The organism is Streptomyces sp. NPDC048411 (genome assembly GCF_040704695.1).
Classification (GTDB): Bacteria; Actinomycetota; Actinomycetes; order Streptomycetales; family Streptomycetaceae; genus Streptomyces.
The window spans coordinates 1-52,476 of the sequence record NZ_JBEZKL010000050.1 but is presented as its reverse complement, the minus strand read 5'-3'; the positions used below and the strand labels follow the sequence as shown (position 1 = coordinate 52,476).

At 69.5% G+C, this 52,476-nt stretch carries 45 protein-coding genes, 2 tRNA genes and 6 pseudogenes; 24 read left to right on the top strand and 29 right to left on the bottom strand.

Features of this window, described 5'->3' with window-relative positions; genetic code table 11:
• Positions 1-1,014: 1,014 nt before the first annotated feature.
• Positions 1,015-2,304 carry a M14 family metallocarboxypeptidase gene (locus AB0915_RS19470; RefSeq protein ID WP_366692258.1) on the bottom strand — a complete coding sequence of 430 codons (1,290 nt, stop codon included), beginning with the start codon at positions 2,302-2,304 and terminating at the stop codon, positions 1,015-1,017.
• Positions 2,301-4,280, bottom strand: coding sequence for a Xaa-Pro dipeptidyl-peptidase (locus AB0915_RS19465; protein ID WP_366692257.1), 1,980 nt, complete (start codon positions 4,278-4,280; stop codon positions 2,301-2,303). Before AB0915_RS19465 ends, AB0915_RS19470 begins: the two co-directional genes overlap by 4 nt.
• Positions 4,281-4,481: 201 nt before the next feature.
• Between AB0915_RS19465 and AB0915_RS19460 the strand changes: the two genes are divergently transcribed.
• The 3 genes from AB0915_RS19460 to AB0915_RS19450 all read left to right on the top strand — a co-directional run bounded on the left by AB0915_RS19460 (position 4,482) and on the right by AB0915_RS19450 (position 7,051).
• Positions 4,482-5,966 carry a M1 family metallopeptidase gene (locus AB0915_RS19460; protein WP_366692256.1) on the top strand — a complete coding sequence of 495 codons (1,485 nt, stop codon included), beginning with the start codon at positions 4,482-4,484 and terminating at the stop codon, positions 5,964-5,966.
• 141 nt (positions 5,967-6,107) lie between these two features.
• Positions 6,108-6,242 carry a hypothetical protein gene (locus AB0915_RS19455; protein WP_366692255.1) on the top strand — a complete coding sequence of 45 codons (135 nt, stop codon included), beginning with the start codon at positions 6,108-6,110 and terminating at the stop codon, positions 6,240-6,242.
• Between the two features lie 2 nt (positions 6,243-6,244).
• Positions 6,245-7,051, top strand: a complete 807-nt coding sequence (locus AB0915_RS19450; protein WP_366692254.1) for an SAM-dependent methyltransferase — start codon at positions 6,245-6,247, stop codon at positions 7,049-7,051.
• 68 nt (positions 7,052-7,119) lie between these two features.
• Here the strand turns inward: AB0915_RS19450 and AB0915_RS19445 are convergent, their stop codons facing one another.
• On the bottom strand, positions 7,120-8,013 hold the full coding sequence (locus AB0915_RS19445) for an oxygenase MpaB family protein (protein WP_366692253.1): 894 nt from the start codon (positions 8,011-8,013) through the stop codon (positions 7,120-7,122).
• 302 nt (positions 8,014-8,315) lie between these two features.
• Here AB0915_RS19445 and AB0915_RS19440 point away from each other — a divergent pair, with 302 nt between their 5' ends.
• Complete coding sequence (locus tag AB0915_RS19440) at positions 8,316-10,982, top strand: SpoIIE family protein phosphatase (RefSeq protein ID WP_366692252.1); 2,667 nt, start codon at positions 8,316-8,318, stop codon at positions 10,980-10,982.
• A 369-nt stretch (positions 10,983-11,351) separates the two neighbouring features.
• Positions 11,352-12,083: a MerR family transcriptional regulator gene (locus tag AB0915_RS19435; RefSeq protein ID WP_366138398.1), complete on the top strand. Its 732-nt coding sequence runs from the start codon at positions 11,352-11,354 to the stop codon at positions 12,081-12,083.
• 41 nt (positions 12,084-12,124) lie between these two features.
• Here the strand turns inward: AB0915_RS19435 and thrS are convergent, their stop codons facing one another.
• The 6 genes from thrS to AB0915_RS19405 form a co-directional block, all read right to left on the bottom strand.
• Entirely contained in the window at positions 12,125-13,450 is a 1,326-nt protein-coding gene (gene thrS / locus AB0915_RS19430; protein ID WP_366692251.1) for a threonine--tRNA ligase, read from the bottom strand.
• Between the two features lie 138 nt (positions 13,451-13,588).
• Positions 13,589-15,760: a 3-hydroxyacyl-CoA dehydrogenase NAD-binding domain-containing protein gene (locus AB0915_RS19425; RefSeq protein WP_366692250.1), complete on the bottom strand. Its 2,172-nt coding sequence runs from the start codon at positions 15,758-15,760 to the stop codon at positions 13,589-13,591.
• A gap of 197 nt (positions 15,761-15,957) precedes the next feature.
• A complete protein-coding gene (locus AB0915_RS19420; RefSeq protein WP_366692249.1) occupies positions 15,958-17,172 on the bottom strand; it encodes an acetyl-CoA C-acetyltransferase in 1,215 nt (404 codons plus the stop codon).
• Between the two features lie 36 nt (positions 17,173-17,208).
• Positions 17,209-18,351 carry an acyl-CoA dehydrogenase family protein gene (locus AB0915_RS19415; RefSeq protein ID WP_366692248.1) on the bottom strand — a complete coding sequence of 381 codons (1,143 nt, stop codon included), beginning with the start codon at positions 18,349-18,351 and terminating at the stop codon, positions 17,209-17,211.
• A 10-nt stretch (positions 18,352-18,361) separates the two neighbouring features.
• A complete protein-coding gene (locus AB0915_RS19410) occupies positions 18,362-18,490 on the bottom strand; it encodes a hypothetical protein (RefSeq protein WP_366692247.1) in 129 nt (42 codons plus the stop codon).
• Entirely contained in the window at positions 18,490-19,632 is a 1,143-nt protein-coding gene (locus tag AB0915_RS19405) for a CaiB/BaiF CoA-transferase family protein (protein ID WP_366692246.1), read from the bottom strand. The genes AB0915_RS19410 and AB0915_RS19405 overlap by 1 nt, the downstream gene beginning before the upstream one ends.
• A 204-nt stretch (positions 19,633-19,836) precedes the next feature.
• Between AB0915_RS19405 and AB0915_RS19400 the strand changes: the two genes are divergently transcribed.
• Entirely contained in the window at positions 19,837-21,027 is a 1,191-nt protein-coding gene (locus AB0915_RS19400) for a saccharopine dehydrogenase NADP-binding domain-containing protein (protein WP_366692245.1), read from the top strand.
• Positions 21,028-21,072: 45 nt separating this feature from the next.
• On the opposite strand, the gene AB0915_RS19395 is transcribed toward AB0915_RS19400, so the two are convergent.
• The 3 genes from AB0915_RS19395 to AB0915_RS19385 form a co-directional block, all read right to left on the bottom strand.
• Positions 21,073-21,216 carry a hypothetical protein gene (locus tag AB0915_RS19395; RefSeq protein WP_327243110.1) on the bottom strand — a complete coding sequence of 48 codons (144 nt, stop codon included), beginning with the start codon at positions 21,214-21,216 and terminating at the stop codon, positions 21,073-21,075.
• Positions 21,217-21,305: 89 nt separating this feature from the next.
• Positions 21,306-21,983, bottom strand: coding sequence for an endonuclease V (locus AB0915_RS19390; protein ID WP_366692244.1), 678 nt, complete (start codon positions 21,981-21,983; stop codon positions 21,306-21,308).
• A 156-nt stretch (positions 21,984-22,139) separates the two neighbouring features.
• Positions 22,140-23,237, bottom strand: coding sequence for an oxidoreductase (locus tag AB0915_RS19385; protein ID WP_366692243.1), 1,098 nt, complete (start codon positions 23,235-23,237; stop codon positions 22,140-22,142).
• Between the two features lie 185 nt (positions 23,238-23,422).
• On the opposite strand from AB0915_RS19385, the gene AB0915_RS19380 reads away from it, so the two are divergent.
• The 4 genes from AB0915_RS19380 to AB0915_RS19365 all read left to right on the top strand — a co-directional run bounded on the left by AB0915_RS19380 (position 23,423) and on the right by AB0915_RS19365 (position 28,330).
• Positions 23,423-23,839 carry an SsgA family sporulation/cell division regulator gene (locus AB0915_RS19380; RefSeq protein WP_366692242.1) on the top strand — a complete coding sequence of 139 codons (417 nt, stop codon included), beginning with the start codon at positions 23,423-23,425 and terminating at the stop codon, positions 23,837-23,839.
• A gap of 692 nt (positions 23,840-24,531) precedes the next feature.
• A complete protein-coding gene (locus AB0915_RS19375) occupies positions 24,532-26,163 on the top strand; it encodes an ABC-F family ATP-binding cassette domain-containing protein (protein WP_366692241.1) in 1,632 nt (543 codons plus the stop codon).
• Between the two features lie 300 nt (positions 26,164-26,463).
• Positions 26,464-27,240 (top strand): dimethylargininase, encoded by a 777-nt coding sequence (gene ddaH / locus AB0915_RS19370; protein WP_366692240.1) that lies wholly within the window; start codon positions 26,464-26,466, stop codon positions 27,238-27,240.
• A 115-nt stretch (positions 27,241-27,355) separates the two neighbouring features.
• Complete coding sequence (locus AB0915_RS19365) at positions 27,356-28,330, top strand: acyl-ACP desaturase (protein ID WP_366692239.1); 975 nt, start codon at positions 27,356-27,358, stop codon at positions 28,328-28,330.
• Between the two features lie 131 nt (positions 28,331-28,461).
• Here AB0915_RS19365 and AB0915_RS19360 read toward each other — a convergent pair whose 3' ends face one another.
• From AB0915_RS19360 to AB0915_RS19340, 5 genes are all read right to left on the bottom strand, one after another.
• Positions 28,462-29,190, bottom strand: a complete 729-nt coding sequence (locus tag AB0915_RS19360; RefSeq protein ID WP_366692238.1) for an alpha/beta hydrolase — start codon at positions 29,188-29,190, stop codon at positions 28,462-28,464.
• 332 nt (positions 29,191-29,522) lie between these two features.
• Complete coding sequence (locus AB0915_RS19355; protein WP_366692237.1) at positions 29,523-30,923, bottom strand: SDR family NAD(P)-dependent oxidoreductase; 1,401 nt, start codon at positions 30,921-30,923, stop codon at positions 29,523-29,525.
• Positions 30,924-30,938: 15 nt separating this feature from the next.
• Positions 30,939-31,011, bottom strand: a tRNA-Ala gene (locus AB0915_RS19350).
• Positions 31,012-31,027: 16 nt separating this feature from the next.
• A tRNA-Gly gene (locus tag AB0915_RS19345) sits at positions 31,028-31,099 on the bottom strand.
• Positions 31,100-31,263: 164 nt separating this feature from the next.
• Complete coding sequence (locus tag AB0915_RS19340) at positions 31,264-31,518, bottom strand: WhiB family transcriptional regulator (protein ID WP_327243128.1); 255 nt, start codon at positions 31,516-31,518, stop codon at positions 31,264-31,266.
• A 390-nt stretch (positions 31,519-31,908) separates the two neighbouring features.
• Here AB0915_RS19340 and AB0915_RS19335 point away from each other — a divergent pair.
• Together AB0915_RS19335 and AB0915_RS19330 are read left to right on the top strand one after the other, a co-directional pair.
• Positions 31,909-32,137, top strand: a pseudogene (locus tag AB0915_RS19335) (IclR family transcriptional regulator); the annotation flags it as partial.
• Positions 32,138-32,258: 121 nt separating this feature from the next.
• Positions 32,259-34,466 (top strand): DEAD/DEAH box helicase, encoded by a 2,208-nt coding sequence (locus AB0915_RS19330; protein ID WP_366692236.1) that lies wholly within the window; start codon positions 32,259-32,261, stop codon positions 34,464-34,466.
• 30 nt (positions 34,467-34,496) lie between these two features.
• On the opposite strand, the gene AB0915_RS19325 is transcribed toward AB0915_RS19330, so the two are convergent.
• Complete coding sequence (locus tag AB0915_RS19325) at positions 34,497-35,510, bottom strand: multicopper oxidase domain-containing protein (RefSeq protein ID WP_366692235.1); 1,014 nt, start codon at positions 35,508-35,510, stop codon at positions 34,497-34,499.
• Positions 35,511-35,758: 248 nt separating this feature from the next.
• Here AB0915_RS19325 and AB0915_RS19320 point away from each other — a divergent pair.
• Positions 35,759-36,037: pseudogene (locus AB0915_RS19320) on the top strand (glycosyl hydrolase); the annotation flags it as partial.
• A 31-nt stretch (positions 36,038-36,068) separates the two neighbouring features.
• Here the strand turns inward: AB0915_RS19320 and AB0915_RS19315 are convergent.
• Together AB0915_RS19315 and ligD are read right to left on the bottom strand one after the other, a co-directional pair.
• On the bottom strand, positions 36,069-37,151 hold the full coding sequence (locus AB0915_RS19315; protein WP_366692234.1) for an ABC transporter permease: 1,083 nt from the start codon (positions 37,149-37,151) through the stop codon (positions 36,069-36,071).
• Positions 37,148-38,170 (bottom strand): non-homologous end-joining DNA ligase, encoded by a 1,023-nt coding sequence (gene ligD, locus AB0915_RS19310; protein WP_366692233.1) that lies wholly within the window; start codon positions 38,168-38,170, stop codon positions 37,148-37,150. Before ligD ends, AB0915_RS19315 begins: the two co-directional genes overlap by 4 nt.
• Positions 38,171-38,246: 76 nt before the next feature.
• Between ligD and AB0915_RS19305 the strand changes: the two genes are divergently transcribed.
• Both AB0915_RS19305 and AB0915_RS19300 read left to right on the top strand, forming a co-directional pair.
• On the top strand, positions 38,247-39,308 hold the full coding sequence (locus AB0915_RS19305; RefSeq protein WP_366692232.1) for an ATP-dependent DNA ligase: 1,062 nt from the start codon (positions 38,247-38,249) through the stop codon (positions 39,306-39,308).
• Complete coding sequence (locus tag AB0915_RS19300) at positions 39,308-39,469, top strand: hypothetical protein (protein WP_366692231.1); 162 nt, start codon at positions 39,308-39,310, stop codon at positions 39,467-39,469. The genes AB0915_RS19305 and AB0915_RS19300 overlap by 1 nt, the downstream gene beginning before the upstream one ends.
• On the opposite strand, the gene AB0915_RS19295 is transcribed toward AB0915_RS19300, so the two are convergent.
• The gene (locus AB0915_RS19295) at positions 39,466-40,482 is read right to left on the bottom strand and encodes an MASE1 domain-containing protein (RefSeq protein WP_366692230.1); all 1,017 of its coding nucleotides are present in this window, start codon (positions 40,480-40,482) and stop codon (positions 39,466-39,468) included. The two genes, AB0915_RS19300 and AB0915_RS19295, sit on opposite strands and share 4 nt — an antisense overlap.
• Positions 40,483-40,571: 89 nt before the next feature.
• Positions 40,572-41,402: a PP2C family protein-serine/threonine phosphatase gene (locus AB0915_RS19290; RefSeq protein ID WP_366692229.1), complete on the bottom strand. Its 831-nt coding sequence runs from the start codon at positions 41,400-41,402 to the stop codon at positions 40,572-40,574.
• Positions 41,403-42,035: 633 nt separating this feature from the next.
• Here AB0915_RS19290 and AB0915_RS19285 point away from each other — a divergent pair.
• The 3 genes from AB0915_RS19285 (at position 42,036) to AB0915_RS19275 (ending at position 44,381) form a co-directional block, all read left to right on the top strand.
• Positions 42,036-42,299 (top strand): hypothetical protein, encoded by a 264-nt coding sequence (locus tag AB0915_RS19285; protein ID WP_366692228.1) that lies wholly within the window; start codon positions 42,036-42,038, stop codon positions 42,297-42,299.
• A 491-nt stretch (positions 42,300-42,790) separates the two neighbouring features.
• Positions 42,791-43,324, top strand: coding sequence for a hypothetical protein (locus AB0915_RS19280; RefSeq protein WP_366692227.1), 534 nt, complete (start codon positions 42,791-42,793; stop codon positions 43,322-43,324).
• Between the two features lie 217 nt (positions 43,325-43,541).
• Positions 43,542-44,381 carry a hypothetical protein gene (locus tag AB0915_RS19275; RefSeq protein ID WP_366692226.1) on the top strand — a complete coding sequence of 280 codons (840 nt, stop codon included), beginning with the start codon at positions 43,542-43,544 and terminating at the stop codon, positions 44,379-44,381.
• Positions 44,382-44,605: 224 nt separating this feature from the next.
• On the opposite strand, the gene AB0915_RS19270 is transcribed toward AB0915_RS19275, so the two are convergent.
• Both AB0915_RS19270 and AB0915_RS19265 read right to left on the bottom strand, forming a co-directional pair.
• Positions 44,606-45,343: a phospholipase gene (locus tag AB0915_RS19270; RefSeq protein WP_366692225.1), complete on the bottom strand. Its 738-nt coding sequence runs from the start codon at positions 45,341-45,343 to the stop codon at positions 44,606-44,608.
• Between the two features lie 162 nt (positions 45,344-45,505).
• On the bottom strand, positions 45,506-46,051 hold the full coding sequence (locus AB0915_RS19265) for a DoxX family protein (protein WP_366692224.1): 546 nt from the start codon (positions 46,049-46,051) through the stop codon (positions 45,506-45,508).
• A 502-nt stretch (positions 46,052-46,553) separates the two neighbouring features.
• On the opposite strand from AB0915_RS19265, the pseudogene AB0915_RS19260 reads away from it, so the two are divergent.
• Both AB0915_RS19260 and AB0915_RS19255 read left to right on the top strand, forming a co-directional pair.
• Positions 46,554-46,781: pseudogene (locus tag AB0915_RS19260) on the top strand (hypothetical protein); the annotation flags it as partial.
• A 774-nt stretch (positions 46,782-47,555) separates the two neighbouring features.
• Complete coding sequence (locus AB0915_RS19255; RefSeq protein WP_366692223.1) at positions 47,556-47,720, top strand: hypothetical protein; 165 nt, start codon at positions 47,556-47,558, stop codon at positions 47,718-47,720.
• A gap of 36 nt (positions 47,721-47,756) precedes the next feature.
• Here AB0915_RS19255 and AB0915_RS19250 read toward each other — a convergent pair whose 3' ends face one another.
• Together AB0915_RS19250 and AB0915_RS19245 are read right to left on the bottom strand one after the other, a co-directional pair.
• Entirely contained in the window at positions 47,757-48,215 is a 459-nt protein-coding gene (locus AB0915_RS19250; protein ID WP_366692222.1) for a YchJ family metal-binding protein, read from the bottom strand.
• Between the two features lie 28 nt (positions 48,216-48,243).
• Positions 48,244-48,447 carry a hypothetical protein gene (locus AB0915_RS19245; RefSeq protein WP_366692221.1) on the bottom strand — a complete coding sequence of 68 codons (204 nt, stop codon included), beginning with the start codon at positions 48,445-48,447 and terminating at the stop codon, positions 48,244-48,246.
• A 162-nt stretch (positions 48,448-48,609) separates the two neighbouring features.
• On the opposite strand from AB0915_RS19245, the gene AB0915_RS19240 reads away from it, so the two are divergent.
• Complete coding sequence (locus tag AB0915_RS19240) at positions 48,610-49,029, top strand: cupin domain-containing protein (protein WP_366692220.1); 420 nt, start codon at positions 48,610-48,612, stop codon at positions 49,027-49,029.
• Between the two features lie 76 nt (positions 49,030-49,105).
• Positions 49,106-49,783: a DUF4158 domain-containing protein gene (locus AB0915_RS19235; protein ID WP_366692219.1), complete on the top strand. Its 678-nt coding sequence runs from the start codon at positions 49,106-49,108 to the stop codon at positions 49,781-49,783.
• Between the two features lie 245 nt (positions 49,784-50,028).
• Here the strand turns inward: AB0915_RS19235 and AB0915_RS19230 are convergent, their stop codons facing one another.
• From AB0915_RS19230 to AB0915_RS19220, 3 genes and pseudogenes are all read right to left on the bottom strand, one after another.
• On the bottom strand, positions 50,029-50,649 hold the full coding sequence (locus AB0915_RS19230; protein WP_366692218.1) for a LysE family translocator: 621 nt from the start codon (positions 50,647-50,649) through the stop codon (positions 50,029-50,031).
• 66 nt (positions 50,650-50,715) lie between these two features.
• Positions 50,716-51,443, bottom strand: a pseudogene (locus AB0915_RS19225) (transposase); the annotation flags it as partial.
• Between the two features lie 39 nt (positions 51,444-51,482).
• Positions 51,483-51,710 (bottom strand): hypothetical protein, encoded by a 228-nt coding sequence (locus AB0915_RS19220; protein ID WP_366692259.1) that lies wholly within the window; start codon positions 51,708-51,710, stop codon positions 51,483-51,485.
• On the opposite strand from AB0915_RS19220, the pseudogene AB0915_RS19215 reads away from it, so the two are divergent.
• Positions 51,609-52,210 (top strand): annotated as a pseudogene (locus tag AB0915_RS19215) (transposase); the annotation flags it as partial. The gene AB0915_RS19220 and the pseudogene AB0915_RS19215 sit on opposite strands and share 102 nt — an antisense overlap.
• Positions 52,211-52,248: 38 nt before the next feature.
• Positions 52,249-52,476, top strand: a pseudogene (locus AB0915_RS19210) (IS5/IS1182 family transposase); the annotation flags it as partial.

Here is a 52,476-nt window from a genome sequence, read left to right as displayed (position 1 = left end):
CGCGTACTCGTTCAGCCACCCGCACACGGTGACCGCCTCCCGCTGCCCGGAGAAGGACCCCGGACGGCGCGTCACATCACAACAGGGCAAACGTTGCCTGATCCGGCACTAGCGTGCGCCAGGTCGACCCCTAAGGAAGCGAAGCAGGCAGTCGTACGGGCGTTACCTCCATCGTCAACGAAATAGAGGCGCAGGGGGGCAGCACTGTTCTCAGCGACCATGGGCGATCAACTCCGCAAGCACACAAGGGGATTCCCCGACACCATTGCCAGGGTCCCTTCCGCATCCCTCACGAGGAGAAGCGGGCATGGGGTGCTCTACTCCACGCACCACGTCGTACGTCAACAGCTCCGCAAGCGGTTGCTGCATCAACCCGGAATCAAACCTCATGGGGAGGTACCAACCGCGCCAGCAACAGTCCCCGATATGCCAACTGCCCGCATTCCGAGACCCCCAGGACTGTTCCTGGTCCCATACGTCACGGTGCCGCCTTGCACCACGCTCATCACAACCATACCGGCCAGACGAGATGAGCATCACACAAAAGCGTTACTAGGCAGGCAAGTTACTCGTCGCCGAACGCGCTTTCGTCTGGTGCGTCAGGGTGGCGTCCGGGTCAATGCTGGTCCTCGATGGTGACCTCACACTTCTAGAAACTGCGTCGCGCCGAAATCCCTCTTGCGACTTTCGCCCAAGGCTGCGATAGGCGCGATGGGGGTTAGATCCTCCTCGTCGGACTGGAGGGCGAGGAGGTGTCATCCGAGCGGCACCGACTGCGAAACGGGGAGAGTAGCCATTCGAAGCAGGTAGCCGGTGCAGCGGATGAGCAAGGGTTGACGCGTGAGCGATGCGTGAGCGGACGGCAAAGCATGGGCCATCACTAGCGGGATTGAGCACCGTGCCGCATGGCGTTGATCAGGCAGAACAGCACCACGCGGCACGTCCCAGCACCGCCCAGCAAGGATTCGATCCCACTCCGTAAGCAGTGCCACACGCGTCACATGGTTCGTGGGATCAACAAGCCGTATCTGCTTGACCGCTTGTGAGGTGATACGTCGCCCGCTCGTCCAGGAGGAGCGGAATCAGGTTCCGGGCCGACTGCCGCAACGGTACGTACGCTCCATCACCGTCGGGCCGGGACGTGACGCCGTGCAGGGCGAGTTCGTCCTTGACGTCGGCGAACTGGGCGGCGCTCAGGCGGTAGCCGCACGGCGGGTCCTGGAGGACGTCGACGGGTTCGGCCGGTTCGTTGTCCGCGCCCCCGAGGTAGACGGGACCGCGGTCGGCGTATCCGGCCGCGCGGGACGCGACTGTGGCGGCGCGGATGGGACCGCGCCGTTCGTCGGTGAAGCGGAACAGACCGTCGAGCGCCACGAGTTGCGAGTCGACGCGACGCCTGCTGTTGAGGGCCGGGTCGGCCTTCTCGGCGTCGGTGAGCGCATCGACGCGCGACTCGATGAGCAGGCCCACCGCGTGCTTGATGCCCGAGGTGTTGCGCAGGATGCGCTCCTGCCCGTCGCCCGCCGTCTGCTTGATCGGATCTCCGGTGACCGGATCGGTCCAGATCCCGTAGAGACCGCTGCTGTAGCCGGCGTCCTTGGCGGTGGGCCGCACGTACTGTTCCGCGAGGGTCCGCGATTCGTTGTGCACCCGGTCGGTGGCGTTGAGGTTGCGGGGCCAGAGGACGAACAGGTCCTTGTCGTAGTACGGCGGGGTGGCACCGTACTCGTGCAGGTCGTAGATCACCTCGGGCTTCCGGTCGCGGATGACCGCTGCCATGGCGCGCGCCTCGGCGGTCTGCAGGGCGATGTGGTCGCGGTTGATGTCGACGCCGTCGGAATTGCCCCGGGTGTTCGCGGCGCGCCCGTCGGGGTTGGCGGTGGGCACCACGAGGACATCGGTGTGCGAGAGGAAGGTGCGGGTCGCCCGGTCGTCTGCGTACGCGAGATCGCGAATGGTGGTCAGACACGCCTCGCGGCCGGACGGCTCGTTACCGTGCTGACTGCAGATCAGCAGGACCGTAGTGGCCGCGCGGTGGTTGCCGATGCGGGCGAGCTGGAGCGGGCGGCCCTGTTTCGTCGTGCCGATCCGGTCGACGGAGACCCGGTCGCTGCCCTGGTCGACGGCGGCGAGGAAGGACTGTTCGTCGGGCTGGCCGGTCCAGTGGGCCCCGTTGCTGGTTTCGAAGCCGGTACGGGGCGGGGTGTGCGCGGCCTCGGCCGGCGCGGCGGCCAGGGGGACGGCCAGCGCCGTCGCGGCGACGGCGATGGCGAGGTTGCGGACGAGCGGGATACGGGGTGTCATGAGCGGCTGCCTCCCGGGATGCGGAGTGCGGGACGCGGCGGTGCCACGCCTTCGGGACGGGATGCGTGGGGGGTGGCTGTCGCGTGCGCGGGGCCCGCGGTGGCGCGTACGAACGCTGCGGCGCCTCCGACGAACGGCAGCTTCGCGGACGTGCGGGCCAGATCGAGGGTGAGCGTGGGGGTGGAGGCCGGCGGGTCGATGAGGTCCTGGTCGGTGCCGGCGACGATCAGGGCGAGGCGGTGTCCGGCCGGCACCACGTGATCGCTCGCGGCCAGATCGACCGTGATCGTGTAGCGCTTGCCCGGGGTGAGCGGGCGGCCCTTGCCTGCGGAGGCGTACGTACCGAGGTCGGCCCAGCCGCGGCTGAAGACGGTCCGGTCGACGGCGGCGGTCCTGGCCGTTGTCTCCTTGAAACAGGAGCTGTCGCCGGCCGTGCTCGCACCCCAGCAGGTGCGGTCGGTGAGGGTCGTGATGCCTTCGCCGGACGCGCCGTAGTCCCGGATGGTGTCGGGGCCGACATCGACGAGGACGGCCGAGAGATGGGCGGTCGAGGTGGTCGGGGTCGCGGTGACGGTCACCTTCGACGAGCCGGAGAGTCGCAGGTCGTGGGCGAGCGGCGCGGTGAGGAACCCGGCCTTGGCGCCCGTGGACCGGTCCAGGTCGGCGGCCCAGTCCGCCTCGCTCTGCTTCGGGTCGTCGGTGAACGTCTCGGTGGCGCCGGGCCGGGCGGTCCTCCGGGTGAGGGTGCCGACACCGGGTTCGGCACCGGTGCCGGGGTGCACAGTGGTGGCGGCGGTGCTGCGCGGCGGCCAGACCTTGTCGGTGGACCACTGGTCGGGGTGGCGTTCGATGTCGGCCATCGGTGCGTGGTCGATGCCGTTGTCGTAACCGAGGAGGTAGTGGTCGAACCAGCGATGCAGCGTGTCGACCCACTCGGCGCGCCGGTAGTCGAACGGATCGACATGCCCGGTCTGGGAGAGCCAGATCTTGCGCTCCACGCCCTGCGCGGCAAGGGCTTCCCACCACTGGCCGAGGTGCTTGGTGCGGACGTTGAGGTCCTGCATCCCGTGCACGGCAAAGACGCTGGCCTTCACCTTGCGGGCATCCTTCACGTAGTCGCGCTCGCTCCAGAGATTCGTCCAGTCGCCGGTGAGGGGCGCCTCGTCGACGAGTTTCTGCTGCACGGCCGCGCAGCGCGACCGCGCCCCGGGGCTCTCGACATAGTCGGAGAGCCATTCGGGACCACCGTCGTAGAGGGGGGCGCCCTGGGAGAAGTAGTAGTCGTACCAGGAGGAGATGGAACCGATCGGGACGATGGTCCGCAGCCCGTCGACGCCGGTCGCCGCCACACCATTGGCGACGGTGCCGTCGTAGCTCTTGCCGATCATGCCGGTACGGCCGTTGGACCAGCCTGCCGAGGTGCGTTCGGTGCCGGTGCGAGTGGTGTAGCCGCGGGCCCGGCCGTTCAGCCAGTCGATGACGGCTGTCGCGGACTGGATGTCGGAGCGGCCACCGACGTCGACACAGCCGTCGGAGCGATTGGTACCGGCCAAATCCACGGCGACGAAGGCGTAGCCGCGCGGGACGAAGTAGTTGTCGTAGTAGAGCGGGAACTGGACGGGGTCGCCGTTGGTGTCGTACGTCTTCAACTGGCTCTCGTTGCCCCGCCCGCAGCACGAGTAGTAGGGGCTGGCGTCCATGATCACGGGTATCTTGCGGCCCTGTTGTGCGGGTTCGCGCGGCCGGACGATGTCGACGGCGACACGGTCGCTCTTCCCGTTTCCGTCGCCGTCCAGGCCCGTGTCCACCCAGACGGATTCACGGACGGCGGACCCGTACGAGTAGACGGCTCTGCTCTCCCGCGGGCCTGAGCCCTGTGCCCCTGCCGGCGAGAGCAGGACGGTCATCAGGGCGGCCGAGGCCGCCACCACCAGCGATCTGTACCTCAAGCGGGTGCCCCGCGCACGTGTCGGCATCTGCGGAAGGTACCCCGGTCAACTCCTGTGCGACAGGGGGCGATCGCAAGCCGATGTGACGGAAAGGAAGTCAAGGTGTCATGTCGGCCGAATGGCGATCGTGTGACAGAGGTGGCCGTGGACACGACCAGGCCGGGGAACGCTGAATAGAGTCGAAAGACCGGTCGGAAAGATCATCCGCCCCGAAGACTTGGAGCATTCGTGCACCGCAGACTCATCGTCCCGAGCGCACTCGCGGCCTTCCTGCTGCTGGCGGTCCCGGCATCGGCCGCCCAAGGCACCGCGGGCGCCCCGGGCATCGGCGACCCTTATTACCCGGTCAGTGGCAACGGCGGCTACGACGTGTCCCACTACGACTTGCGGCTGAAGTATCAGCCCGCGACCGACCTCCTGGAGGGCACGGCGACGATCCTCGCCACCCCCACCCAGGATCTCTCGCGCTTCAACCTCGACTTCGGGCTCGACGTCTCCGAGGTGCGGGTGAACGGGAAGACGGCGTGGCACGCGAAGAGCGGAACCCAGGAACTGGAGATCACGCCGGCCGGCACCCTGGCGAAGGGCCGAGCTGTCTCGGTGGTCGTGCGGTACGCCGGGAAGCCGTCCGAGCTGAAGATCGGCGGCTGGACCGCCTGGGCCCGTACCCCGGACGGTGGCGTGGCCGCGCAGGAGCCGGAGTCGGCCGTGTGGTGGTTCCCCAGCAATGACCACCCGTTGGACAAGGCTACGTACGACGTGTCGGTGTCCGTCCCGGACGGGACCCAGGCGATCAGCAACGGCGTGCTGCAGTCGCAGAGTTCGAAACTCGGCTGGACGCGCTTCAACTGGCGCTCCAACAAGCCGCAGGCCACGTATCTGGCGACGCTCGCGATCGGCAAGTTCGACATCACCAGGGACACGACGGCGGACGGGCTGCCGGTCCTCAACGCGTACAGCAAGGATCTCGGCGACAACGACGGGGCGGCGCGCGCCAGCATCGAGCGGACCACCGAGGTCGCCGAGTGGCTCACGGATGTCTTCGGTCCGTATCCGTTCAACGCGTTGGGCGGCTACGTGCCCAATGTGACCAGCGGTTTCGCTCTGGAGACGCAGACCCGGCCGTTCTACAGCCCGAAGCAGTTCGCCAATGGCGCGAATGTCTCGGTGGTCGTCCATGAGCTGGCGCACCAGTGGTACGGCGACAGCGTGTCCGTCGACGGCTGGAAGGACATCTGGATCAATGAGGGCTTCGCCCGGTACAGCCAGTGGCTGTGGTCGGAGAAGGAGGGCGAGGGAACGGCGCAGGAACTGGCGGACTACACGTATGCCCTCCATCCGGCGGACGACGCGTTCTGGACGGTGAAGCCGGGAGACCCGGGTCCGGACAACCAGTTCCACGGGGCCGTCTACGACCGTGGGGCGCTGGCCCTCCAGGCGTTGCGGAACAAGCTGGGTGACGAGACCTTCTTCGCGCTGCTGAAGGGCTGGCCGGCCGAGCATGCCTACGGGAACGCGAAGGTGAGCGACTTCGTGACGTACGCGGAGCGGGTGTCGGGCACGCCGCTCGCCGGTTTCTTCGACACCTGGCTGTACCAGCCGTCGCGGCCGGAGGCTCCGGCGTCGGGCGCGGCACGGACCGTGCGGAGCGCCGGGCAGCCCGCCTCCTGGAAGAAGATCGCCGCGACGAACACGATCCACGACCGGAACTGATCCACCGGGGCACTGTCCGGCGCCGTCACCCCTGGGCGGGGGTGACGGCGCCGGACACGCCGGCGGGGTTCGTGCCGGTCCGCCCGCCCCGGCCGCTCGCAGCCGGTTCCCATGTCAACGGTCCGTCAGGATGGCGAGGTCATGGGGCGGTTGATCGTTCGTCTGCTGATGCAGCAACTGGTCGGCGAGGGAGAGGAACCCGATTCCGCGATCGCGCCGACCGCGCTCATCAAGCAGGCGTCCGCCCGAGCGGCACGCCTCTGTGCCAAGCTCTGATCATGAATGATTCTTCTCGCTCACTTACCGACAGGCTGCAGACGGACCGACCGCACTCGGCCCGGGTATGGAACTACCTCCTCGGGGGCAAGGACAACTACCCCGTCGACGCCGAGTCCGGCGACATGATCCTGCGGGCGTTTCCCGACTTCGCCCAGATCGCCCGACTGCAACGGGCCTTCCTCGCCCGCGCGGTGCACTTCCTGGCCGCGGAGGCCGGCATACGCCAGTTCCTCGATATCGGCACCGGCCTGCCCACCGCCAACAACACCCACGAGGTGGCTCAGCGGCTGGCGCCGGAGTGCCGGGTGGTGTACGTCGACAACGACCCCCTCGTACTGACCCACGCCCGCGCACTGCTCGCCGGCACCCCCGAGGGCGAGTGTGCGTACATCGACGCCGATGTGAGGGACGTCGGCACCATCCTCGAACAGGCGGCCAGAACACTGGACTTCAGCCGGCCGATCGGTCTGACGATGCTGGGAATCATGGGGCAGCTGCCCGACGAGGACGGCCCGTGGGCCATCGTCGACCGGCTCGTGGCCGCGCTTCCCTCGGGCAGCTTCCTGGCACTGAGCGACGGTACGAACACCAGCGAAACGCTGAACGCGGCCATCAGGACGTACAACGCGAACTCGGCCAGCTCGTACCACCTGCGCAGTCCGGAACAGATCGCCGACTTCTTCCACGGCCTGGACCTGGTCGACCCCGGCGTCGTCAGGACGGCGGCCTGGCGGCCCGATCCCGACCAGCCGCGGGATGACGCCGCTCAGGGCCACGCGGCCAGCGGCGTCGGGCGCAAACCCTGATCCGAACGCCTTGTCCCGAGGCCTGACGGGCGGCACCCACCACGCCGCCCGTCCACTCCCGAGGACCTTCAGCGAGAAGCGCCCCGGACCGCCCTGCGATGCTCCGCCCGCGCCTCGCGGGCGAACCGCAGATAGCGCAGCCGCTCAGGAAGCACGGGCACCACGACCCGCACGACACCGCAGAACCGCCGCAGCTTCCGCTCCTGCGCGTCCGTCCACTCCAGACCGATCGCCTCGCGCGCGTCCGGCGGCATCAGCCCGACGGTGATGAACCTGCGGAACCGGGCCAGCGGCGGGAGCACAAGCGGCCACAGCGCCTTGAGCAGCAGTCTGACGGGCAGCGGGCCCCGGTCCGGCGGCGGTACCGGGCGGTCGGTGGCGACCAGCTCCTCGACGACGACGGTCGCCTCGATCTTGTCGGCGAGCATCTTCCGGTAGTACGGCCAGAACTCCTCGATCGACTGCGGCATGTCCCGGTCGTGGATGCCGAGTACCCGGCCGACCTGGAGCCATTCCCGGTACAGGGCCCGTTCCTGCGCCTCGGTGAGAGGGCGAACGAGATAGCGCGTGGCGTGCCGGTAGACGGGGAATCCGGTGGCGTGCACCCACGCGTAGTTCTCGGGTGACAGTGCGTGATAGCGGCGCCCTCGGCTGTCCGCGCCCTGGATGGTGCGATGCAGCTTCCGCAGCCTGCGCCCCTCCTCGGCTGCTTCCTCGCCCCCGTACACCCAGAGCAGGAGCGAGCGCAGGGACCGCTCGCCGCGCCCCCACGGGTCCGTACGGAACACCGAGTGCTCGTCGACGCCCGCGCCCACCGCCGGGTGCGCGACCTGGAGGGTGAGGGCCGCGGGGAGCATCAGCAGGGCGCGGACGTCCCCGGCGAGACTCCACAGCACTCCGCCGGGCGGCGGCGGCTCGGGATCCCGCTCCCGACCCCTGTCCCGGGGTGCTTCGCTGCTCATGCGGGTGCTCCCAGCGGTCGGTGACGTGCGGGCCGGTGCCCGGCTGGTGTGTGTTCCAGTATGCGATCGTGCGCGAACCGGCGAGCGGCAACACTGGATCCATGGGTGCGCTCAGTTGTTTCCGCCGATCCTCGGTAGCGTCTTCCCGTCTGTTCGCTGGTTGGCGCGCGCGGAGTCGGCGTGAGGTTCCGCCTCCGGGAACGGGGCAGCGGACGCGTCCAGGGGGCGGGCGGGAGGTCCCACACCCCTCGCGGGGGCGGCGCCTGCGCTCCCTGCTGAGCCCGCGGAGCGTCGCCGGCCAGGTGTTCCTTCTGCAGCTGGCGGTCGTGGTGTTGCTCGTCGCCGCGACGGTGGTGGCGCTGGCGGTGCAGGCCGGGCGCCAAGGCACGGAGAAGGCCCGCGACCGGACGCTTGCCGTCGCCGAAGCGTTCGCGAACTCCCCAGGGATCGTGGAGGCGCTGGACAGCCGCGATCCGACCGCGGTGCTGCAGCCGCGCACCGAGAGGGCCCAGGAGCGATCCGGCGTCGACAGCATCGTGATCATCAGCACGGACGGTATCCGATACACCCACCCCGACCCGCACAAGATCGGGAAACATGTCGTCAAGGCCGATCCCTACAAGCAGGCGGTGAGGGGCAAGACCCTCACGGACACCGAGGTGACCCCGCTGGGCCTGAGCGTGTTCGCGGAGGTCCCCGTCTTCAGGCCTGACGGCTCGGTTGCCGGCATCGTGTCCCCCGAGGTCAGGGTCAAGAAGGTGAACGAAGCGGTGCAGGGTGAGCTGGCGATCATCTTCGGTGCCGCGGGCGGCGCGCTGGCCCTGACCGCGAGCGGGTCGGCGCTGGTGGGCCGTCGGCTGCTGCACCAGACCCGCGGGCTGGGCCCCGCCGAGATGACGCGCATGTACGAGCATCATGACGCGGTGCTGCACGCGGTGCGCGAAGGCGTGCTGATCATCGGTGGCGACGGGCGGCTGCTACTGGCCAACGACGAGGCGAGTCGGCTGCTGGACCTACCGGCGGACGCGGAGCAGCGCCAGGTCACCGATCTCGGCCTGCCCCCGGGCACTGCCGAGCTGCTCGCTTCGGGGCGGGCGGCCACCGACGAGGTGCACCTGGCGGGGAACCGGCTGCTGGCCGTCAATGTGCGGCCCGTCCACCGCCACGGCGGCTCGGCCGGCAGCGTGGCGACGCTGCGCGACACGACCGAACTGCGCACGCTCACAGGCCGGGTCGAGGTGGCCCGCGAGCGCCTGCAGTTGCTCTACGACGCGGGGGTGCGGATCGGCACCACGCTGAATGTGGTGCGCACTGCCGAGGAGCTGGCGGAGATGGCCGTCCCGCGGTTTGCCGACTTCGTCACCGTGGAGCTATTGGATCCGATCCTGCGGGGCGAGGAGCCGACCGACGCGCGCACCGAGATGCGCCGCACCGCCATCCGTGGCGTCCGCACCAGCCTTCCCTTCGTCCCGACGGGAGAGCTGATCACATTCGCGCCCGCCACACCGCAGATGCAGGGCTGGGAAAGCGGCCATGCGGTTCTGGAACAGGATCTGGCCCGTGCCGACAGGTGGCGGGCCGGGGACCCTGAATGGGCTCGGACGGTCCTGGAGCAGGGCATTCACTCGCTCATCTCGGTTCCGCTGCAGGCCCGCGGCGTGGTGTTGGGAATCGCCAATTTCTGGCGCTCGGAGAAGGAATCCTTCGAGGAGGAGGACCTGTCCTTCACCGAGGAGCTGGTCGCCCGCGCCGCGGTGGCGATCGACAACGCCCGCCGGTACACCCGCGAGCACACCATGGCCGTCGCCTTGCAGCGCAGTCTGCTGCCCCGGGGCCTGCCCAAGCAGTCAGCCTTGGAGGTGGCCCACCGCTATCTGCCCGCGCAGGCGGGAGTCGGCGGGGACTGGTTCGACGTGATCCCGCTGCCTGGGGCCCGGGTCGCCCTGGTCGTGGGAGACGTGGTCGGGCACGGGCTGCACGCGGCGGCCACCATGGGCCGGTTGCGCACCGCCGTGCACAACTTCTCCACCCTGGACCTCGCCCCGGACGAGCTGCTGGCCCGCCTGGACGAGCTGGTCGCCCACATCGACGCCGACGAGGCCGCCGGCGAAGGTGAGGGCGAAGGCGTCACCGGCGCCACCTGTCTGTACGTGATCTACGATCCGGTCTCCGGGGTGTGCAACATCGCCTGCGCCGGTCACCTGGGTCCCGCCCTCATCCACCCCGATGGCACTGTCACCTTCCCCGATGTCCCCGTCTCCCCGCCTCTCGGTCTGGGTGGCAGCCTCCCGTTCGAAACCGCTGCATTGCAGCTGCCGGAGGGCAGCCAACTGGTCCTCTACACCGACGGACTCATCGAGAATCGCCACCAGGACCTCGACGCCGGCCTGGGACTCCTCCGCGATGTCCTGTCGCACCCCGGCCGCAGCCCGGAACAGACCTGCCAGGCGGTCTTCGACGCACTGACGCCCGAGCGCCCCAGCGACGACATCGCCCTGCTGGTCGCCCGCACCCGGCTACTGGACGCGGAACGGGTCGCCGACTGGGACGTTCCCTCCGACCCCGCAGCCGTCTCCCAGGTGCGCGCCGACGTCACCGACCGGCTGGAGACCTGGGGCCTGGACCAGGTGGCCTTCACCACCGAGCTGATCGTCAGCGAGCTGGTCACCAACGCCATCCGGTACGGCACCCAGCCCATCAGGCTCCGCCTGCTGCACGACCGCAACCAGCTGATCTGCGAGGTCGCCGACGGCTCCAGCACCTCCCCCCACCTGCGCCGGGCGGTCACCACCGACGAGAGCGGCCGCGGCCTGTTCCTCGTCGCCCAGTACGCCCAGCGCTGGGGCACCCGGTACGGCACGCGCGGCAAGGTCATCTGGACCGAACAACCCCTTCACGTCGCCGCAGCCGAAACCGGTGCAGGCCTCGGCGACAACCTGTTGGATCTTTGGCCTGACACAGAGCTGTGACGACGGCCTGTTCGGTGCGCAGGAGTCGCACACTCGCCCAGGTCCCGCAGCTGCTCCGTGCTCTTGTCGCGAAGACGCTGCTCGACTTCCCACATCGCCACAGCAGAGGAATTGCATGCGATGCGGCATCCGCCGCCGCGCCGTGTGGCGATGAACCCCTCCCGGTTGTCCCGGCCCGGCGCAAGGCCCGCCGCGCGTACGAGAACCGCGTCAGCACCCTCACAACAGCCGGGCCGTGATCGTTCTTTTCACAACAGTGGTGAGACAGCAATACTGTTGAACCGGATGGACGCAACGGATGCGGCACGTGCCCACGTACAGCCGTGACCGAGGACAACAGTGCCCAGCGGTCAGCAGCGAGGAGCAGACATGGCGACCGGGACCGAGGAGCCGACGCTCACCGTCGACGAGCTGGCGGCACGCGCCGGAGTCACCGTACGCACCGTGCGTTTCTACAGCACGCGGGGGCTCCTGCCGCCGCCCGTGATCGGACCGCGCCGGGTCGGTCACTACGGGCACGAGCACCTCTCGCGGCTGGCGCTGATCGAGGAGCTTCAGCACCAGGGCATGACCCTGGCCGCGATCGAACGCTATCTGGAGCAGCTTCCGCCCGATCTCAGCGCGCACGACCTGGCCATCCACCGGGCGCTGGTGGCGTCCTGGGCGCCGGACTCGGCGGAGCACGCCACCCGGGCGGAGCTGGAGCGGCGGGCGGGACGGGCGCTGACGGAGGGGGACATCGACCGGCTGGCCGCGATGGGCGTTCTGGAGCGTGCGGAAGCAGCGGCCGGTAGCTACCGGGTCGATCCCGGGCTGCTGCGTCTCGGCGTCGAGCTGCTCGACGTGCCGATCGCGCACGAGACGATACTCGCGGCCCGCACAGTGCTGCTGGAGCACACCCGTTCCGCCGCGCACGAGCTGACGCGGCTGTTCCGGGACGAGGTGTGGAATCCGTACCGGGAGCGGGAGTCGGACCCGGAGCAGGTGGCGGCGATGAAGTCGCTGTCGGCCCATATGCAGCCGATGGTGCTGCAGGCGCTGGTGACCGCGTTCCAGCGGTCGCTCAAGGAAGAGCTGCGGGCGGCGTTCACGGCGGAGTGAGCCCCGGCATCGACAGGGTCTCACTGCCGGTGGACGGTCCGTTACGGGGCGTCGTCCCACAGCTCGGTGCTGTGGGCGTCGATGAGCGCGCCGATCCGTTCGAGGAAGACGTCGGCGGGCTGCGGGTCGAGGCGGCGGCCGTCGCGCAGTCGTACGGCGACGTGGTCGTCGGCGGCTTCCCTGGCGCCGATCACGGCCTGGTACGGCACCAGGCGGTCCTCGCGGATGCGTGCGCCCAGGGTGCCGCGTTCCGGCCCGGCGATCTCGGCCCGCAGCCCGCGCTCGGTGCAGCGCGCGGCCAGCGCGACGGCGTTCGGCAGTTCCGCCTCGGAGATCGGGAGGATCGCCAGCTGGGTCGGGGCGAGCCAGGCGGGGAACGCGCCGCCGTGTTGTTCGATGAGATGGGCGACGGCCCGCTCCACGCTGCCGATGATGCTGCGGTGGACCATGACCGGCCGGTGTTTCGCACCGTCCGCGCCGATGTAGTGCAGGTCGAACTGCTCGGGCTGGTGGAAGTCGACCTGGACGGTGGACAGGGTGGATTCCCTGCCCGCACCGTCGGTGACCTGGACGTCGATCTTCGGGCCGTAGAACGCGGCCTCGCCCTCCGCCGAGTCGTACGGCAGGCCGGAGCGGTCGAGTACCTCGGTGAGCAGGGCGGTGGACCGCTGCCACTTCTCGGGCGCGGCCACGTACTTGCCGCCGGGGCCGGGGAGGGAGAGCCGGTAGCGGGCCGGGCGGATGCCCAGCGCCTCGTACGCACTGCGGATCATCTCCAGGGCGGCCCGTGCCTCGCCGGCGACCTGCTCCAGGGTGCAGAAGATGTGCGCGTCGTTCAGCTGGATGGCGCGGACGCGGGTCAGTCCGCCGAGCACGCCGGAGAGTTCGGAGCGGTACATGCCGCCCAGTTCGGCCATGCGCAGCGGCAGCTCGCGGTAGCTGTGGGAGCGGGAGCGGTAGATCACCGCGTGGTGGGGGCAGAGACTCGGCCGCAGGACGACCTGTTCCGAGCCCAGGTCCATCGGCGGGAACATGTCGTTGCTGTAGTGCGACCAGTGCCCGGAGATCTCGTACAGCTCCCGCTTGCCCAGCACCGGCGAGTACACATGCCGGTAGCCGGCCCGCCGCTCGGCGGCGCGGATGTACTCCTCCAGGGTGTGCCGCACGGTCGCCCCGTCGGGCAGCCAGTAGGGAAGTCCCGCGCCGATCAGCGGGTCGGTGTCGAAAAGGCCGAGCTCTCGGCCGAGCTTGCGGTGGTCGTGCATGGCGGTCTCCTCGCGGTCATCGGGCGAGTGACCACAAACCGAAGCCCTGGGGCACTCGCCCCGGGGCTTTGGACTGAGACATCTGTCAGCGCGCCGGGACACTCTCCGGCGTCGTCGTCATGGCAGCGCGCTTCATGGCGCTGACGTTAGCAGGGTGTCCCGCTGTCCACCCGGTATTTTCCGCCCGGGGGGTGCGGATAGCGCAGCCTCCGGGCGGTATGTGGTCCGCGGGGGTGCCGGTCAGTCGTGGAAGGTCTCGCCCTTCTCGGCCTTCTCCACCAGCAGCGCGGGCGGCAGGAACCGGTCGCCGTACTTCTCGGCGAGTTCCCGGGCGCGCGCCACGAAGCCGGGCAGGCCGCCCTCGTACCCGTTGATGTACTGGAGCACGCCTCCGGTCCATGGCGGGAAGCCGATGCCCATGACGGAACCGATGTTGGCGTCGGCGACCGAGATGAGGACGTTCTCCTCCAGGCAGCGGACGCTGTCCAGTGCCTCGGAGAAGAGCATCCGCTCCTTCATGTCCTCGAACGGGACATCGGCATCCGTCCTGGTGAAGTGCGTGCGCAGCCCCGGCCACAGCCCGGCCCGCTTGCCGTCCTCGTCGTAGTCGTAGAAGCCCGCGCCGCCGCTGCGTCCGGTGCGTCCGAACTCGTCGACCATCCGGTCGATGACCGCGTCCGCGGGGTGCCCGGCCCAGGTGCCGCCCGCCTCCTCGACTGCGCGCCTCGTCTCGTTGCGGATCTTGCGCGGCAGGGTCAGCGTCAGCTCGTCCATCAGCGAGAGGACCTTGGCCGGGTAGCCGGACTGCGCCGCGGCCTGCTCGACCGACGCGGGCTCGACGCCCTCGCCGACCATGGCGACGCCCTCGTTGATGAACTGGCCGATGACGCGCGAGGTGAAGAAGCCGCGCGAGTCGTTGACGACGATCGGTGTCTTCTGGATCCGGCGGACCAGGTCGAAGGCGCGTGCCAGTGCCTCGTCGCCGGTCTGCTCGCCCTTGATGATCTCGACCAGCGGCATCTTGTCGACGGGCGAGAAGAAGTGCAGGCCGATGAAGTCGGCGGGGCGCGTGACGCCCTTGGCGAGGACCGTGATCGGCAGGGTCGAGGTGTTGGAGCAGAGCAGCGCGTCGGGCTCGATGATGTCCTGGATCTCCTGGAACACCTGGTGCTTGAGCGCGGTGTCCTCGAAGACCGCCTCGATGACGGCGTCGCAGCCCGCCAGATCGGCCGGGTCGCCGGTCGGGGTGATGCGGGCCAGCAGTTCGTCGCGCTTCGCCTCGGTCGTGCGGCCCCGGGAGAGCGCCTTGGCGAGGAGCTTCTCGCTGTATGCCTTGCCCTTGGCGGCCGCCTCCGTGGAGATGTCCTTGAGGACGACGTCGATGCCGGCGCGGGCGCAGGAGTACGCGATCCCGGCGCCCATCATCCCGGCGCCGAGGACGGCGACCTTGGTGACCTGGCGCTCCGCGATGCCCTTGGGGCGGTTGGCGCCGGAGTTGACGGCCTGGAGGTCGAAGAAGAACGCCTGGATCATGTTCTTCGAGATCTGGCCGGTGACGAGCTCGGTGAAGTACCGGGCCTCGATAGTCAGCGCGGTCTCGAAGTCGACCTGGGAGCCCTCGACGGCGGCGGCCAGGATGTTGCGGGGCGCGGGCATGGGGGCGCCCGCGAGCTGCTTCTTCAGGTTGGCCGGGAAGGCGGGCAGGTTGGCCGCGAACTTCGGGTTCGACGGGGTGCCGCCGGGGATCCGGTAGCCCTTGACGTCCCAGGGCTGCTGGGACTCGGGGTGGGCGTCGATGAAGGCGCGGGCCTTGTCGAGCATCTCCTCGGGCGTGGCCGCCACCTCGTGGACGAGGCCGTTCTCCAGGGCGCGCTTCGGGGTGTACTGGGTGCCCTGGAGGAGGACCTTCAGCAGCGCGTCGGCGACACCCATGAGGCGTACGGTGCGGGTGACGCCGCCGCCTGCGGGCAGCAGGCCGAGGGTGACCTCGGGCAGGCCGATGCGGGAGCCGGGCGCGTCGAGGGCGACGCGGTGGTGGGAGGCGAGCGCGATCTCGTAACCACCGCCGAGGGCCGCGCCGTTGATGGCGGCGACGACGGGGATGCCGAGGGTCTCGATGCAGCGCAGCGAGTTCTTGATGGCGGTCCCGACGTCGAAGGCGTCCTGGGCGTTCTCGGGACCGACCTTGATCATGTCCTTGAGGTCGCCGCCCGCGAAGAAAGTCTTCTTGGCGGAGGTGAAGATGATGCCGCGGATGGAGTCCTTCTCGGCTTCCGCGCGGTCGGCGATGGCCGCGATGGAGTCCTTGAAGGCCTGGTTCATCGTGTTGGCGGACTGGTTGGGGTCGTCGAGTACGAGGGTGACGACGCCGGTCTCGTCCTGTTCCCAGCGGATGGTCGTGCTCTCGGTCATTGCTGTGTTCTCCGTAAGTGAGGGGGCGGCGGTGGGTGGCGTGGGTGAAGGAGCGGGGCCCGGGTGCGTGGATCGCAAGGCGGAGGACCGATCCATGGCGGAGCCATGGTGAGGGACAACAACGCCGCGAGGCGCGTGCCCCGGCCCCGCGACGCCACGCCGCCCACCGCCGCCCCCTCCCGGGTGGCCGGGGACGGTCAGAGGCGCTCGATGACGGTGGCGATGCCCATGCCGCCGCCGACGCAGAGGGTGGCGAGGCCGTACCGCTTGTCCTGACGCTCCAGTTCGTCGATGAGCGTGCCGAGGATCATCGCGCCGGTGGCGCCGAGCGGGTGGCCGAGCGCGATGGCGCCGCCGTTGACGTTGATCTTGTCGAAGGACAGCCCCATGTCCCGGGCGAAGCGCAGTACGACACCGGCGAACGCCTCATTGATCTCGACGAGGTCGATGTCGTCGATGGTGAGTCCGGCCTTGGCGAGGGCCTTGCGGGTGGCGGGCGCGGGGCCGGTCAGCATGATCGTCGGCTCGGAGCCGGAAACCGCGGCGGAAACGATCCGGGCGCGCGGCGTGAGTCCGTACCGCTCGCCGGTCTCCTTGTTGCCGATGGCGACGAGTGCGGCGCCGTCCACGATCCCGGAGGAGTTGCCCGCGTGGTGGACGTGGTCGATCTTCTCGACCCAGTGGTACTTCTGCAGCGCCACGGCGTCGAAGCCGCCCAGCTCGCCGATGGTGGCGAACGAGGGCCCCAGCGCGGCCAGCGAGTCGGCGGTGGTGCCGGGGCGCATGTGCTCGTCGTGGTCGAGGACGACGAGGCCGTTGCGGTCCTTGACCGGAACCACGGAGCGCGCGAAGCGGCCGTCCTTCCAGGCCTCGGCGGCCCGCTCCTGGGAGAGCGCGGCGAACTCGTCGACGTCGCGGCGCGAGAAGCCCTCGATGGTGGCGATGAGGTCGGCGCCGACGCCCTGCGGCGCGAAGCCGGTCTCGTAGTTGGTCATCGGGTCCATCGCCCAGGCGCCGCCGTCGGAGCCCATCGGCACCCGGGACATCGACTCGACTCCGCCCGCGAGGATCAGGTCCTCCCAGCCGGAACGGACCTTCGCGGCAGCCAGGTTGACGGCTTCCAGACCGGAGGCACAGAACCGGTTCTCCTGGACGCCCGCCACCGAGTCCGGGAGTCCGGCGGCGATGGCGGCGATCCGGGCGATGTCGGAGCCCTGGTCGCCGAGCGGGCTGACCACGCCGAGGACGATGTCGTCGATGGCGGCCGGGTCCAGGCCCGGGAAGCGGCTGCGCATTTCGTGGATGAGGCCGACGACGAGGTCGATCGGCTTGGTGCCGTGCAGGGCGCCATTGGCCTTGCCGCGGCCGCGCGGGGTGCGGATCGCGTCGTAGACAAACGCTTCGGTACTCAAGACAGCAGCCTTTCGAGGGTGGTCGATCGTCAGGGGTCAGGCAAGCAGCGAGCGGCCGATGATCTCCTTCATGATCTCGGTCGTACCGCCGTAGATGGTCTGGATGCGGCCGTCGGTGAACGCCTTGGCGACCCGGTATTCCGTCATGTAGCCGTAGCCGCCGTGGAGCTGGAGGCAGCGGTCGGCGACGCGCTTCTGCAGTTCGGTGGCCCACCACTTGGCCATCGACGCGTGCACGGCGTCGAGCTTCCCGTCCGAGTGGTCGACGATGCACCGGTCGAGAAAGGCCCGGGTGACGGCGCACTCGGTGGCCATCTCGGCGATCTCGAAGCGGATGTGCTGGAGCTTGGAGAGCGGCCGCCCGAAGGCCTCGCGCTCCTTGACGTACTGGGTGGTGATCTCCAGGAGGTACTCGGCGGCGGCGATACCGGCGACCGCTATGCCCATCCGCTCCTGCGCCAGATTGGTCATCAGATGGATGAACGCGCCGTCGCGCTCACCGAGCAGGTTCTCCTTGGGGACACGAACGTCGTTGAAGAACAGCTCGGCCGTGTCCTGGGACTTCTGGCCGATCTTGTCGAGGTTGCGGCCCCGCTCGAAGCCGTCTGCACCGCGTTCGACGACGATCAGCGAGAGCCCCTTCGCGCCGCCCTCCGCGGTGGTCTTCGCCACGACGATCACCAGGTCGGCGAGGATGCCGTTGGAGATGAACGTCTTCGAGCCGTTGAGCAGCCAGTGGTCGCCCTTGTCCTCGGCGGTGGTGCGGATGCCCTGGAGGTCGGAGCCGGCACCGGGTTCGGTCATCGCGATGGCGGTGATGATCTCGCCGCTGCAGAAGCCGGGCAGCCAGCGCCGCTTCTGCTCCTCGGTGGCGAGGCCGGTGAGGTAGGGGCCGATGACGTCGTTGTGCAGGCCGAGCGCGAGCCCGGGGGTGCCGGCCCGGGTGAACTCCTCGGCGAGGACGGCGCTGCAACGGAAGTCGGTGGTGCCGCCGCCCCCGTACACCTCGGGCACGGCGAAGCCGAGCAGTCCCTGCCGGCCGGCCGCGAGCCAGGCCTCGCGCGCGACGATGCCGTCCCTCTCCCACTGCTCGTAGTGCGGAAGGACTTCCTTGGTCAGGAAGGTCCGGACGGTCTCGCGGAACGCGTCGTGCTCCTCGGTGAAGATCTGCCGCTGCACTGCGGGCCCCCTAGAGCCAGTTCTTGACGGTGGAGATCAGCCGGGCCGGGTCGGGACCGGCCGGGATGACGTTGAGCATGGTGGCGCCGGAGGCCTCGCGCGGGTCGCCCGCGTAGTTCAGCGGCAGGGAGAGTTCCATCAGTCGGTGGGGTCCTTCCGGGGCCGGTGAATGCTCGGTACGTCCCAGTCCCGGGCGACGCCCTCGGTGTCCGCGCCGGGCTGCGCGGGTCCGTTGCGTACGGAGACGGGGGTGGCGGAGAAGCGGGGTGCGGGGGCGGGCTGGGTCAGACCGCTGTGTTCGACGAAGGTGGCACGGGCCGCGAGGTGCGGGTGGTGCGGGGCCTCGCGGAGCGACAGGACCGGGGCCACACACGCGTCCGTGGCTTCGAAGACCTCGGTCCACTCCGCGCGCGTCCGGGTCCTGAACCGGTCGGCGACGACCCTGCGCAGCTCCTCCCAGCGGGTGAGATCCCTGCGGTCCGGGGCCCGGTCCTCGATGCCGAGGAGCTTGATGAACTCGTCGTAGAACTGCTGCTCCAGCGGGCCGACCGCCATGTACTGGCCGTCGGACGTCTCGTACGACCCGTAGAACGGGCAGCCGCCGTCCAGGAGGTTGGAGCCGCGCCGGTCCTGCCAGCCGCCGGCCGCCAGCATCCCGTGGATCATCGTGGCGAGATGGGCGGCGCCGTCGACGATCGCCGCGTCCACGACCTGGCCCGCGCCGCCGGGGGTGCGGGCGTGCTGGAGGGCGGCGAGGACGCCGACGACGAGGTAGAGCGAGCCGCCCGCGTAGTCGCCGACCAGATTGGCGGGGACGGTGGGCGGCTCGCCGGGCTTGCCGATCACGGAGAGGGTGCCGGTGAGGGCGATGTACGCGATGTCGTGCCCGGCCCGTTCGGCGAGCGGCCCGTCCTGGCCCCAGCCGGTCATCCGCCCGTACACGAGCCGAGGGTTGCGAGCGAGGCAGGCGTCGGGGCCGACGCCGAGGCGCTCGGCGACGCCCGGCCGGTAGCCCTCGATCAGGATGTCGGCGCGTTCGACCAGGTCCAGGACGCGGTCCGGGCCGTCCTCGGCCTTGAGGTCGACGAGCACCGAGCGTTTGTTGCGGTTGGTGAGGTCGTACGCGGGGTCGATACCGAGCCCCGCGCCGCCGGGCCGGTCGACCCTGACGACGTCGGCGCCGAGGTCCGCCAGCAGCATCGCGGCGAACGGGCCGGGTCCGATGCCCGCCAGCTCGACCACGCGCACACCCGCCAGCGGACCGTGCTCTGTCGTTGCCATCGAACCCCCAGCGGTGTGACACAACTGATGTAACAGCGACGATGCTAAGAATGCTCCGCGCTCCACACAACCCTTTTGGCCGAGCAAGCGCTTAGTTCTTCCTTGAGGATCCTCCCCCAGGAGCGCCGCCCGCCTGCACACCGCCACGAACCCCTCCGCTAACCTCTGCCTGCTACATCGGCGCCGGCCCCTGCGGAGGCACTCGTGAACAGGCAGAACGGGGCACAACGCCCCTACGACATAGTCCTCTTCGGCGCCACCGGCTTCGTGGGTGCCCTCACCGCCGAATATCTCGCCGCCCAGGCACCCGACAGCTGCCGCTGGGCGCTGGCCGGCCGCAATCCGGCCAAGCTGCAGAAGCTGCGCGAACGCCTGGCCGCCATCGATCCGCGCTGCGCGGACCTTCCGCTGCTGCACGCCGACGCCGACGACCCCGGTTCACTGCGCGCACTCGCCGAATCGGCCCACGTGGTGGCCACCACCGTGGGCCCCTACGTCTGGTACGGCGAGCAACTGGTCGCCGCCTGCGCGGAGGCAGGGACGGACTACACGGACCTGACCGGCGAGGCGGAGTTCGTGGACCGGATGTTCCTGGAACACGATGCGCGGGCCCGCGAGACCGGGGCGCGGCTCGTGCACGCCTGCGGCTTCGATTCCGTACCGCACGACCTCGGCGTCTACTTCACCGTCCAGCAGCTGCCGCAGGACGTGCCGCTGACCATCGACGGGTTCGTCCGCAGCAACGCCGTCTTCTCCGGCGGTACGTTCGCCTCGGCGCTCACCGCGATGGGCCGCGGCCCGCAGATGCTGCGCGCCGCGCAGGAGCGCCGCCTGCACGAACCCCGCCTGGTCGGACGCCGCGCCCGGGCCCGCTGCGGCACCCCGCACTTCAGCGCCGAGACCGGCACCTGGGCGCTGCCCCTGCCGACACTGGACCCGCAGGTCATCGAGCGCTCGGCGCGGGCGCTCGCGCGGTACGGCCCCGACTTCCGCTACCGCCACTTCGCCTCGGTGAAGACGCTGCCGATGGCGCTGGGCGGCACGGCCGCGATCGGCGCCCTCGTGGGCGCCGCGCAGCTGCCCGCCGCGCGCAGCTGGCTGATGGACCGGTACGAGCCGGGTGAGGGCCCGGACGCGGAGCGCCGGAAGCGGAGCTGGTTCACGGTGCGGTTCGTCGGGGAAGGCGGCGGACGCCGGGTCTTCACCGAGGTCTCCGGCGGCGACCCCGGCTACGACGAGACGGCGAAGATCCTCGCCCAGTCCGCGCTCTGCCTCGCCCTCGACGAACTCCCGCCGACGTCCGGGCAGGTCACCACAGCCTTCGCCATGGGCGACGCACTGCTGGAGCGGCTGCGCGGGGCCGGGCTGCGCTTCCGGGTCGCGGCGACGCGCTGAGCGGATTCGCGCCGGGACGGCCACGACCGGAGGGCCGTCCCGGCGTCAGAACATCCAGGACACAAGCGTGCAGATCATCGAGACGGTCCAGACGACCCCGGCAAGGACACCGAGAGTCATCCCTATGGCGACGCGCCGCTGGGCTACGTAGACGGTTCCGGCACGTGTGGACGTTCGATGATCGGTCATACGCACCAGCGTGCCGTTCATGATCGGCACGTGGTATCCGTACACATACTCAGATACTCAGATACTCGGACGTGGGCGCCGTCGGACGCTCAGGCGGTCGCCTCCCGGAGGACCAGCCTGCAGAGTGCGTCGGCCCTGCGGGTGGTCTCCGGCTGGCGGAAGTCCCTGGCCAGCAGGAGTGTGTGCGCGCAGGCGTTGTCCAGACCGGTCCGGTGGCCGACGGACACGTACACCGGCTTGGTGCCGTCCTGGGTACGCAGCGCCCGGCCCACCTCCTCGTCCCCGTCGACGAGCGGGGAGAAGTCGCCGCGCCGGGGGCCCGGCTGTTCGTAGGTGAAGGTGAACGGGTTCTTGGCAACGCCCATGACCGGCAGCCCGGTGAGGACGCCGAGGTGGCTGGCGAGCCCGAACCGGCGCGGGTGCGCCCTGCCGTAGCCGTCGCACACAACGAGGCCGGGGTCGACCGGAAGGGATTCCAGCGCGGCCAGCACGGTCGGTATCTCTCGGAAGGCGAGCAGCCCCGGGATGTACGGGAAGGTCACCCGGCCGGTGGCAGTGGCCTCGGCGACGACGTCGAGGGTGGCCGCGTCGAGCACGACCGCCGCCGCCACGACGAGGTCGCGCTCGTCGTCGTAGGCGACGTCCACACCGGTCACCCGTCCGATGCCGGGCGGCGGTCCCGGCTCGTCCAGCACCACGCGGGCGCGGAGGGTGTCCTGGATGGCGCGGGCTTCGGCTGCGTCGGCCGGCGTGCGGAGCGTCGTCATAGTGCCTTCCAGCTTAGAAGTCCCGTCCGGTCCTCCCTCGATGAGGCCTCGGTAGGTGAGACCCATGTTCGTACTCGAGTTGACCTACACCGCCCCCGTCGAGCGCGTGGACGCGCTCCTGGAGGCTCATGTCGCCTGGCTTTGCCGGTCACGGCCCTAGTTCATCCGGGCGATCCGCCCCTTCTCCCCCGCCGCCCAGCAGCCGCCGTCCTGCGTGCAGTCCACGGTGTCGTACGAACCCGTGTCGACGGTGTGCCAGGTGCGGCCACCGTCCGTCGTCAGGTCCGTCCCGGTCGGCCCGACGGCGAGTGCCGTGGAGCGGGTGTGTGGGACCCAGGAGACGCCGGAGCGGTAGGCGGTCGGCGGGGTGGTGGACCGTTGCCAGGTCCGGCCGCCGTCGCCCGTGACGGCCGCGGCGTCCGGAGAGGCCTGACCGGCGCGGTAGTCGCCGCCGACGGCAATGCCGTGCGTACGGTCGCGGAAGGCGAGACCGAAGACGCCGCGGGCCGGGTCCCCGGCCGGGATCGTCGATTCGGTGGCTGTCCAGGTCAGCCCCCGGTCGGCGGAGTGCAGCACCCGTGCGGTGGCCGCCCCGCCGGTCGCCAGCCAGACGTCCTTCGGCCCCGAGCTGACCAGGCACTGGCCGCTGGCGGCGAAGCCCGCCTCGCCCGCCTGGGCGGCCGGCATCCCCGCTGTGGGCAGTACGTTCCAGCTGCGGCCGCCGTCCGCGGTGGACAGGATCCGGTACTTGCCGTCGACCGGATCGCTCATGGCGAGACCGTGGTGGCTGTCGAAGAAGGTGAGGCAGTCATAGAAGGCACGGGCATCGGTATTGCGGAAGGACTCGGTCCAGGTCGCTCCACCGTCGTCCGTACGGAACACCCGCGACGCCTCGCCCTCACCGATGGCCAGCGCCACCGCACGCCGCGCGTCGAACGCCTCGATGTCACGGAATTCCAGTGCCGCCTCCGCCGCTCCCGCCGGCGACACGTCGTGCCAGTGACGGCCGCCGTCGGAGGTGCGCAGCACCGTGCCCTTCGAGCCCGCGGCCCAGGCCGTGCGCCGGCTGACGGCGGAGAGGCCACGGAAGCGGGCGTCGGTTCCCGCCTCCGTGAGTGTCCAGCCCGTCCGGTCGCCGGTTCCGTGCCGCTGCCCCGGCGCTGCCTGCGCTGCCGACGTGACCAGTGCCGCGGTCAGCGCCGCCCCGCACAGTCCCCATGCCATCAGTCGTGTCGTCTTCCCCTTGAGCCTCATGGCGCAGGAAGCTAACCCACGGGCAGTACCCCGTCCAGAGTGCGCCGCCGTCACGCGGGCACGTGCGTCGAGAGGAGTGCGGTGCGGTGACGCAGCTCACTCCCTCGCCCGAGCACGGATCGGAAGGTTCCGTCGTCTCTGCCAGTGCCGGGAACCATTCATCTGGCCGCAAGAGGGAGCAGGTCTTGTCCAGCGTTATCGAGCAGTCCGTGCAGGCCCGCATGGTCGCATCCGCGCCGCGGATGGAGACCCTTCCCGCCACCTTGCAGTACGACTGCAGGGATCCGTTCGCCGTGCGCATGGCCTTCCCTGCCCCGGCAACCCTGGAGGGCACCGAGGTGTCCTGGGAGTTCTCCCGCGAACTGCTGGCGGCAGGAATGGAAGGAGCGGCCGGGGTCGGGGACGTACGGATCAGGCCGTTCGGCTACGACCGTACGGTCCTGGAGTTCCACGCCGCCGAGGGCATCGCCATGGTGCATGTCCACACCGCGGAGCTGCGTCGCTTCCTCGGGCGCGCCGAGGAACTGGTCCCTTCGGGGCAGGAGCACCGGTTCCTGGATCTCGACCGGAGTCTGACGGACCTGCTCGGCGGAGCGTGCTGAGCCCGGGGGCGGCTTCTCGGCCGCCCGTCGCGTCGGCGCCGCCCAGGGTCCGTACCCGGTACGCCCCGGGGTCCGGCGGCTCCACCGCCGTGTCCCGCGGTAGACGTCCCAGGCGGTGAACCGGCATCCGGCCTCGGAGCAGGTGGCCGCTCCGATCGCCGGCCCGGTGGTGCCGGGCAGCAGGAGGAACCGGCGGGACGGTCAGCGGAATGCGCCGCTGCTCGGAGGAGACGGACACGTGGTCCCCGAAGTTCGGTGGCTGCGGTCCGAAGCAGCCGGTCAACACCGCGCCGGCGCAGAACACCGTGGGCATCCTCAGGGCCCTGCCCGTCCGGCGACCTGTCATCGTCCGGCCCCCGCTCCGCCGCACGCACCGGCGCGGCCGGGATCAACGTAAATCGTTTGCCGGGGCGCGAGGTCCCGTCGTACCGTTCGTGACGTCCTTGTTGTCGTCGGATCGGAGAAGGACGTTGCTCGTCTGAGGTCGTGAGACACCGCGTTGCGCGCCGTGTCCGGACAGTGCATGCCCGTTCAGGTCTGTCATGTCTGTCATGTCTGCGCACCCGAGTGTGACCTCAGCTCTTCGAGCCGTCCTCCGCAACCGGGGCTCCTCCTTGGCCATGTCCGTGGAACGCCCGTGACCGGTGTCTCGCCCGTTGCCCCCTGCCCTTCCTCGCAACCGGGAGATCCGCATGTCTACCCCCCTGACTCATATCGCCTGTTCGTCGCTCTCCTTCGCCTGGCCCGACGGCAGTGAGGTCTTCAACGACTTCCAGCTGGCCGTGGGCCCCGGCAGGACCGGTCTCATCGGCCTCAACGGCTCTGGAAAGTCCACCCTGTTGCGGCTGATCGCGGGTGAACTCACCCCCGCCGATGGCCACATCCGGACCCGGGGCGAGATCGGGTATCTCCCGCAGAATCTGGTCCTGGACACAGCGCTGCGGGTCGATGCGGCCCTGGGCATCGCCGGTACCCGGGCCGCTCTGCACGCCATCGAGGCGGGTGACGTACGCGAGGAGCAGTTCGCGGCCGTCGGTGACGACTGGGACGTGGAAGAGCGCGCCCGCGCGACGCTCGATCAGCTCGGCCTCGGTCACATCGGGCTCGACCGCACGATCGGCGAGATGTCGGGCGGCGAGTGCGTGCTGCTGCGCCTGGCCGCACTGTTGCTGGCCCGCCCCGGGGTGCTGCTGCTCGACGAGCCCACGAACAATCTGGATCTGTACGCGCGCAGGCGGCTGTACGAGGCAGTCGACGCGTGGGCGGGTGTCCTGGTCGTCGTCAGCCACGACCGTGAACTCCTGGAGCGGGTCGACCAGATCGCGGATCTGCGGGACGGGTCGGTCACCTGGTACGGCGGGAATCTCTCGGAGTACGAGGAGGCGCTCGCCGTCGAGCAGGAGGCGGCCGAGCGCATGGTGCGGGTCGCGGAGGCCGACGTGCAGCGACAGAAGCGTGACCTGGCAGACGCCCAGGTCAAGTTGGCTCGGCGCAGGCGCTACGGACAGAAGATGTCGGACAACAAGCGCGAGCCGAAGATCGTCATGGGTAACCGCAAGCGGGCCGCCCAGGAATCGGCCGGCAAGCATCGGATCATGCACGCCGGGAAGCTGGCGGAGGCGAAGGAGCGCCTCGACGACGCTGTCGAGGCGGTGCGGGACGACGACGAGATCAGGGTCGAGCTACCGCACACCAAGGTGCATCCGGGCCAGGGTGTGCTCGTACTGCGCGATCTCGAACTCTCGTACGGGGCACGGGTGAGCGGCGGGTTCGAGCTGCGAGGCCCCGAGCGAATCGCACTGGTGGGCCGCAATGGCGCGGGCAAGACAACGCTGTTGCGGACCATTGCCGGTGAGCTGGCACCGGTGTCCGGCGAGGCGACACCCCAATTGCCGCTGGGCTTTCTGCCGCAGCGTCTGGACGTACTCGACGACGGACTGAGCGTGGTGAAGAACGTGGCGCGATTCGCACCGAATGCCACGGACAATCGGATCAGGGCGAGGCTGGCGCACTTCCTGTTCAAGGGGGCTCGGGCGGACCGTCCCGTGGGGACGCTGTCGGGCGGGGAACGATTCCGTGCGGCACTGGCGGCGCTGCTGCTGGCCGAACCGGCACCGCAGCTGCTGATGCTGGACGAGCCGACGAACAATCTGGACATGGCGAGCGTGCGCCGGCTGACGGCGGCTCTGGAGTCGTACGAGGGAGCGCTGATCGTGGCGAGCCACGATGTGCCGTTCCTGGAATCGCTCGGCATCACGCGCTGGCTGCTGCTGGACGGCGAACTGCGTGACACCACGGCCGAGGCGGTGGCGACAGAGCGCTGAGCCGTGCGGGGTGTGGGGGAAAGGCCGCGGCCGGGGCTACCGGTGGAGCAAGGCCCGGCTCTTGCAGCCGCCGGCCGCAGTCAGTGCGGGAGCGAACCCCGGACCCCCGCCCCTGCCCTGCGAGTCGACCGTGGCGGCGAGCAGCCCCTCGATACCGCTATGCAACTGCGCCGATGCCGGGGATTGTTGGTGCGACTGCGGACACTTGCTCCACCGGTCCAGGAGTCGCGCGACTTCATCCGCTGCGTGGCCAAGGTGGCCAGCCCGCACCCACCCGGAACCCTATGGAGGGAACTACCCGTGCCCAGCAAAAAAGCCCTGGTCCGCCGCCCCGACCCGCGTCTCGCCGAGGGTCTCGTCACCCATGTCGAGCGCACCCCCGTCGATGTCCGCCTCGCGGTCGAGCAGTGGAAGCGGTATGTCGCCGTCCTCGGCGAGTACGGATGGGAGACGGTCGAGGCGAAGCCGGCGAACGGATACCCGGACAGCGTGTTCGTCGAGGACACCGTGGTGATGTTCCGGAACGTGGCGCTCATCGCCCGGTCCGGCGCGGAGTCCCGCCGGGGCGAGACCGCGGCCGTGGAGGAGGCACTGGCCGGGCTCGGCTGCTCAGTGAACCGGGTGAGGGAGCCGGGCACGCTGGACGGCGGCGACGTCTTGAAGATCGGCGACACGGTCTTTGTCGGGCGCGGCGGCCGGACGAACGCGGAGGGGGTGCGGCAGCTCAGATCCGCGTTCGAGCCGCTGGGCGCCCGCGTCGTAGCCGTGCCGCTGACCAAGGTGCTGCACCTGAAGTCCGCGGTGACGGCTCTGCCGGACGGCACAGTCGTCGGGTATCCGCCCCTGGTTGACAAACCGTCGCTTTTCGGCCGTTTCCTGCCGGTTCCGGAGGAGGCGGGCTCGCACGTGGTGCTGCTCGGTGGTGGGAATCTACTGATGGCCGCGAGTGCACCGAAGACCGCGGAATTGTTCACTGGGCTCGGATATCACCCTGTATCAGTAGATATCAGCGAGTTCGAGAAATTGGAAGGCTGCGTGACCTGCCTCTCCGTGCGCCTGCGTGACCTGCAGACATAACGGTACGTAGTCGGACTTCGCGCGGTCGGGGTTGGCGGCGGCCTTACTCCGGCTTTAACCTACGGTCTCGTAACCTACGAAGCCGTAGGTACTTCTCCCGTCCCCAGGAGCCCCCGTGACGATCACCTCTCCCCACCTCGGCAGTTCAAAGGCGTGGACCGACGCCCAACTGCTGTACGCCCTGGAGGAGGTGGTGGAGAAGGAGCTCAACCGCCATCTCAAGGTCGCCAAGGACTGGATGCCCCACGAGTACGTCCCCTTCTCGGACGGCCGGAATTTCCCCGGCATCTTCGAGGACGGTGAGGCGTGGCAGGCCGACCAGTCCAAGGTCACCGACATCGGCAAGATCGCACTGGTCGTGAACCTGCTGACCGAGGACAACCTTCCGAGCTACCACCACGAGATCGCCTCCCTGTTCGGCCGTGACGGCGCCTGGGGCACCTGGGTGCACCGCTGGACCGCCGAGGAAGGCCGGCACGGCATCGTGATGCGCGACTACCTGCTCACCTCGCGCGCCGTCGACCCGGACAAGCTGGAGCAGTTCCGCATGGCGCACATGGCGGAGGGATTCGAGTCCGACAACCGACACTCGATGCTGCACTCCGTGGCGTACGTCGCCTTCCAGGAACTCGCGACCCGCGTCTCGCACCGCAACACCGGTCACCAGTCGGGCGACCCGGTCTGCGACCGCATGCTGGCCCGGATCGCCACCGACGAGAACCTGCACATGGTCTTCTACCGCAACCTGCTCGGCGCGGCCTTCGAGCTCGCCCCGGACCTGACGATGCAGGCCGTGCGTGAGGTCGTGGTCAACTTCCGGATGCCCGGTCACGGCATGCCTGGCTTCGAGCGGGCCGCAGCGCAGATGGCGATCGGCGAGATCTACAACATGCGGATCCACCACGACGACGTGATCCAGCCCGTGCTGCGCTACCTGAAGGTCATGGACATCGACGGGCTCGGCCCGGACGGGCTGAAGGCGCAGGAGGAGCTGGGGCTCTACATGGGCGGACTGGACAGCGAGGCGGCCAAGTTCGACGAGAAGCTGGCCGCGCGCAAGGCGCGGATGGCCGCCCGCGCGAACGCCTGACCCGGCGCCCTCGCGGAGGCCTGGACCCCAGGCCTCCGCGACACGCCTGACCCACAACCCGCACTGCACCCGACGGCCCACGAGCCCGCTCACTCGTGGGCCGTCCCCTCTGCGTGCACTGCGCTCTCGTGTCAGCTCAGATGCCGGGCGAAGAACCTCAGCGAGCTGTCCACTTCGAACGACGGCACATCCCCGTGCTTGCCGGGGTTGGCGTGCAGCGTCTTCTGCGCCGAGGCCAGGGCGTCGAACAAGGCCAGGCTCTGGTCTCGCGACACCATCTGGTCGTCCCACTGGACCAGGAACTGCAACGGCACGGTGATCCGCGCGGCGTCCTCGGCCAGCCCGTGCGCGCCGAGCAGGCCCAGCACTGCGGCGCGGATCCGGGGCTCTGCGGCGATGAGCGGGATGCCGAGCCCGCAGCCCATGGACATGCCGCAGTAGCCCACCGGGCCGATGCCGACCGGGTCGAGGCGCTGGACCGCCGTCAGGACCGCCTGCCAGTCCGCGACGGCCTGACCGGCCAGATAACTGTGCATGCCGGCGACCAGCGCGCCCGGATTCTCACCGGCTGCCATGCCGGCCCGCATGTCGGCCGCGATCCGGCCGAATTCCTCGTCCTTGGGTCGGTCGCCGTGGTTGGGCGCGTCGATCGCGACGACCGCGAAACCCTCGGCGGCGTAGCGGCGCGCGCGGGACACGGTGCCAGGGGCCGTCTTGTGCTGCCCGCCGCCGTGGCCCAGCAGAATCAGGGGACGAGTACCGGAAGCGTCTTCCGGCATCCACAGCACGCCGGGGATCTCGTCGAGGGTGAAGAAGTGTTCGGTGACGCCGTCCGACGACGTCTGGGAGGTGAAGCGCATCAGCGTTTCAAGCCTTTCGGGATGCCTTGTGCGGGCGCTCCCTAGGCCATGCAAAGGAGGGAGCCCCAACCTGTCGCAGCGTTGATCGGTCTCACCTCCTTGGATTCACAGTGGTGCACGGCGAAGCCGAAGGTATCACGAAGATCATCACTCGCCCCTCGCCGCGGCGAACGTCGCCTGTCGCGGCACTGGTTATTGCCGGTCGGACGGGGCACCACCGAGGAACGGCGAAGCCGGCCTCAGCGATTTCGGGGGCCGGCTTGTCCGGTGGTGTATCAGGTGGTCTCGGTCACCGCCCTCCGGCGAGGCCGCAGTGCGAGTGCGGTAGCCCTTCACCATTCCGCTTCCCGGTAGTCCTTGAGGAAGACGCCCGAGACGGGCGATCCCGCCTCGCCACGCACGATCGGATCGTAGACGCGGGCGGCGCCGTCCACGATGTCGAGCGGGGTACGGAAGCCTCCGGCAGCGATCCGCTCCTTCTTCGGCACCGGGTTCTCGTCGGTGATCCAACCGGTGTCGACGGCGCACATGTGGACGCCCTGGGAGGCGAGTTCGGCGCCGCTGGTGCGAGTCAGCATGTTGAGGGCGGCCTTCGCCATGTTGGTGTGCGGATGGCCACCCGTCTTGTTCCGTACCGCGAACCGGCCTTCCACCGCCGTCACATTGATGATGTAGCGGCGCGGCCGCGGAGAGGCCAGCAGGAGCGGGAGCAGCCGGTCGCAGAGGAACGCGGGGGCCAGGGCGTTGACGAGCTGCGTCTCCAGGACTTCGGCGGGGTCCAATTCACCGATCCGCGCGGACCAGGAGTTCACAGGAGCGGTGTCCGGCAGCAGGCCGGCCTCGTCGGTGCCGGGAAGCAGGCCCGCCCGGTCGACACCGTCCGGCAGTCCGGTCTGCCCGGCGTCGGGCAGCACCAGCGCCAGCGCACGCGACGCGGAAGGTCCTTCGAGGGCGGTCATGGCCGCGTATCCGGGGGCGCGGAGCACACCGGCGGGCAGCGTGCCGTACTCCCCCGCCGCCAGCAGCGCGTACGACCCGGGTGGGCGGCGAACGGTCTGGGCGGCGTTGTTGATCAGGATGTCGAGCGGCTCGCCCGTATCCCGCAACTGCTCGCACAGGCCGAGGACCTGGCGCGGGTCACGGAGGTCGACGGCGGCGACGGTGAGCCGGTCGAGCCACTTCGGGCTGTCGTGGACCGCCCGGAAGCGGCGCAGGGTGTCGTGCGGGAAACGGGTGGTGACGACGAGTTCGGCGCCGTCCCTGAGCATCATCAGCGCCAGCTGGAAGCCGATCTTGACCCTGCCTCCGGTGAGGAGGGCGCGGCGTCCCGAAAGGTCGGTGGAGAGCGCGCGGCGGGACCTGTTCTCCGCCGCGCAGTCCGGGCAGAGCAGGTGGTAGAAGGCGTCGACCTGCCGGTACGGGGTCTTGCAGATGTAGCAGTGGCGGGCCCGCGCCAGTGTTCCCGCCGGACCGGCGGATACCGCGCCGGAGTCCAGCGGGGCGTCCTCGCGCCGGTCGGCCGCGCCGGTCGCCGTCGCCCAGGTCACGGCGGCGTCGGCCTCGGTCCGCCGCTCGGCGCGTATTCTGCGACGCCCCAGCCGGCCGCCGCGGGCGAACGAGGCGGCGACCTGCTCCGCGCGGAGCCGGGCGGGGTCGTCGACGGGCAGTGCGCGGAGCCGGCCGACGAGCCGGTCGAAGGCCGCCAGCTCCTCGTTCGTGATGACGCTCTCCATAGCACCGCCCCCTCGTGGTCCCGGCCGGATTCGAACCGGCGTCCTCCCGCATGCCATGCAGACGCGACTGCCTCTGCGCTACGGGACCCCGAGGAGGCGACCTGCCAGGACGGCCGGATTCGAACCGGCGTACCCGCCTTGGCAAGGCGGTGCGCCTGCCTCTGCGCTACGTCCGGGCATGAGGGAGATCCTAACCATCTGTCACCCGTGCGTCCTCACGAATTATTTCGGCCGCCTGCTCGACGACGGCGACGGTGGGCGCATGGGTGTGGCCCTCGGCTTCCTGGAGATACGGACTCAGGACTACGGAGGGCCGAACCCTGGGACGTACAGGGGAATTTCAGGCCCGGTCGCGCTCAACTCTGCGCAGCCGTTCCCGCTCCTTCTCCGAAAGTCCGCCCCAGACGCCGAACCGTTCGTCGTTGTCGAGGGCGTACTCCAGGCAGGCCACCCGGCCCTCGCAGGCGTTGCACAGCTGCTTCGCCTCACGTGTGGAGCTGCCGGGGGCAGGGAAGAAGAACTCGGGTCCCGCTTGCGCACAGAGCGCCGTCTCCTGCCAGGCGAGTGCGGGGTCGGTCACGGTGTTGATCAGCATGGCGCACACAGTGCCCGGTCGCGATAAACGACTGCTCAACGCCGCATCAATGCGGGGCCGTACGCCCTTCGGTCAGCTTTCCGGCGCGTCCGAGCTCTTGATCACGGCGAACTGCGCACCGTACGGATCCGCGACGTTGGCGAACTGGCCCACGCCTTCCATCTCCATCGGCTCCAGCGTCAGCTTTCCGCCCAGCCGCTCCACGTCCGCGACCGTGGCGTCGCAGTCGTCGACCTCGAAGTACGGCAGACAGCGCGGTCCCAGAATGCCCTGCGTCGCAACGGCGTCGAGAGGTACGAGCCCGCCGAAGTCAGCGCGCTCGCCTCCGCCCTTCTCGGTGAGTAGTACCGCCGCAGCCCGCCCCGCCCCGGGATCAGAAGGGGTCCAGGAGACGCCTACGCGCTCAACGACGGAGAGTCGGCATGCGGCGTACGAACGTTGGCCGGCGCCGGTGCTGGAGGCCGCCGGTCCTGCGCGGTTCGCCCTGGTGGTACGGGCGACGCCCGAGGTGATCACGCATGCGCGCACCGAGTGGTTCCTGGCGCGGGCGCGGCCCCGCGCCAGGGCGCTGGAGGTCCTGCTGCTGTCCCCGGCCGAGCGCCGTCCGCCCGCGTCCTGACCGTGAACCGGGGCTCTCGCTCCGCCGGGCCCGCACTGTCTGCGGCCCATGGCACGATATGTCTCACTCGGGCAGCTGCCGGGCAAGGCGGCAGCGGGGCTGCGCGGACAGAGGTACGTACATGACAGAGGCCGGGGAGACCGGTACCGGGGCAAGGGACACCGGGGCGCCGACGGGGAAGGCAGCCCGGGAGCTGATCGCAGAAGCCGAACGGCTGCTCGACGCGGCGCGCGCCGTGCTGGCCGACCACACCCGCGCGACCGACGCCATACACGCCGCTCTCGCCCCGATCCTCGACTCCCTGATCCACCGTGAGCTGGCCGCGATCCCCGTCTCCCGGCTCAAGGACGTCACCGAGGGCCGGTTGCGCCTCGGCGCGGTCGAACAGGCCGGCTACACGACGGTCGGTCAGGTCCATGAGGCCAATCGGTACGAGCTCCGCCAGATCCCCGGCGTCGGTGCGCAGACGGCCGATCAGGCGCTCGCCGCCGCAGGCCAGATCGCGCACGCGGTCCGCGACACGGTCGCCGTCCGGATCGACGTGCAGGCGCCGGACGAGTCCACGACCGCCCTGGTCATGGCGTTGCACCGACTGGTCGAGGCCGGTCCGGACGTCCGGCGGGCCGTGGACGCGGCCCGCCGGCTCGTCGGGCGGCTGGAGCCGCTGCTCACCGAGGCCGGACCGGCCCGCGGGCGGTTGCGCATGCTGTTCGCCCGGCGGCAGGCCCGTACGGCGGCGCTCACTGCCGTCGCCTCTGTCCGGACCGTGGTCACGGAGGCGACGGGGCGCGGGCTTCCGCTGCTGTTCGGGCAGGTGTCGGTCGATCTGCTGCGGGATCCGGAGTCGGACCTCGCGGCATGGGTCGGCTTCGAGCTGCGGTCCGCCGAGTACTACAGCCTGCTCGCCGAGATGTCGGGCACGCGGCCCGACCGGGACGCCGCCGAAGGGTTCCTTCCGTCGAGGATCGCCGACCGGGTGCGCGGGCTGCGGCTCGACGATGCGCATCTGCGGGTCTCCCTGCGGGGCTACCAGTCGTTCGGTGCCCGCTTCGCCCTCGCACAGAAGCGGGTGATCCTCGGCGACGAGATGGGGCTCGGGAAGACCGTGCAGGCGATCGCCGCGCTCGCGCACCTCTCGGCGATGGGCGAGACGCACTTCCTGGTGGTCTGCCCGGCGAGTGTGCTGATCAACTGGGTGCGGGAGCTCCGGGCCCGGTCCACTCTGCGGGTGCTGCCGGTGCACGGCCCCGAGCGACAGGAGGCGTTCGCCGACTGGCGCGAGCGCGGCGGGGTCGCCCTCACCACCTTCGACGCCCTGCACACCCTCCCGGCCGCCCGGGACGGGGGGAAGCGGCCCGGCATGCTGGTCGTCGACGAGGCGCACTACGTCAAGAACCCCGCCACCCGCCGCTCACGCGCGGTCTCCGGCTGGGCGGGGCGCACCGAACGGGTGCTGTTCCTGACCGGTACGCCGATGGAGAACCGGGTCGAGGAGTTCCGCAGCCTGGTCCGCCATCTCCAGCCCGAACTGGCACCGTCGATCAGGACCACCCATGGAGCCGCCGGCTCGCACGCCTTCCGCCGCGCCGTCGCACCCGCCTATCTCCGCCGCAACCAGGAGGACGTGCTGACCGAACTTCCGGCGCTGGTGCAGGTCGACGAGTGGGAGGAGTTCAGCGAGGCGGATCTCGACGCCTACCGGGAGGCGGTCGCCGCCGGACAGTTCATGCGGATGCGCCGGGCCGCGTACGCCCGCCCGGAGACCTCCGCGAAGCTGAACCGGCTGCGCGAGCTGGTCACGGAGGCCGCCGGCAATGGGCTCAAGGTGGTCGTGTTCTCCTACTTCCACGAGGTACTCACCACGGTCCGGGAGGCCCTGGGCAACGGGGTGTTCGGGCCGGTCTCCGGCAATGTCCCGGCCGCCCGGCGGCAGGGGCTGATCGACGAGTTCAGCACGGTGGACGGCCACGCCGTCCTGCTGAGCCAGATCCAGGCCGGGGGCGTCGGGCTGAACATGCAGGCCGCGTCGGTTGTCATCATCTGCGAGCCGCAGATCAAGCCGACGATGGAGCACCAGGCCGTGGCCCGCGCCCACCGGATGGGACAGATACGCACGGTCCAGGTGCACCGGCTGCTCGCGACGGACAGCGTCGACCAGCGGATGCTGGACATCCTGGCCCGCAAGGAGCGGCTGTTCGACGCGTACGCGCGGCGCAGCGACGTCGCCGAGACGACACCGGACGCCGTGGATGTGTCGGACGGGAGCCTGGCCAGGCGCATCGTCGAGGAGGAACAGCTGCGCCTGGCGGCGGGGCCGACGGAACCCTGACCGGATTCTGTCGGCCTCGGTCCGTCGGCCTCAGGTCTTGTCGGTCATCGCCTTGTCGTTCATCGGCGGGTCGGCCTTCATGTCACGCATGGCATGGGGGTCGTAGCCCGGGACCGTGCCGTCCGCCTTGGCGACCAGCAACAGTCCGGCCATACCCATGTCGGAGTGGCTCTGCACATGGCAGTGGTACATCCAGGCACCCGCGCCCACGTGTTCGCCCGCGATGACCTGGAAGCCGAAGGAGTCCGCCGGGCCGACGATCTTCGTGTCGATGACGCGGCTCGGATCGTCGGGCCCGGCGAGCAGCCCGGTGCGGTTGTCCGCCCAGCGGTGACCGTGAATGTGGAACGTGTGGTAGTAATCGCCGTGCGTGATCATGACCACTTCGAGCCGGTCGCCCTCGGTGGCCTCGAAGTTGGGGCTCTCATGGGCCGGTCTGTTGTTGATCGTCATGTCGTTGAAGACAATCGTGATGGTCTTGTCCGGCAGGAAGTCGCCCTTGCGCCGGACGACCACGGGGCCGTACAGACCCTTGCGGATGCCGCCCGTGCCATGGTCCGTCCCGACGACATGGTCGTGGTAGTGCCAGTAGCCTGCGCTGCCGGGCCGCCACGTACCGTCCTTCCGGCGGCCCGGCGCGTGGGTGCGCCAGGTGTACGTACGCGTGCCGCCCGGCTCGACGATGCTGTTGTTCATCCGGGTGCCGTCGCTCGCGATGTCGTAGTCGACGCCGTGCACGTGCAGGCCGGCCGCCACATCCATCGTGTTCTCGAACTCGATGTGCAGGGTGTCGCCCTCGTTGATCTCGATGAGCGGCCCGGGGACCGTCGCCTTGCCCTTCTCCAGGCCGTACCCCATCCGACCGTCCGCCGTTTTCTCGGCGTACAGCTTGAGATGACGGATCACGCCTCCCGCCGGGGCGGTCCTCGGCGGTGGCTCCGCCGAGTTGGCCTCGATCGATCCGAGCGACAACGATGTCACACCGGTCACCGCCGCGACCCCGCCACCCACCAGGAACCGGCGGTTGAAGCTCCTTCGATCCATGTCGAACTCCCCACTGCTAGGCGGATGTTACGGAGACTTGCGCAGACCTTCGGGGCACAGGTGGCTCCCGGGCGGCCATACCCCAGCCCGGGGATCTTCGTTTCTTCACACTAAGGACAAATTTCGCGCCACTGCTGACATAGCCATGGGCGAGTCGCGAAAAGAGGTCCAGCTTCATCGGCTGTTGCAGTGACTCCATGCTGTTGCAGTGACCAAAGAGAGGTGGGTGACCACATGCCGCGCACCCGCTGACGTTCAGCGTCTCGGACCCGGAGTTCAACAACGACGTACAACTGAACATCCTCGCCAACCCCGGTGACGACCAGGGCGGCAGGCACAGGGTCGAGGTCACCCTCACACCCGGCCGGTACTTCTACCACTGCACCATGCCGGGGCATCAGGCGATGCAGGGCATTCCGACGGTGACCAAGGGCGGTGGCGATGCGGACACCACCGCACCGGGGACATCGGCGAAGGTCGACGGCGATCGGAACGCCGACGGCGCGTACGTCGGCCGGGCGCCCATTTTGTGAGCTCCTCTTAACCGCTCGGAGAAGGTCAGGATGCCATGGCCGCATGCTGAGGCATGTGGTCACGGCCTCCGGGGTGCCGGTGGCGCCATACCCAGAACACCGTGCAGGAGACCAGCGACCAGCCGGCGAGCACCAGGTACGGGAAGATCCGCTGGTGCCCCTGGTAGTAGACGGCGGCGTGCTGGGCGTTGACCGAAGCGCCTGGTGGGAGCCAGCGGCCGATGAAGCCCAGTACCGACGGCAGCAGCGGCCAGGACACCGCACCGCCGGAGGACGGGTTGCCGAGCAGCACCATCAGCCCCCAGGTGGGGATCATCGCCCAGCGCCCCATCAGGGTGTTGAACATGGTGAAGACCATGCCCGTGGTGAACATCGTGAAGGTGAGGATCATCCACGACTGGACAAACGGCAGATCGACGGAGCCGAGCAGCCAGTCCACCACGGCGGCGATCGTGAAACCGCCGAGCAGCGCGTACGCCACGGTGAAACCGATCCGCTCCAGCGGGTTCAGCCCTTTGGCGTGCACGCTCAGCTGGATGGCGCCGACGAAGCCGACGACCACCGCGGCGAGCGAGATGTAGAAGAGGGCGAGGCCACGCGGATCGCCCCGCTGCAGGGGCTTCACGTCGGTGACCTTGACCGGCACATGGGTCGCTTGCCCCACCTTCAGCGTGGACTCGGCGAGCAGTTGGGAGACCGAGGCCCCGGACGCGCTCGCGACATCCATGGCGACCCCGCCGTTCGCGGACCGCAGGACGGCGAAGACCTTCTGCTCCTCCAGCGCGGTGCGGGCCTCGGCTTCGGTGGCGTACTCGTGCAGCACCAGCGAGGTGTCGAGCGCGGCCTCCAGCCGGGCGAGGAAGACCTGGTCGCGCGGAGTGCCGAGTCCGCCGACCGCGGCGGCCGGGATGTTGCGCGGGGTCGGATTGGCCATCGCATACGTGTAGGAGCCGGCAAAGAGACCGGCCGCCGCCGCGATGATGAACATCAGCACGACGGCGGGCAGATACGGGGACTTCCTGAACACCGCCCACCGGCTGGCACCGCGGGTCCGGGGGCGGGCGTGTTCCCCGTGCGGTGTGACGGGCTCCAGATCGGGCGCGCTCATGCCTCCGCGTCCTCGTCGTGCCGGGCGCGGCTCGGCTGAACCCGCTTGGGTTCGCCGGGCATCTTCGGGTACTCCGGCGGGTAGGGCATGTCGCCGAGCCCGCGCTCCCGCTCGTCCCGGTCCGCCAGTTCCAGCAGCCCGTCGAGCCGGAAGGCGTGGTCGTCCATGTCCGCGTGCACGTCGCCGACCTCCGCGTACCGCTTCGGCATGGTGCGGATGTCGAAGTCCTGCGGCTCGGCGTCGTCGATCTCGTCCCAGCGCAGCGGTGCGGAGACCGGAGCGTGGGGGCGGGGCCGCACGGAGTAGGCGGAGGCGATCGTCCGGTCGCGGGCGGTCTGGTTGAAGTCGACGAAGATGCGTTCGCCGCGCTCCTCCTTCCACCACGCGGTGGTCACCCGGTCCGGCATCCGGCGTTCGAGTTCGCGGCCGGCCGCGATGGCCGCACGACGGACCTCGGTGAAGGTCCAGCGGGGTTCGACGGGGACGAAGACGTGGATGCCGCGGTCGCCGGAGGTCTTGGGCCAGCCGCGCAGACCGTGGTCGTCGAGGACGGCGCGCAGCTCATGGGCGGCGGTGACGGCGTCGGCGTAGTCCGTGCCGGGCTGCGGGTCGAGGTCGATGCGGAGCTCGTCCGGGTGGTCGGTGTCGGCTCTCCGCACCGGCCAGGGGTGGAAGGTGAGCGTACCGAGGTTGGCCGCCCACAGGACGGCGGCGAGTTCGGTGGGGCAGATCTCGTCGGCCGGCCGGCCGCTGGGAAAGGCGATGCGGGCGGTGGGAATCCAGTCGGGGAGGTTCTTCGGGGCGCGCTTCTGGTAGAAGAAGTCGCCGTCGACACCGTCGACGAAGCGCTGGAGTGTGGTCGGCCGGTCGCGCAGGGCGCGCGTGATCCCGGCGCCCACAGAGAGGAAGTACTCGGCGACGTCCCTCTTCGTGTAGCCCTTCTCCGGGAAGTACACCTTGTCGGGGTTGGACAGGCGTACTGCCCGTCCGTCTGCATCCAGCTCCACCGCTGCGCCCATGGGGGCCACGGTAGGCCGGGCTCCCATATGCCGCATATCGGGAGCCACATCAAGGTATCCGAGCAAGAATCGGCCCATGGACCTGCCGGTGATGCCACCCGTGAAGCCGATGCTCGCCAAGTCCGTGTCCCGAATCCCGCCGGGCATGCAGTACGAGGCCAAATGGGACGGCTTCCGGGCGATCGTGCACCGCGACGGCGACGAGGTGGTGATCGGCAGCCGCACCGGCAAGCCGCTCACCCGGTACTTCCCCGAGCTGGTCACGGCGGTCCGGGAGAATCTGCCGCCGCGCTGTGTGATCGACGGCGAGATCGTCGTCGCGTACGACGGGAAACTGGACTTCGACCGGCTCAGCGAACGTATCCATCCGGCCGATTCACGGGTGCGGCTGCTCGCCGAGAAGACCCCGGCCAGTCTGGTCGCCTTAGACATCCTCGCGGTGGGCGACGACTCGCTGCTCTCCACCCGACAGGCGGACCGCCGAGCCGTCCTGGAAGCGGCGCTGTCCGGTGCCTCGCCCCCCGTCCATCTCGCCCCCGCGACCACCGACCCGGCGGTCGCCCAGGCGTGGTTCGAACGGTACGAGGGTGCCGGGCTCGACGGTGTCGTCGCCAAGCCGCTGGATCTGCCGTACCGCCCGGACGTCCGCGTCATGTACAAGATCAAGCACGAGCGGACCGCCGACTGTGTGGTGGCGGGATACCGCTTCCACAAGAGCGGCCCGGTCGTCGGCTCGATACTGCTCGGCCTCTACGACTGCGAAGGCGTCCTGCAGCACGTCGGAGTCTGCGCGGCGTTCTCGATGAAGCGACGCGAGGAGCTGGTCGCCGAGCTGGACCCGTTGCGGACGGAGTTCGCCGACCATCCGTGGGCGACGTGGGCGGATGCCGCCGCCCACGAGACCGCCCGGCTGCCCGGTACACCGAGCCGCTGGTCCGGGAAGAAGGACCAGTCATGGGTGGCGCTGCGTCCGGACCGGGTGTGCGAAGTCGGTTACGACCACATGGAGGGCAACCGGTTCCGGCACACCGCCCAGTTTCGCCGGTGGCGGCCCGACCGCACCCCCGGGAGCTGTACCTACGCGCAGCTGGAAGAAGTGGTGCGGTACGACCTGGCCGAGGTGCTGTCAGCCCGCTGATGTCGCGCCCGACGGGGTGGCACAGGGGTCGTCGCCCGGGCCGGGGTGTCTCGCCTCCGGGCGGCGCGCTCGTCGCCGACTCCGTGCAGATCCCCGGTGAGCTGCTCGGCCTGATGTCCATCGGGGCGCGTACGGAGAGGGTGCCGGTCGGGCACCCCTAGCGTTCGTCGGCGTGGCCGTCCGCGTCGTCGGGGTCGTCGGACGTCAGCCACTGGTCGGTGACCGGGTGGTCCGACATGGCCGCCACTATGTCGGTGAGCCGCTCGCAGAGCCGATTGATCTCGTCGTGGGTGCGGTTCCGCTCGGTGATGACCGCCGCGAGCAGCAGCGCGGTCAGCGCTGTGGCGCCGTTGAAGGCCTGGAGCGTGACCATGTTGATGATGAGCTCCTTATGGGCGAACGGACCGGCCCCGCGAGTGGCGGCCAGAATCGCCAGCATGGAGACTCCGAGCGCAGACGACGCGGCGCCGGCGCGCTCGAATCGGAACGCGGCCCAGATGAGGAACGGGAAGACAAGGAAGAGCAGGGAGGCGCTGCTGCCCGTCACCAGCAGCGTGACCGTAAGGGTGCCGAGGAACAGAGCCGCCGCTTCGGCCCACCGCCGGGGTGCCACACCGCGTGGCCACCGCGCCTCGCGAAGGACGAGCAGAAACGGTGCGACGACCAGCACGCCCGTGGCGTCGCCCGTCCACCACACCGACCACGTGGGCCAGAAATCTCCTGCGGGCACGGTGCCGGAGAGCACCAGCACACTGCTGCCCACGCTCGCACTGATGAGCGTCCCGCCCAAGGCGCCGATGAAGACCAGCGCCAGCGCGTCGCGCAGCCGGTCCAGATCGTTGTGAAACCCCGCACGCTGCAGCAGCAGGTAGGAGCAAACCGATGCGAGCGTGTTTCCCACGGCAATGAGCAGAACAGACAGACCCGTCGGTCCGATGGCCAGGTTCACAAGAAAGGCCCCGATCGCAATGCCCGGCCAGACACGGAGCCCGAAGACGAGCAGACCGGCCAGGGCAATGCCGGTAGCGGGCCAGAGCGGCGTGACCTGGCCGCGCACCAATTGTTCGAGGAGACCCAGCCGGGCGGCCCCGTAGTAGGCGGCTGCGAGAGCGAGGACCAGGAGAGTTGTGGCGCCCTTGCGCCGAAGCTCCGGATTGGTCACCACGGCAGTCATCAGACACCACCTGGAAGGGCTCTACCGGCCAGGACGGGCCGGGAGCCACCTCGGTCGTTGCAGCGCGGAGCAGGCAGCGCGGGCCATGGCTACCCCGCGCCGGGCAGGCCGGCGTATCGGACGACGAGGACTGCGGCATCGTCGCAGTGGCCCGTCAGATCGGCCACCTTCACCACTTCACGAGCCAGGTCGTCGGGGTCGCCGTCGTAACCACTGCAGACCAGCCGTACCACCTCCTCCAGCCCCTTCTCGATCGGGCAGGCCGGTCCTTCCACCACCCCATCGGTGACCATGACCAACGATCCCGGCTCCGTCAGCCATCGTCGCGTCACCGGATAGATCTCACCGGGGAGTATGCCGAGAGGCGGACCGCCGCTGTCGAGGATGATGCCGGAGTGACCGGCGGACGTGGCCCAGACCATCGGGATGTGGCCTGCGCGGGATATGGCGAGCGCGCCGCTGAGCGGGTCGAAGGTCAGAAAGCAGCAGGTCGCGAAAAGGCCGCAGCCCATGGAAATGAGCAGATCATTGGCGCGGGTCAGCACCTCGCCCGGATCGGTCGTGGCGCAGGCGAGGGCCCTCAGGCTGGTGCGGGCCTGGCCCATGAAGGCAATGGCTTCCACGTCGTGACCCTGCGCGTCACCGATGGCGATCCCGACCGCCCCGTTCGTCATCGGAAAGGCGTCGTACCAGTCGCCCCCGACATCGAGACCGTCATTCGAAGGGGTGTAACGGGCCGCGATGGCCAGGTGAGGCAGCTGCGGAAGCTGGCGCGGGAGCAGATGGCGCTGCAACGCCTCGGCCAGTTCCGCACGCGCCTGCTGGATCCTGAGCCGCTCCAGCGCCTGGTCGACAAGACGCCCAAGGGTGAGCAGGGCTTCCTGGGCGCTGTCGGCATGGGTGGTGCGGTGTCGGCGCATGGCCCCTCCGGGGGCGTTCCTAGATGACCCGTATACCACCTTAGTTCTCTTCGTGCCGAGGGGCCCGGCTACTGGCTGACAGTGCAGGAACCCTCGAACGGGATACGGTCACCGCTCTTGATGCGGCTCCTCCGACGTAGGCGGATTACTCACAACCGGATCCGGCCCTGTCGGCGCCGAAGGGGCTGTCCCGTAATCCCTGGTGGATCAGCGCATAGAGGGTTCACTCGGAAGCTTCAAGCTTCCTCATACTCCAGCTGTAGATCACTCCTGTGCCAGTAGGCGCCTATGTTCTCCGCGGCTTGCGCGCTTTGCCCCGGCTGCCGTGTGGCCGGTTTCGGGCCCGGGCCGGCAGCGCCGCGTCGAACTCGGCCCTGCTTGTCACTGCTCTTGGTTCAGGCACGAGGCCCACTGGCAGGGGACCGTCCACCGCGCGATGCTGCACGTACCTCACACGAAGTCAACTTACTTACGAGTAAGGAGAAATACCCGGTCACTCTCAAACGGTTGCCAGACGGAGACGTTCTCCGTGAGAGACCCGGAACTGCTTCCCGTTACATAAGGAGGAGGCGACCGCCCATCCGGCGGCCGTCGAGCACCACCTCCTGGTCAACCGTCCGAGAAGGAACCCCGATGACCGCCTCGCACCTCCTCGTCCCCGTACCGATCCCGGACCGGGTCGCCGAACTGATCGGGTCCTGCATCCCGCCGCACATCATGCAGGCAGAGTTCGACGCCGAGTGCGCCGCCCGCGAGGTCCGCAGGTTCCGCGGCCCGCGGCTCTGCATCGAGGACCAGGCGGATCGCGAGCAGGCCCTGTCCGAACTGGCGCAGGCCAACAAGGTCCTGGCCGCCCACCACCCCCGGCTGGCGGTGCGCCCCGGCAGCTCCTGGTGACTCACCCGCATCCGACCCGACGGTCGCTGCCTCTTGCGTCTCCGAACCGCAGGCCGGCTCCGATGTCTCCGCGACGACCACCGCGGCCCCTTACGACGGCGCCCGCGAACGCCGGGCGCGAAGCCGGACGATGCGCCTGTGTCGCCCCCGATTCCACCCGGTTCAGAGGCGGCTGGATGCGCACACTGCGGGCTTGCGGATCGCTGTTGCCGGAGAGTGAGGCCCGACACCGGGCTGCTGGTGGGGTGGGCGGCCGCGGTCCGGCCGATGTCGAGACGGCTGAACTGCGCGGCTCCGGCTGAGGCATCGGCCAAGGAGGGTACGCAGCGGCGTGAGGGGCTCGGCGAGCGCCCCGGCCGCCCGTCAGCGCCGATCAAGATGCCGTTGGGGGTGGCCGGGTGAGACGCGAAACCATACGATCACGCGTGACCGGCGCACGGGGGGGCGACGTCGGCCACACCATCACACGCATGCCCCCGCAGGAAGATTCCATGCGACCAACCACCCTTTCCTCGCTGACAGTTGTCACAGTAATTGCCTCGGCACTGCTGAGTGCCGCGCCCGCCTCCGCCGAGACCGCAGCACCCGGGAAGGACGGCTGGGAGCCCGCCACCCCCACCCGACCGTACGACTACGCGGCCGGAGCCCGCTGCGACTTCCCCGTCCACACCGAACCGATCGTCGACGAGGTCGTGCAGAAGGTACTGGACCGCCGTCCGGACGGAACCCCCTCGAAGATCGCGTACAGGGGCGATCTGGTCATCCGGGTCACCAACACCGACACCGGCGCCTACTACGACGCCGATGCCGGTGGCAGCGCGATCATCGACTTCCACACCGACCGCTCGCAACTCTGGCACGTGGTCGGGCCGGTGCTCGTCGGCGTGGGTGAGAACAACGGCAATCTGCCACGCGGCGAATACCGCATCGACGGCATCTACACCCTCGCCATCAGCTCCACCGGGTACAGGACGCTGAACATGTTCCACGGGTCCACGGACGACGTCTGTTCGCGCATCGGCTGACGGTCGCTCCGGACAGCCGGAGGCCGGGGTGAACCGGACTGGAAGCCGGTAGACCCCGTAGGGGCCGGCGGCGAGGGCAGGCGAGAGAATGTCGGGCAGTGGCGACACGTGCGACTCCTGTGGGGCAGAGGTCAGGACGCTCCGACGTGGTGAACGGGCAACGCCATCAAGGTTATTGATCCACCGTCCGCCCCCCTACACCCCCTGGGAGAACCTCGTGCCTGCCGGTCCGCGCCCGTCCGTCCTCTTCGTCACCGACCTCGCGTACCAGGCGCGCGGCCGCCGCTACTGCGACGAGGACATCTTTCTCACCTCGCGGCTGCGCGAGGAATTCGATGTAGCGCTCTGTCATCCGCGCGACGCGGCCGCGCTGCTCGACGGCTTCGACGCCGTCGTTGTCCGCAACAGCGGTCCGGTGCTGCACTACCAGGAGGCGTACGACGCGTTCTGCGCCCACGCCCGCGAGCGCAAGGTGCCGGTGTACAACCCGCTGACCGGGCGCGGTGACATGGCGGGCAAGCAGTATCTGGTCGATTTGAGCGCCGCGAAGTACCCGGTGATCGCGACCGTGGACCGGGCGGGCGATCTGGGGCTGCTGCCCGGGGCGGCCGAGTATGTGATCAAGCCGAAGCTGGGCGCGGACTCCGTCGGGCTGCGCTTCGTCACGCCGGACGAGCTCGCGGCCGAGGTGGGCGCCGAGCCGGACGGCACCGTGCTCGTCCAGCCTAGGATCGACTTCCGCTACGAGGTGTCCTTCTTCTTCATCGACCGCGACTTCCAGTACGCGCTCTACGCACCGCACCCTGAGCAGCGCTGGGTGCTGGAGCCGTACGAGCCGACGGCAGCGGATCTGGACTTCGCCCGCCGGTTCGTGGAGTGGAACGACCTCGCACACGGCATCCAGCGCGTCGACGCGTGCCGGGCGGCGGACGGTGAGCTGCTGCTCGTCGAGCTGGAGGATCTCAATCCGTATCTTTCGCTGGACCGGGTGACGGACGAGGTGCGGGAGGCCTTCGTGGCCCGGATGAAGACGTCGGTACGGGCGCTGCTGCGCTGATCTGGCCGGCCGTCCCCCACATGCGGGCCCGGACCGTCTCCGGCGCCCGCACGGAGTGGGTCGAGGAATGGGCTCCAGGTCACGACACGGGCGGCGATTACGCCGAGACCGGACCGCCCCCGGGGCTGCCTCAGCGTCTTCGTCCGACTGACGGCTGTGTACGCCGGGTGGCGCGCTCAGCCGGGCGAACAGCTTTCCCGCACCTCGACAGCGTTGTCGGTACGTTACTGGTGGGGAATCGTCGTACTGACGTCGGGACGCGGACCGGCCCGGTCCGGAAGGTCCCCGGGCAACGTTTCCCCATGAGCCGGCGCAGGTACCGGCCCGCCCTGCAGGGCGAGGAAGGCTGCCCGCTCGACCAGCCAGCCTGCCAGGGCGGCCAGCGCGTCACGGGCGATTGCATGGCCAACCTGGTCACGCCGGGAGGTCGCAGGTGCCCCCGACTCGACGGTCAGGTAACGCCAGGTCCGGTCGAGCAGTTCGCGAGGAATGACCTGGTCGTGATCGCCTTGCGCGACGAAGACGGGCACTCCGGCGAGCCGTGCGGCATCGGTGGGCACTCCGGCCTCGAACGGCAACGTTCCGTACAGGATCGCCGCACCGGCGAACCGTGCGGGATCGTCCAGCAAAAGACCTCCCGCGAAGGCGGCTCCGCCGCTGAAGCCGATGAGAATGACCGGGCGGCCCGGCGGGGCGACGCCGTCGAGCCACAGCCGGAACCAGTCCATGGTGGCCCGCAGTGACTCCGCGACGGGTCGGCCGATACCACGGTTGGCAAACCAGGCAAAGCCGCCGTGTTCAGCGATAGGGGCGCGAACCGCCGCGTAGGAAAGACCACGGGGCAGAGCGTCCGCCAGCCCGATGATCTCGGTCTCACGCGAGCCGCGGCCGTGCAACAGAACGACCAGCGGCCCCTCCGCGTCTCCTCGGGTCACCACGACAGGCGTGTCGAAACGGCTCACGACGCGCCTCCCGTGTCAGTGCCGTGGGTCGGTGTCGCAGGAGTAGTGCTCACGAATGCTGTCCCTTCAGATGGTGGGGCCGAGCAGCGCCCGGCCGGTCCGCCGAGGCCGGTTGTTGTCGGCGGTGAGTGAGATGGCGAAGTCCGCAGCGAGCAACTGTGGTCAGTTACGGATGAGCAGCACGAGAGAAGCGGTCACGGCGGCAAGCACCAAGGCCGCGACGCCGTATGCAAGCCGATGGGCCCGCAGCCCGGGGAGAAGACGGTCGACGGCGAACCTGCCCGGCCCGGTGAGGGCCAGCCCGGCCGCACCTGCGGACAGCAGGAGTTCATACTCGACACCCGTCGGGGCGAAGAAGCCGCCGCCCCACTTGACTGCGAGCGCGTTGATCATTGTGCCGAGCACGGCCGCGCCCGCGAGTGGCGTGAGCAGCCCGAGCACAAGGCCGAGTCCGCCGAGGACTTCACTGAGTCCGGCAATCAGCGCCATGGTTTCGCCGGAAGGATAGCCACTCATGGTGAAGAACTGACCAACGCCTTCAAGCCCGCCGCCACCGAACCAGCCGAAGAGTTTCTGCGCGCCGTGAGCCGCCACCGTCAGGCCGAGGACCAGGCGCAGGATCAGCAACCCGACATCGTAGGCGTACAGGGAGGGGCCCTCCGGGCGGGAGCCGGAGGAGGGGCGGGTGGTGCGCAGGATGGAGGTCATTTTTTACACGTGCCCTTCCAGAGGGAGCGGAAGTTGAACTTTCAAGCGTTACCCAAGCGTACCTGTTGCGTGAAAATTCAAGCAACTTCTGCTGGTCGTCAACGGTCGGCGTTCGCCGGCACCGGAGTCGGGCAAGGCGGTCGCGGTGACGCCCTACTGCGAGGACAACCGGTGCCGTAGGGGCGGGATCGAGGACGTCGTCCGCGCGGGAGTGTGCCTGTTGCTGGCCACCGTGCTGCTGTGGGCGGTGCTGTGGCTGCTGCTGCGCGGGCGACGCAATCCGCTGACGATGGCCAGGCAGTGGCTGGCACCGACGCTCGCGCTGGGGGCCGCGAGCGGTGTCGGCGCGCTGGTGACGCTGATCGCGCCGCGGCCCGAAGCGGTGGTGCGGGGCTTCGCGGTGGCGGCGGTGGCACTGCTGGTACCGGCCCTGCTGGGGCTGCGGTGGTGGACACGGACGCGGCTGCCGCGCACGTGCGAGGTGGAGCCGGTCGAACCGGTCGTGGCGCACGCGGTGGACGGCGCGGTCGCTGGCACGGGCCCGTACGGCGGCGCCTTTCGCGACCTTCTCGTGACCGATGGCCGGATCGCTGCCATCGATCCCACGAACCGGCCAGAACATGTTCACGTCGTCGAAGGTGGCGGCGCACTCGCGCTGCCCTCACGGGTCGACGCGCACATCCATCCTGACAAGTCGACCTGGGGGCAGCGCTGGCTGAGTGCTGACCCGCGGGCTCAAGGTTCACACTTTGATCAGCTGGGGGCGCCGTTCTCGACGGCTGCTGCGAGCGCCTCCCGCAGGGATTCGTAGGTGGGAGCAAGCGTTCGTAGCCCTGTCTCCAGCGCCAGATCGTCTCCAACGGTGAGCGGAAGCTGCAGGCCTCCCACGATCCGCGCCTGTTCGGCGGCGAGGTTCGCGGCCTTGGTCATGCCCAGTGTGCTCAGGCATGTGGCTGCGTCGATGAGTCGCCGCGCGCCGAGGCGGACGCCGAACGCCTCCAGCAGTGCGCGGTTGCCCGGTGCGAGTCCCCGGGCAACCTGTGACGCCAGGGCATCGATTGCGGCTGCGCCGCCGAGTGGTCATCCAGGTGTGGTGACGGCTTGTGGAGCTCGGTCACCCACGGGGCGGGGTCGGCAGGGCTTGCGAGGGAGCGGGCGCGGGCAGGAGTCCGATGTCGTGGGGAACGGCACGCCTTCCAGTGCAAGGCCTCACACAGTGGGAAGGTCAAGCGTTTGCATCAGGGCGGCGCGGACGACCTCGTTGTCCACGTACGGGTATTACCGACCCCGCGCCGAGCGCGTAGCCGTACGGAGCCCATCCACGAGCCGAGACACCCACCGGCCGCGGGGCCGCCCACAGGTCGAACTCGTCCGCGCCTGCTGCAGCAGCACGGCGAACCAGTGACGACCGTCGTCGGTCAGCCACGGCGCCTCCGCCCGCAGACGGCACCACGACCAGCCACTCACGGCAGCCTCGTTGTGCGACGCGCCGCCTCACTGGCTGATGCTCACACCGCCCGCACTGCTGGGCTCAGACGAGGGCAGGACGGGGCGCTACCGGATCGGCGGTGAGGGCGTGCCCGAGACTCCGTCGGCACATCTGTCGTACGCGGATCTCGCGGTGGCGCAGGTGGACGAGGCCGAGAAGCCGGCGCTCCACCGCGCGTAGGTGTCCGTCTTCAACTGAGCCGGGCACGAGCAGCGGTCAGTCGATGAAGACCGCCGTCGCGTAGACCCAGGCGCCCTCGTGCCGGACGAACCGGCTCTTCTCATGGAGCGAGTCCGGTCGGCCGTGGTCCATGTAGTGGGCGCGAAAGGTGACCGTGCCCGTGGTGTGGAACGCGCTGCCGTCCGTCGTCTCCAGGATCTCCAGGCGCACCCAGCGCATTCCGGAATCGAAGTCGACCACGGGCGGCCGGGTGTCCAGGTGCCAGGTGCGGAGGAGGTACGCCGCGTCCCGGACGACGAAGGCGGCGTACCGCGAACGCATCAGCGCCTCGCAGGTCGGCGCGGCGGCAGTCCCGGCGTGCAGTCGTCCGCAGCAGTCGGCGTACGTGGCGGGCAGGCCGCACGGGCACGGCGAAGCCGGAGTGATCGCGGTCACCGGGGCGTTCCGGGTGCTCGCGGCGTTGGGCTGCCGGGGGCGTGTGCTGCGTCGGGACATGCGTCCATTGTGACCTGTGGCGGGCGGGTCAGTACTTCAGGGTGAACCTGCGCCGGTACTCGGTGGGGGTGAGCCCGGTACGGCGGCGCAACTGGGCGGGCAGGTTCGTCGCCGTACCGAGTCTGCCGACGCGGGTGACCTCGAGTCCGGCGACCCCGCCGAGCTGGAAGAAACCGTGGTGCATCCGCACGGTCGGGGTCCCGGCGCGGGACTCGAAGTCGTACCAGGGCACGGGCAGCTCGGGTAGCGTTGCCGAAGAGTTCGGTGGCTACGCTCATCTCGAAGGGGGCGGAACCGACCGAGACGATCATCACGACCCGATGCGAAGATTCTTGCGCCCCATTCCGTGCCTAGCACTCCCCCTTCGTGGGGCCCAGCGCCGAGGATGGGGATCATGAGCGATGACACGACGAAGGCCGGCCCGGACCCCATCCTGCTGAGCGAGGCCCTCACGACGTTCGAGACCCTGTGGAGCCCGCGGATCGTGACCCGCGTCAACGACTACGACGTACGGGTCGCGAAGGTGCGGGGCGACCATGTCTGGCACGTCCATGACGACACCGACGAGTTCTTCCTCGTCCTCGACGGCACACTGGACATCGCCCTGCGTGAGGACGGCGGCGAGCGCACGGTCACGCTCGACCGGGACGCGGTGTTCGTCGTCCCGCGCTCCACCTGGCACAAGCCGTTCTCGGCGGACGGCGCCTCGCTGCTGCTGTTCGAGCCGTCCGGTACGTCGACGGTGGGCGACCGGCACGACAACGTACCCGAGCATGTCGACGCGACGACCGGGCACGCCTTGGAGGCCCCGTAGTCCTAGCTCGGACACCAGGGAACAAGTAACCCACCGGTAGATTTCTGCGGGGCAAGACGTCCGTTTCCCTGCCGCCGTGCGCCTCGTTGGGCCGCTCGGTGAATCCCCGACAGGTCGACGACAAGGGGCGCGCGTGCGTCAGGAGTGGTCGCCGGAAGACGTGGTGGCGTGCTGGACCCTGGTGGACGGCGACCGGGACCTGGTGGCGAACAAGACCGGGCCAACCCGGCTCGGCTTCCGCCTCATGCTCAGGTTCTTCGAGATCGAGGGCCGGTTCCCGGAGTTCATCGAGGAGTTCCCGCAGCCTGCGGTCGAATACGTCGCAGAGCTGGTGAAGGTGCCGACGGCTGAGCTCGCGAAGTACGACCTGGCTGGAGCGAAGCGGCACCGGAAGCAGATCCGCGAGGTGCTTGGGTTCTGGCCGTCGACGCTCGCGGATGAGGAGCGGCTGACCGCGTGGCTGGCGGCGGAGGTTTGTCCGGTCGAGCTGGTTGAGGACCGTCAACGGGAGGCTCTGCTGGTGCGGTGCCGCGTCGCCCGGATCGAGCCGCCGGGCCCGACGCGGGTCGAGACCTCGATGCTCGCCCTGCACCTGCTCCAGAGCGGTCTCGTCCACATCAACACCCTGCTGCTGCGGCGGGTCCTCGCCGAACCGCAGTCGGCGGAGAAGTTGAGCGCGGAGGACCGGCGCGGGCTGACTGCCATGTTCTGGTCGAACATCAATCCGTACGGCACGTTCCATCTAGTGCTCTGACCTCATTGGTTCGCCAGGTTGGTGCTCGTGGCGGTTGGATGTGCGGTGAAGTCTGATGCGACCGCTGGATGCCCGGGGCGGGCCAGCCGGACTGCAAACGGTCCAGCGGGGAGTCCACCGGATCCTGCGCCACTATGGAGCCGCTCTTAGCTTAGAGTCTCCGCCAGTAGGTAGTGGCAGGAAGAACGGTTGAGCACGTTACGCCTCGGCGGTCTGGTCAGACTTGACCATGGCGTCAGCCGTCGTCAGCTCTCGATAGCCATCCGAACACCAAGAAGGACCAGCACAGTGCCGGAGACCCGCTCGAGGCGCTGGCGTACCTTGGCTCGGGAGATGATCTTCTTCATTCGGCCGACGAACCATACGTATAGTCCGTAGTAGCCGACCTCGAAGACGGCCCAGATGGCCGCCAGTCCGATCATGGTGGGCAGATGAGGGGCGCCTGCGGGCACGAACTGTGGCAGGAAGGACATTGCGAACACTGCGGCCTTGGGGTTGGCGAGGTTCAGCAGCAGGCCCGAGCGGTACGAAGCCCAGCCCGAGTGCACTGCCTGTGCATCCTGGCTCTCCTCTTTTCCCTGCTCGCCACGGGCGTCCAGCAGCGTCTTGATACCGAAGCCGACCAGAGTCACGGCACCGGCGATCCGCATGATGTCGTACGCCAACTGGGAGGCCGCGAGCAGTGCGGTGAGCCCGAGTGCCGCAATGACACCCCAGATGAAGACGCCAGTCTCGTTGCCCAGCACTGTGAGGAAACCGGCACGCCGGCTGCGCAGGGACTGTCGGATGATCAGCATCGTGCTCGGGCCCGGCGAGGCAGCGATCAGGGTGCAGGCGCCGAGAAAGGCGAAGAGGGTGCTCAGCATGCGCCCCATCGTGGAGTCCCGCTGCCGATCGTGTCCATAGGCCCCCTTGGAGGACGGGGGGCGAGACTATCGGATGCGGTAGCTGCGGGGGCGGGTATGCCAGCGGTGAGTGAACCAAGCGCGGCGGATCAGGCTGCGGACGGTGATGACGGCGGCGGCCAGGGCGAGGAAGAATGCCACGCATCGCCGGCGGCGTTCAGTGCAGCGGCGAAGCTTGCCGAAGTTGATCATCCACGAGTTCGTGCGCTCCACCACCCAGCGGTTGTTGGCCTGGATGGGCGTCTTGGCGCCTCGTTCGGCGATCTGGGCGACTACCTTCCGGGAGGCCAGGTCATCGTGGACGACGCGGTAGTCGTAGCCCGCATCCAGGCTCAGCCTGGGGTTGGGCGGCAACGGTCCGATTGTCGTCTGCAACAGGGTGAGTTGGTCTAGAGTGGCGGGCAGCAGGGTGCGGTCGGGCGTATTTGCGGGCGCCGGCTCGGTGACCAGGGGTATACCGTATCCGTCGGTTAGCTGGGAACGCTTGATGCCCTGCTTGGCCCGGTCCACCGGGCTCTTGCCCGCGCACCCGCCTCCAGTTGGGGACTTGGTGATGCAGCCATCGGCCGACAGGTGTTCCAGCCTCAGCCCGACCATGCGATCGTAGGCGGCCAGCGTCGCCAAGCGCAGAGCCTCGGCCGCCCCGGCGGCAATCCACTCTCGGCGATCGCCTGGTAGGAGCAGCCGAATCGCAGGAGCTGCAACATCTTGTCGAAGACGATCCGGTCGCTGATGCGTGGGCGATGGCAGCCCAAGGTCAGCCATGATGGCCGATCGGTTGACCTGCGCTCGACTCACACCCGGTCATTCTCCGGAGTTGCCGCCCGCAGCACCTCGCTCGCGCCCTTGGACACCGGCTCGCCGTGCGGGACGCACAGCGCTTCCACATCCAGCGACGCCAGCCGCCGGAAGGAACCACGCCGTTGCCGCGGGCGGCCGACGGGCGCCTCATGCTCGCGGTGGACGTGAGCAACTGACTGCGGCCCGATGCTCCAACGCGCCCGGACCTGCTGTTCCGCCACGTCTACGAGCGAGGCCGCAGTGTCGACAGATGATTCCCGGCTGGCCCTACTCCTTCGGTGCCGCACTGGAAACGGGACGGACGTCGTGGACCGCGATCCTGGACGCGATCCGGCTGGGTCCGGCTGACGACGCCACCGCGGTGACCGCTGATCAGCTCCGCGAGGTCGTCACCCGACTCATCCGCGCGGGCCACTGGCGGCCGGGCCAGGCGGACATCCTGATCGTCATGGACGCCGGCTACGACGTGACGCGCGTGGCCTACGTCCTGGCCGACCTCCCGGTCGAACTCGTCGACCGCCTGCGTTCGGACCGGGTCATGCTCCGTGACGCCGGCCCGCGACGCTCCACGCGACGAGGCGGGCAGCCCCGCAAGCACGGCGGTGTCCTCACTTTCGCCAAGCCGGAGTCCTGGCACGCCCCCGACCAGGCAACCACCTGTGACACCACCCGCTATGGCCGGGCCGACGCCTTCGCCTGGGACCGGATGCACCCCCGCCTGCAGGCCCGCGGCCCAGGCTCGACCACTGCGGTCTGTCGGAACTCGGCTTCACCGGCGAGATCGCCCGCAAGGGCGTGCCCGCTCCGATCCAGGCCGGCAAGAGATGGGTGGTCGAGCGCAGTCACGCGTGGACGAACGGCTACGGCGAACTCCGACGTTGCACCGAGAAGTGCAGCCAGGTCGTCGACCTCTACCTCTAACTTTCCGCCACGATCGTCACGCTCCGTATGGTCATCCGCCGCGCCACTCCGCTCTACCGCTGGGAC

Coding starts and splice junctions, on each gene's coding strand:
- AB0915_RS19470 (WP_366692258.1), bottom strand. CDS start 2,304: ATGACACCCCGTATCCCGCTCGTCCGCAACCTCGCCATCGCCGTCGCC.
- AB0915_RS19465 (WP_366692257.1), bottom strand. CDS start 4,280: ATGCCGACACGTGCGCGGGGCACCCGCTTGAGGTACAGATCGCTGGTG.
- AB0915_RS19455 (WP_366692255.1), top strand. CDS start 6,108: ATGGGGCGGTTGATCGTTCGTCTGCTGATGCAGCAACTGGTCGGCGAG.
- AB0915_RS19450 (WP_366692254.1), top strand. CDS start 6,245: ATGAATGATTCTTCTCGCTCACTTACCGACAGGCTGCAGACGGACCGA.
- AB0915_RS19445 (WP_366692253.1), bottom strand. CDS start 8,013: ATGAGCAGCGAAGCACCCCGGGACAGGGGTCGGGAGCGGGATCCCGAG.
- AB0915_RS19435 (WP_366138398.1), top strand. CDS start 11,352: ATGGCGACCGGGACCGAGGAGCCGACGCTCACCGTCGACGAGCTGGCG.
- AB0915_RS19425 (WP_366692250.1), bottom strand. CDS start 15,760: ATGACCGAGAGCACGACCATCCGCTGGGAACAGGACGAGACCGGCGTC.
- AB0915_RS19410 (WP_366692247.1), bottom strand. CDS start 18,490: ATGGAACTCTCCCTGCCGCTGAACTACGCGGGCGACCCGCGCGAGGCC.
- AB0915_RS19405 (WP_366692246.1), bottom strand. CDS start 19,632: ATGGCAACGACAGAGCACGGTCCGCTGGCGGGTGTGCGCGTGGTCGAG.
- AB0915_RS19395 (WP_327243110.1), bottom strand. CDS start 21,216: ATGACCGATCATCGAACGTCCACACGTGCCGGAACCGTCTACGTAGCC.
- AB0915_RS19390 (WP_366692244.1), bottom strand. CDS start 21,983: ATGACGACGCTCCGCACGCCGGCCGACGCAGCCGAAGCCCGCGCCATC.
- AB0915_RS19385 (WP_366692243.1), bottom strand. CDS start 23,237: ATGAGGCTCAAGGGGAAGACGACACGACTGATGGCATGGGGACTGTGC.
- AB0915_RS19375 (WP_366692241.1), top strand. CDS start 24,532: ATGTCTACCCCCCTGACTCATATCGCCTGTTCGTCGCTCTCCTTCGCC.
- AB0915_RS19360 (WP_366692238.1), bottom strand. CDS start 29,190: ATGCGCTTCACCTCCCAGACGTCGTCGGACGGCGTCACCGAACACTTC.
- AB0915_RS19355 (WP_366692237.1), bottom strand. CDS start 30,923: ATGGAGAGCGTCATCACGAACGAGGAGCTGGCGGCCTTCGACCGGCTC.
- AB0915_RS19340 (WP_327243128.1), bottom strand. CDS start 31,518: ATGCTGATCAACACCGTGACCGACCCCGCACTCGCCTGGCAGGAGACG.
- AB0915_RS19330 (WP_366692236.1), top strand. CDS start 32,259: ATGACAGAGGCCGGGGAGACCGGTACCGGGGCAAGGGACACCGGGGCG.
- AB0915_RS19325 (WP_366692235.1), bottom strand. CDS start 35,510: ATGGATCGAAGGAGCTTCAACCGCCGGTTCCTGGTGGGTGGCGGGGTC.
- AB0915_RS19315 (WP_366692234.1), bottom strand. CDS start 37,151: ATGAGCGCGCCCGATCTGGAGCCCGTCACACCGCACGGGGAACACGCC.
- ligD (WP_366692233.1), bottom strand. CDS start 38,170: ATGGGCGCAGCGGTGGAGCTGGATGCAGACGGACGGGCAGTACGCCTG.
- AB0915_RS19305 (WP_366692232.1), top strand. CDS start 38,247: ATGGACCTGCCGGTGATGCCACCCGTGAAGCCGATGCTCGCCAAGTCC.
- AB0915_RS19300 (WP_366692231.1), top strand. CDS start 39,308: ATGTCGCGCCCGACGGGGTGGCACAGGGGTCGTCGCCCGGGCCGGGGT.
- AB0915_RS19295 (WP_366692230.1), bottom strand. CDS start 40,482: ATGACTGCCGTGGTGACCAATCCGGAGCTTCGGCGCAAGGGCGCCACA.
- AB0915_RS19290 (WP_366692229.1), bottom strand. CDS start 41,402: ATGCGCCGACACCGCACCACCCATGCCGACAGCGCCCAGGAAGCCCTG.
- AB0915_RS19285 (WP_366692228.1), top strand. CDS start 42,036: ATGACCGCCTCGCACCTCCTCGTCCCCGTACCGATCCCGGACCGGGTC.
- AB0915_RS19280 (WP_366692227.1), top strand. CDS start 42,791: ATGCGACCAACCACCCTTTCCTCGCTGACAGTTGTCACAGTAATTGCC.
- AB0915_RS19265 (WP_366692224.1), bottom strand. CDS start 46,051: ATGACCTCCATCCTGCGCACCACCCGCCCCTCCTCCGGCTCCCGCCCG.
- AB0915_RS19255 (WP_366692223.1), top strand. CDS start 47,556: ATGCTCACACCGCCCGCACTGCTGGGCTCAGACGAGGGCAGGACGGGG.
- AB0915_RS19250 (WP_366692222.1), bottom strand. CDS start 48,215: ATGTCCCGACGCAGCACACGCCCCCGGCAGCCCAACGCCGCGAGCACC.
- AB0915_RS19240 (WP_366692220.1), top strand. CDS start 48,610: ATGAGCGATGACACGACGAAGGCCGGCCCGGACCCCATCCTGCTGAGC.
- AB0915_RS19230 (WP_366692218.1), bottom strand. CDS start 50,649: ATGCTGAGCACCCTCTTCGCCTTTCTCGGCGCCTGCACCCTGATCGCT.